Here is a 54,876-nt window from a genome sequence, read left to right on the forward strand (position 1 = left end):
TTCGTTCAGCGAAGTGCCGGCCATGTGACGCTGGTACAGCGCCTGGGTGGCGAGCTGACGGGCAGCACGGCGCTTTTCGCTTTTCGATGGCTTACCGGCGTCCGCCGGCCGCTCGTCGCGTGGGTTGAAACGATCGCTCTCGTCGGAAATCACTTGGCCTCCAACTGCGCCAGCAGGCTGACCATTTCCAGGGCGGACAGGGCAGCTTCAGCACCTTTGTTACCGGCTTTGGTGCCGGAACGTTCGATGGCTTGTTCGATCGAATCCACGGTCAGCACGCCGAAAGCAACCGGTACGCCGAACTCCATGGACACCTGGGCCAGGCCCTTGGTGCATTCGCCAGCCACGTATTCGAAGTGCGGCGTGCCGCCACGAATGACCGCGCCCAAGGCGATGATCGCCGCGTATTCACCGCGTTGCGCAACTTTTTGCGCAACCAGCGGAATTTCGAAGGCGCCAGGGGCGCGGATGATGGTGATGTCGCTCTCGCTCACACCGTGGCGAACCAGGGCGTCCACGGCACCGCTTACCAGGCTTTCAACCACGAAGCTGTTGAAGCGGCCAACCACCAGGGCATAGCGGCCTTTGGGGGCAATGAAGGTACCTTCGATGGTCTTCAGGGTCATTCGACAAATCTCTTAAAGAGCCGGGACGCTAAAAGTGCGTCCCTCAGTGATGATTTAACCGCGAACAAGGCGCAACAATCGCCAGCCTTTATTCGGAGGGCACGTATTCTACAACTTCCAGGTCGAAACCGGATATCGCATTAAATTTCATCGGTGCGCTCATCAGACGCATTTTGCGCACGCCGAGGTCGCGCAGGATCTGCGAACCGGCGCCGACGATGCTGTAGGTGGTCGGCGTTTTGACCGGAGTTTGCTCGGCGGACTCGCGAATATGCGCGAGCAAGACGTCGCCATCCACCGCGTTGCCCAGCAGCAGCACCACTCCGCTGCCGGCCTCGGAGACCGCAGCCATCGCGGCGCGCAGGCTCCAGCGTCCGGGTTGTTTGACCATCAACAGGTCGCGCAGCGGGTCCATGTTGTGGACACGCACCAGGGTCGGCTCGTCGGCGCAGATGGTGCCCAGGGTCAGCGCCATGTGGACGTCGCCTTCCACCGAATCACGGTAGGTCACCAGGTTGAATTGGCCCAGTTCGCTGTCCAGCGGCTGCTCGGCAATCCGCTGAACGGTACGTTCGTGGATCATCCGGTAGTGAATCAGGTCGGCAATCGTGCCGATCTTGAGGTTGTGTTGGGCGGCAAAGGTTTCGAGCTCGCTACGACGGGCCATGGTGCCGTCGTCGTTCATCACTTCGCAGATCACCCCGCTCGGCTCGAAACCGGCCATGCGCGCCAGGTCGCAGGCGGCTTCGGTATGACCGGCACGGGCCAGGGTGCCGCCTGACTGCGCCATCAGCGGGAAGATGTGACCCGGGCTGACGATGTCTTCGGCCTTGGCGTCTTTCGCAGCAGCCGCTTGCACGGTGCGCGCACGGTCAGCGGCGGAGATCCCGGTGGTCACGCCCGTGGTGGCCTCGATCGACACGGTGAACTTGGTGCCAAACCCGGAACCGTTGCGCGGTGACATCAGCGGCAGCTTGAGCAACTCGCAGCGCTCGCGGCTCATGGGCATGCAGATCAACCCACGGGCATGCTTGGCCATGAAGTTGATGTGCTCGGGCTTGCACGCCTCGGCGGCCATGATGATGTCGCCTTCGTTCTCACGGTCTTCGTCATCCATCAGGATGACCATCTTGCCTTGGCGGATGTCTTCAACCAGTTCTTCGATGCTATTGAGCGCCACAGGGCACCCCCTTGGTCAGGATTTCAGGTAGCCATTAGCGGCCAAAAAACTTTCGGTGATGTTCCCGGCAGGCTTTTGTCGAGAGTCAGACTCTGCGGCCTTATCGCCCAATAGAAGGCGCTCCAGGTAACGGGCAAGCAAGTCGACTTCCAGGTTCACCCGGCGACCTGGCTGGTACGACGCCATGATGGTTTCGCTCAGGGTGTGAGGAATGATGGTCAGTGCGAATTCGGCGCCGTCCACGGCGTTCACGGTCAGGCTGGTGCCATCGACGGTGATCGAGCCTTTGTGGGCGATGTACTTGGCCAGCGCCTTGGGCGCACGGATGCGGAACTCGACAGCGCGGGCATTTTCGCTGCGGGCCACCACTTCGCCGACGCCGTCGACGTGGCCGCTGACCAGGTGACCGCCCAGGCGCGTGGTCGGGGTCAGGGCTTTTTCCAGGTTGACCGGGCTGCCGGCCGCAAGATCGCTCATCGCCGTGCAGTCCAGGGTTTCCCGGCTGACATCGGCGGCAAAGCCGTTGCCCGGCAAGTCGACGACAGTCAGGCACACGCCGCTGACGGCGATGCTGTCGCCCAGCTTGACGTCGCCCAGGTCGAGCTTGCCGGTGTCAACCAGCAGGCGCACGTCGCCGCCCTTGGGGGTCATGGCACGGATGCTGCCGATGGATTCGATAATGCCGGTGAACATGGCCTTCTCCTGGAAAACGGGGCGAGCGCTTGAGCGCCCGGTCAGAATTATACGCTCGCTACTGGGATGGCAGTGATTCGCCAGTCATCGCCCACAGCGCGCATTTCAGTGATCTTGAGTTGGGGCGCGTCGGCCAGTTTCTCAAGCGGCCAGTCCAGCAAAGGCCGGGCCGCAGAACCGAGGAACTTGCCGGCGACGAAAATCACGTATTCGTCCACCAGGCCCTGCTGGGCGAACGCGCCCGCCAGGCTTGGGCCGGCTTCCACCAGGACGTCGTTGACACCACGGGCCGCCAACGCCACCAGCGCCGAGCGCAGGTCGACCTGGCCATCGACACCGGGCACCACCAGGCACTCGGGCCCACGGGGAAACTGGTTTTCCGCCGTGACGCAGGTGATGACCAGCGCCGGGCCGGCCTTGAAGAACGGCGCATTGAGCGGCACCCGCAAGCGACCGTCGATCAGCACACGCAGCGGCGGACGCGACATGGCCAGGGCGGTGGTTTGCGCGTCCAGGCCGAGTTCGGCGGCGCGCACGGTCAGGCGAGCGCCATCGGCCAGCACGGTGTCGGCGCCGGTCAGCACCACGCTGGCCTCGGCGCGCAGGCGCTGCACGGCGGCGCGAGCGGCGGGGCCGGTGATCCATTGGCTCTCGCCGCTGGCCATCGCGGTGCGGCCGTCCAGGCTCATCGCCAGCTTGACCCGCACAAATGGCAGGCCGTGTTCCATGCGTTTGAGGAAACCTTTATTGAGGGCCCGCGCGTCCACTTCGAGCACACCGCTGTGTACCTCGATGCCAGCCTGGGCCAGGCGCTGCATACCGCGCCCGGCGACGTCCGGGTTGGGGTCCTGCATGGCCGCGACCACCCGCGCCACCCCGGCACTCACCAGCGCATCGGCGCACGGCGGGGTGTGACCGTAATGGCTGCAGGGCTCGAGGGTGACGTAGGCCGTGGCGCCGCGGGCTTTGTCAGCGGCAGCGCGTAAGGCATGCACTTCCGCATGGGGCTCGCCGGTACGCACATGCCAGCCTTCGCCGACGACCTGCCCGTCACGCACGATCACGCAGCCCACACGCGGGTTGGGATGGGTGGTGTACAGGCCGTTGCGCGCCAATTCGAGGGCGCGGGCCATGTAATGGGCGTCGAGGACGGCCTGTTCAGCAGACGGTGGGTTCATTTTTTGACCGGCTCACGGGCCAGGCGGTCGATCTCTTCGCGGAACTCATTGAGGTCCTGGAAGCGTCGATACACCGAAGCGAAACGGATATAGGCGACTTCGTCGAGCTTTTGCAGCTCGCCCATCACCAGCTCTCCAACCACCAGGGACTTGACCTCGCGCTCGCCGGTCGCGCGCAGCTTGTGCTTGATATGCGCCAGCGCCGCCTCCAGCCGCTCGACACTCACCGGGCGTTTTTCCAGGGCGCGCTGCATACCGGCGCGTAATTTTTCTTCGTCGAAAGGCTGGCGGCTGCCGTCGGATTTGATCAGACGTGGCAATACCAGTTCGGCGGTTTCGAAGGTGGTGAAACGTTCACCGCAGCCAGAGGCCAGGCATTCGCGCCGGCGACGCACTTGATCGCCCTCGGCGACCAGACGCGAGTCAATGACCTTGGTTTCGTTGGCACCGCAGAAGGGACAGTGCATGGTGGCAGGCAACAAAAAAAGGGAGGGCCATGGTAGCGCATCCCCGTGGCAAGACAAGCCATAGCCTTTGCGGTATATAGGCTGACGATTATGTTTCATGTTTTTTAAGCCACGGATATTGTCCTTTCTGGAGCCTTACATGCAGTTACGACCACTCGTTTTACTCACCTTGTTCGGTTTTCTGGTCGCCTGCAGCAGCGAAGCCCCGAAACCGTCGACGCCGCAACCTCAGCCTGCACAAGAGAAAAAAGTCCCCGGCATTGAAGACCTCGGCCCGCTGCCGGCCTACCAGCGTGAAATCAACGGCAGCCTGGCCAACGTGCCCGCCGGCGCCGAAGTCGAGATGGCGCTGTTGGTAATCGACGACCGCAGCCGCCCGCAACAACTGCTCGCCAGCAGCGTGCTGAGCGGCAACGGCAAACCCCTGGCGTTCCGCCTGCGCTTCAGCCCCGACGCGTTCCCGGCCGGTGCACGGGTTGAACTGCGCGGGCGCGCCAGCCAGTCCGGCCAGTTGATCCTGCACCTGCCCGCCGTGCGCATCACCCAGGCGATCACCCAGACCACCGGCCCTCTGCAACTCGTCACAGCACCATGACGCCACCGCTGGACCTGCAACGCGCGCTGAGCGCCCTGATCGGTGACGCACAGTTGGTGCCCTGCCCGCTGCCGGGCACCGACCTGGCGTTATGGCTGCTCGACGCCGACAACATGGACCGCGCCTTCAGCCCCGAAGAAACCCGGCGCATCCTGCATGAGCCGCCCTACTGGAGTTTTTGCTGGGCCAGCGGCCTGGCACTGGCGCGCTACCTGGCGGCGAACCCGACGTGGGTTGCGGGCAAGCGCGTGCTGGATTTTGGCGCCGGCTCCGGCGTCGCCGGGATTGCCGCCGTCAAAGCCGGTGCGTTGGAAGTGGTGACCTGCGACCTTGATCCGCTGGCGTTGGCGTCCTGCCGGGCGAATGCCGAACTCAACGAGGTTGAACTGGGCTATTCGGCGGACTTTTTCGCCGAAGCCGACCGTTTCGACCTGATCCTGGTGGCCGACGTGCTCTATGACCGCGCCAACCTGCCGCTGCTGGACCAGTTCCTCACGCGCGGGCGTGAAGCGCTGGTGGCGGATTCGCGGATACGGGATTTTCAGCATCCGGATTATCAGCGCCTGGCGATACTAGAGGCGCTGACATTGCCGGACTTGGCGGAGCCTTGGGAGTTTCGCAAGGTGAGCCTGTACCATTCGCGGCGCCAGCCCTTATAGTTGCCCCATTCCCGCTTTATTCGAGACGCCCCATGAGTGAGCCCACGCCGTATATCTTCGACGCCACCACTGCCACGTTCGACCAGGCGGTGATCCAGAACTCCTTCGAAAAGCCCGTGCTCGTGGACTTCTGGGCCGAATGGTGCGCGCCGTGCAAAGCGCTGATGCCGATGCTGGCGAAAATAGCCGAGAGTTATCAGGGCGAGTTGCTGCTGGCCAAGGTCGATTGCGAGGCCGAGCAGGACATCGTTGCGCGCTTTGGTATTCAGAGCCTGCCGACGGTGGTGCTGTTCAAGGACGGCCAACCGGTGGACGGGTTTGCCGGGGCGCAGCCGGAGTCGGCGGTGCGGGCGATGCTCGAACCTCACGTGCAGATGCCGCCGCCAGCCGCAGCGGCCCCACTGGAGCAGGCCCAGGCGCTGTTTGCCGAGGGCCGCATCAGCGAAGCCGAAGCCGTGCTGGTCGCGCTGTTGGGCGAGGACAACAGCAACGCCGCCGCGCTGATTCTGTACGCGCGCTGCCTGGCCGAGCGCGGTGAACTGGGTGAAGCCCAAGCCGTTCTCGACGCCGTGAAGAGCGACGATCACAAAGCCGCCCTCGCCGGCGCCAAGGCGCAAATCACTTTCCTGCGCCAGGCTGCCGACCTGCCGGACGCCGCCGACCTGAAAAGCCGCCTGGCGCAAAACCCGCAGGACGATGAAGCCGCCTATCAGTTGGCCATTCAGCAACTGGCGCGCCAGCAGTACGACGCCGCGCTGGAAGGCTTACTCAAGCTGTTTATCCGCAACCGCAGCTACAGCGAGGGCCTGCCGCACAAGACCTTGCTGCAGGTGTTCGAACTGCTGGGCAATGATCACCCACTCGTGACCGCATACCGCCGCAAGCTGTTCGCCGCGCTGTACTAATCGCCAACCCAGCGGTACAGCGGCGTATCGCCGCCGCTGGTGACTTTCACCTGGGCGCTGTGGCGCAGGCGCACCAGCAGGCGCTTGCCCGCCGCCGCATCGCCGGCCAGTCCTTCGAGTTGATCGAGCAATTCCAGCCCGTTGAGTTGGCCGGCGGCGCGCAACAGGTCCTGGGCGTTCTGCCACAGGTCATCATTGTGCTTGACCGCAACGGCCGGCGCGGCGGTCGCGCTGGCCACGGGCGTTGCCTGCAACTGCGCGCTCAGTCGCGCCCAATCAGCGTCATCGAGCTCCAGGGTCAAGTCCACTGGCAGGTCACCGACGGTTCCACGAATTCGCAACATCGTCCTTACTCCTGCATTTTTCCGACGGGCATGCTCCCATGCGGCTTGCGCAACGCCAAGCGTGCGGTCAAACTCCCCGCACTATTGTTATAAGATCACATAACATAATTTTCATGTTCTGGAGCCTCCCCATGCGCCGTCTGCTGCTTGCTTTGCCGTTTGCCCTGCTGCCACTGGCTATCGCCCATGCCGCTGACGAGCATGATCATGAGCACGCCAGCCTCGGCGCCCATGAACACGGGGTCGGCCGCCTCAACGCGGTGCTCGATGGCCAGGCCCTGGAGCTTGAGCTGGACAGCCCGGCGATGAACCTGGTGGGTTTCGAACACCTGGCCACCAGCGCCGCCGACAAAGCCAAGGTCGCCGCCGTGCGCAAACAACTGGAAAATTCCGTGGCCCTGTTCAACCTGCCAAAGGCCGCCGGTTGCGTGATCAGCACCCAGGAACTCAACAGCCCGCTGTTCGGCGACAAGCCCGAAGTCGAGCATGACGACGACGATGACGACCACGCCACCGACAGCAAAGGCGCGGCTGCCCACGAGCATCATCACGACCACAGCGAAATCCACGCCCACTACCAATTCACCTGCGCCACGCCGACTGCCTTGAGCAACCTCGACCTGAGCCAAGTGTTCAAGACCTTCCCCGCCACGCAAAAAATTCAGGTACAACTGATCGGCCCGAGCGGCCAGCAAGGTGTGGAAGCGACGGTCACAGCAGCCACCCTGAAGTTCTGAGTAGCCATGACCCACGCATTGATCGAACTGTCCGACCTGGGCTTCAACTGGCCCGGGCACCCACAGTTGCTGGACATCCCCGCGTTCCGCCTGGAACCGGGGGAGACCCTGTTTCTCAAGGGCCCCAGCGGCAGCGGCAAGACCACCCTGCTCGGCCTGCTGGGCGGCGTGCAGACACCCAGCCGGGGCAGCATTCGCCTGCTCGGCCAGGAGCTGACCGACCTCTCGGCCGGCGCCCGCGACCGTTTTCGCGTCGACCACACCGGCTACATCTTCCAGCAGTTCAACCTGCTGCCGTTCCTGTCGGTGCGCGAAAACGTCGAGCTGCCGTGCCACTTTTCCAAACTGCGCGCGCAGCGGGCCAAGCAGCGCCACGGCAGTGTCGACCAGGCCGCCGCGAGCTTACTCGCGCACCTGGGGTTGAAGGACAGCGCCCTGCTGGAACGCCGCGCCGATTCGCTGTCGATCGGCCAGCAACAACGAGTGGCCGCCGCCCGCGCGTTGATCGGCCAGCCGGAACTGGTGATCGCCGACGAGCCGACCTCGGCCCTGGACTACGACGCCCGCGAAGCCTTCCTGCAACTGCTGTTCGCCGAATGCCGCGACGCCGGCGCCAGCCTGTTGTTTGTCAGCCATGACCAGAGCCTGGCCCCACTGTTCGACCGTCACCTGTCGCTGGCCGAACTCAATCGCGCCGCCACGCCCGCAGAGGTTTGAGATGTATCTGTTCCGTCTAGCCATGGCCAGCCTGGCTAACCGCCGCTTTACCGCGATCCTCACCGCCTTCGCCATCGCCCTCTCGGTGTGCCTGCTGCTGGCTGTGGAGCGGGTGCGCGTTGAAGCGCGCAACAGTTTCGCCAGCACCATCAGCGGCACCGACCTGATCGTCGGTGCGCGTTCCGGCTCGGTCAACCTGCTGCTGTATTCAGTGTTCCGCATCGGCAACGCCACCAACAATATCCGCTGGGACAGCTACGAACACTTCGCCGCCAGCCCCCAGGTGAAATGGGCCATTCCGATTTCCCTCGGCGACTCCCATCGCGGCTACCGGGTGATGGGCACCAACGCGTCCTACTTCGAGCACTACCAGTACGGCCGCAAGCAAAACCTCGAGCTGGCCAGCGGCCGCGCCTTCGCCACCGATCCGTTCGAAGTGGTGCTCGGCGCCGAAGTGGCCGAAGCGTTGCACTACAAGCTCGGCGACAAGCTGGTGCTGGCCCACGGCGTGGCGGTGGTCAGCCTGGTCAAGCACGATGACAAACCGTTCACCGTGGTCGGCATCCTCAAGCGCACCGGCACGCCGGTGGACCGCACGCTGCATATCAGCCTCGGCGGCATGGAGGCGATCCATATCGACTGGCACAACGGCGTACCCGCCCAGGGCAAAGGCCGCATCAGTGCCGATCAGGCGCGCAACATGGACCTGACGCCGCAAGCCATCACCGCCTTCATGCTCGGGTTGAACAACAAGATTTCCACCTTCGCCCTGCAACGCGAGATCAATGAATTTCGCGGCGAGCCGATGCTGGCGATTCTGCCGGGCGTGGCGCTGCAAGAGCTGTGGAGCATGATGGGCACTGCGGAAAAGGCGCTGTTCGTGATCTCGCTGTTCGTGGTGCTGACCGGGTTGATCGGCATGCTCACCGCGATCCTCACCAGCCTCAACGAGCGCCGTCGCGAAATGGCGATCCTGCGTTCGGTGGGCGCACGGCCCTGGCATATCGCAACATTGCTGATCTTCGAAGCCTTTGCCCTGGCGCTGTCCGGTGTGATCGCAGGCGTGGGTTTGCTGTACGTGTGCATCGCGGCTTCGCGCGGGTATTTGCAGGCCAACTACGGCCTGGACCTGCCGATGGCCTGGCCCAGCGAATATGAATGGACCTTGCTCGCCGGTATCCTGGCGGCGGCGCTGCTGATGGGCAGCGTGCCCGCGTGGCGTGCTTATCGACAATCCTTGGCCGATGGCCTGTCCATACGTTTATGAGGAAGGCTTCGATGCGTCGTGCCCTGTTTACCCTGTTGTTGCTGCTGGCCGCGCCCGCCTGGGCGGAGGATCAGCCCAAGGATTTGTCCTGGCAGGAGATGATTCCACCGGACGCGCCGCCGGAAATCCCCAATATGAAACCGCTGCACGACCTGTCGAAGATGGCCGATGCCTTGTCGGTCGAGGCCGCGCCAGCGGCCAAGCAGGACTTGCCCAACGCGCCGGTGGTGCAGAGCCTCAACGGCCAACATATCCGCCTGCCGGGCTATATCGTGCCGCTGGAAGTCAGTGAAGAAGGCCGCACCACCGAGTTCCTCCTGGTGCCGTATTTCGGCGCGTGCATTCACGTACCGCCGCCGCCGTCGAACCAGATCGTGCATGTGAAAAGCGAAGTCGGCGTGAAGCTCGATGAGCTGTATCAGCCGTATTGGATCGAGGGCGCGATGCAGGTCAAACCGTCGTCCAGTGAGTTGGCCGACGCGGGCTATCAGATGGACGCCGAGAAGATTTACATCTACGAATTGCCGGAATAGCGCTTATCACCCTTTCATTGAGCTGCGTCAAAAGACCAAGCGGAACGATCTTTACCATTGGATGTACAACCTTTAAACGTCCTCTGGAGCTCCCATGAACAAGTCCCTGCTCGGCGCGTCCCTCTTCGCCCTCGCCCTCGCCGCCCCTGTTGCCCACGCTTACGAGGCCGGCGACATTCTGGTTCGTGCCGGTGCAATCACCGTGAACCCGAATACCGACAGCGGCAACGTCAAAGTTGACCAGGGTCCATTGAGCGGCGCCAACCTGGGTGGCAAGGCGACCTTGAGCAGCAACACGCAACTGGGTCTGAACTTCGCTTACATGTTCACCAGCCACTGGGGTATCGAACTGCTGGCGGCCACGCCGTTCTCGCATGACGTGAAGCTCAAGGGCACCTCCGTGGGCGCAGCCAACGGTAAACTCGGCTCCCTGAAACAACTGCCGCCAACCCTGAGCGTCGTGTACTACCCGCTGGACAGCGCCTCGAAGTTCCAACCGTATGTAGGTGCAGGTATCAACTACACCTGGATCTATGACGAGAGCCTCAGCGGCACCGCGAAACAAAACGGGTTCAGCAACTTCAAGGCCGATAACTCCTGGGGCTGGGCCGCGCAGATCGGCGCCGACTACATGATCACCGACAAGTGGATGATCAACGGCCAGGTCCGTTATATCGACATCAGCACCACGGCCACCGTGGACAACAACGCCCTGGGCCAGGGCACCCGCGCCAAGGTCAATGTGGACGTTGACCCACTCGTTTACATGGTTGGTATCGGCTACAAGTTCTAAGCGATATTTCACAAACGCCACAAAACCAATGTGGGAGGGGGCTTGCCCCCGATAGCGGTGGTTCAGTCAATGATTCTGTTGACTGACACCGGGCTATCGGGGGCAAGCCCCCTCCCACATTTTGCTTTGGGGTGTTTCAGCTACGGCGGTAAAACCGATCCAGCAACGCCGGCAACCCCGCCCGCCACGCCCGTGGTTTGATGCCGAAGGTATGCAGGATTTTCTTGCAGGCCAGCACCGCGTGTTGTGGTTCTTCACCGGCATCCGGCCGAGCCGCATGGGCCTGGGCGGTGGGCGCTTCGATGGCCAGCGCACGGAAACTGCGCGCTTCGGTGAGGATCGCCTGGCCCAGCGCCAACGGCGTGGTCGCCTCGTGACCGGCGTAGTGATAAGTGCCCCACAGCGGCGCCGCGCAATCGAGTTGCTTGAGCACGGAGATGATCACCCGCGCCGCATCGTCCACCGGCGTCGGGTTGCCGCGACGGTCGTCTGCCATCAGCAATTCTTCAGGCTTCTCGGCCCGCGCCAGGAAACGCCCGAGGGTACCGTCGACACTGTCATCCAGCAGCCAGCCAAACCGCAGCAGCACATGTTGCGGGCACGTGGCGCGCACGCTTTGTTCGATACGCCACAACGCCTGGCCGCGCAGGCCCAGGGGCACCGGCTCGTCCTTTTCGCTGTAGGCGGTGGCGCGGGAGCCATCGAACACGCGGTAGCTGGACGGTTGCAGCAAGGTGATGTTGTGGTGCTGGCACAGTTCGGCCAGGCGTTCGATCGCAGACTCCTGGGCGGCCAGACGGCTTTCGCTGACCGCTTCGGCCTGGAACCAGTCGAAATAGTAGGCGAGGTTGATCAACGCATCGGGACGGGTGTCGTCGAGCAATTGGGTAAGACTCGCGGCATCCCAGCCGTCTTGGGGCGGTTTGGGGGCGAGGAAACCGATGTCTTCCTCTGCACCGAGGCGAATCAGCGCCTGCCCGAGGGCATTCCCGCCGCCCAATAACATAAGGCGCATTCGCATAGATTGAGCAGGCCCGGTCTGTTTGGAACGATGGTTAGTATCGACAGGCGTTTGAGCCTTGCCGTGGGTGTTTGCCAGAATCGTTGCATTTTGCGGGTTTGTAGCGCAACCGTCACGGATAAACTGCGGGCTTGCCAGGTATTGCTCGCCGCAGTAGCTGAACACGTGACCGCCGATAAAGCTCTTTATTCTGCACGATGACGCATTAACAGCGAGGCGTTCTGCATGATTCACACGCCAAACCGGCTGCGATACTCGCTGGGCGCCAGGCCGGTGATTTTCTTGAACGTGGCGCGAAACGCGCTGGGGTCCTGATACCCCACGGTCCAGGCGATATGGTCGATGGTGCCATTGGTAAATTCGAGCATTTGCCGGGCCTTGCCCACTCGCAGGTGCTGGCAATATTCAGTGGGTTTCAAACCCGTCGCGCCGCGAAAGCGCCGCAGGAACGTGCGCTCTTCGAGGCCCGCCTGCTGCGCCATCGCCGCCACCGAGACATCCACCGCGCCGCTCGCTTGCAACCAGTGCTGCACTTTCAGGATCGCGCCGTCGCCATGCCCAAGAATCGGCGCGAAGTTGCTCCCGCACTGGCTGGCGCTGTCGCTGTGTTCGATCACCAAAAAGCGCGCCGTGTCGGCCGCAATGCTCGGCCCCATGAGGCGGTCGACCAGGCGCAGGCCCAGTTCGGACCACGCCATCAGCCCGGCGGTGGTGATCAGGTCGCCGTCGTCAACGATCGGTTTATCCGCTTCCAGGCGCACCGCCGGGTAACGCGCAGCGAAGGTGCTGGCGGAAGACCAATGGGTGGTGGCGCTGCGCCCGTCCAACAGACCACTGCGCGCCAGCATGATCGAGCCGATGCACACGCCACCGAGCACGGTGCCCGCTGCGTGTTGCTGACGTAGCCAATCCAGCAGCGCGGGGGGCGTCTGTTCCTCGGTGAATTCGCCGATCGACGGTGGCACCAGCACGGCCATCAGTGGTTGGCCTGGACCGGGATGGCTGACGAATATGCGCGCGGGCGTGCCATCCGGCGCCACCTGCCAATGGCTGACCCGCAACAGCGGCAATTGCGCGGATTGGTGCGCGGCGGCGATCCGATTGGCCACCCCGAACAGATCGGTCAAGCCATGCACCGCCGCCAGTTGCGCGCCCTGGTAGATCAACACACCCAGCTCGATGATCGAGCGTTCCACGGCCATTGTCAGTTTTCCCCCTGTTATTGTCGGTGCAGCCAATCCCCGCTCTGCGCGCCAGCTAAGATACTGGCCCCATCAACCCATCACGAGGCAACACACATGGCCAAGCAAGCGCTCATCCTAATCGATATCCAGAACGACTACTTCCCCCAGGGCAAGTGGCCGCTCGACGGCGTGGAGGCTGCGGCAGACAAGGCCGCGCAGGTGCTGCAGGCATTTCGTCAGGCGGGCGATGCGGTGATTCATGTGCGTCATGAGTTCACCTCGGACGATGCACCGTTCTTCACCCCAGGCTCCGAAGGCGCGCACCTGCATCCCAAGGTGCTGAACGAAGGCAGTGAGCCGGTGGTGCTTAAACACTTTGTGAATGCGTTTCGCGAAACCCAACTGCGCACGGTGCTGGAACAATGCAGCATCACTGACGTGGTGGTGGTCGGCAGCATGAGCCATATGTGCATCGACGCGGTGGTACGGGCGGCGGCGGACCTGGGTTACAAGGTCACGCTGATCCATGACGCCTGCGCCACGCGGGATCAGGAATTCAACGGGCAAGTGATTCCGGCGGCGCAGGTGCACGGTGCGTATATGGCGGCGCTGGCGTTTGGGTATGCGAGCGTAGTGTCGACGCAAGAATACTTGCAGGCCCAGGCGGCGGCCTGACCGCCGCGTGCGGGCGTGGCGCTAGCGGGTCGCAATGATGAACAGGCGCGGGAAAGGCAGAAGTACGGTGCCATCATCCAGGGCCGGATAAGCCTGGCTGATCCGCGCCTTATAGTCCTGCAGGAAAGCGGCTTTTTCGTCGTCGCTCAACGGCGCGAGGAACGGCCGCAATGCCGAGGCCTTGAACCACTCCACCACGGCCGCGTGATCCGCCAGCGGGTGCAGGTAGGTGGTGCGCCACACATCGACGGTGCTGCAGTGTTGGCTCAACAGCTCGTAGTAATAGCTCGCTGTGTGCCGTTCATTGTGTTTAACCGTGCCGATCCTGGCGGACCATGGGCCATCGGCCGCGACCTCACGGGCCAGCCGATGGGCGGGCTCGTCAAGGTTGTCCGGGGTTTGCACCGCCAGGGTTCCGCCGCGTGTCAGTTGGCTGACCAAGTGCGGGTAGAGCGTGGCGTGGTCCGGCAGCCATTGCAGGGAAGCATTCGCCAGGATCACATCGAAGGGTTGTGCCGGGGTCCATGCGCCGATGTCCGCCAGTTCGAAGCTCAGCGCCGGCAAGCGTTTGCGGGCGTCGGCCAGCATGTCGTCGGAGCTGTCCATGCCGGTAACGTGAGCCTGTGGAAAACGCTCGGCCAACACTTGCGTGGAATTACCGGGGCCGCACCCCAGGTCAACGGCGGTTTGCACAGCGGTATTGGGGATGGCCGCAACCAGATCGCGGACGGGGCGTGTGCGCTGCTGCTCGAACAGGGTGTATTGCTTGGCTGACCAGGTCATCACGGCTTTCCTTTTGTTTAACGGTTGGCCACAGCCTAAATCGTGTGAGCCATGAGAACAAACGCCAGGGTTCACATCACCATCCGAAGATGCACAACCCCCCTGCGTAAGGTCCACGAACGATTTTCTGTTTGCGCCATTGCGCACCGAGGGCATGGCCGCCCAAGCGAGCCGTGGGATGGCAGGCTCATTATCCATGGGGGCGACGATCAGAGGGTGCTGGGTTTCGACCGCTGTCTGCACGTTGTAGCCGACGATTCCCGTGCCGCGCGTCATCATGGAGCGGCTGCCTGGGTCGGTCAGTGTGCACTTGAGTTTTATTGTCTTTAATGTCAGAAGCTCGGATATTTCCGTTTCTTACTGCCTGGACGATTTTCGATGAATCTACCTGAGATCAGTACGTTTATTACTCGCTGGCCCTTGCTGGGCCTGGCTCCCCCTGCCGCTTGGCTGGTTTCCCAGGACTGCGAAAACCAAGTTATGGCTTCGCTGGCACGGCTTGGAGAGGGTTATCGACGCCAGGGAAACTGTGCCGTCCACGAAACTGCGGTTGTTGAGCAAGGCGCTGTATTAAAGGGCGCGATTATCATCGGCGCAGGATCCTTCGTGGCGGCGGGTGCCTACCTACGTGGAGGGGTTTATCTCGGCAGCCATTGCATTGTTGGCCCAAGCTGCGAAGTGAAAAGCAGCTTCATGCTTGACGGAAGCAAGCTGGCACACTTCAACTTTGTCGGCGACTCATTGATTGGCGAGAACGTGAATATCGAAGCAGGTGCAATCATAGCCAATTACCGCAACGAGCTAGATGGTGCGGATATCAAAGTCCGCTATGCAGACAATGTCATCGAGATAGGAGTTAACAAATTCGGTGCCCTGGTCGGCGATGGCTGCAAAATTGGGGCGAACGCAGTCATCGCTCCCGGTGCGCTACTGCGGCCAAACACACATGTCCCACGTCTCGGGTTGATTGACCAGTTTGCCTACGACTAGGAAAGCCGGCCAGGCCCTGCTCGTGGCTGCTATTACTTGGCCAGTGAGCTTCGGCGGTAAACTCCTACGGAACTCATTCTTGCGCAAGTTTGGCTGGCCCCACTGATGCGATAGCAACTGCTGCGTCGGCAGTCGCTCCAGCACGTCTTATAGGTATAGGGGTCATGCCCATTCATACGCGCCGATTGGATCAAACTCATAATCGCCGTTGCCCGTTTGCCGCTGCGCAGCGAACCTGCAAAAAGCCAGTTTTTGCGGCCTAATGCCCATGGTCGGATCTGATTCTCGGCCCAATTACTGTCAATGGGTACGGCCCCGTCATCGAGATAGCGCGACTGCGCCGGCGAAAACCGACGATAGGCTCATCGCACAATTGCACGGCCTGGGTGGTCATGGCAGGTGTTAAACGATGGAAATCGCGCGGCCTATGGAAAGCAAACCAATTTAGCGCTGTTAGATAAGCAGAATCAGGAAAGCTCAACCAAAAATTGGCCGAGCATTTTCACCACTGAGTGACCGCACCGCATCGATTTAGAACAACGCTAATGTATAACTGACTATCAACCTATTCTGGTCTGCATCGCGGGAGGCTTCACTGTGTGACCTACCGTTTCGCCATCCGAACCCCACCCCCTTCAGCGCTCCCGACGGTACAATGTAGTCAATTGAGAGGTCTCGCTCCCACTCCGTCTGATCAGAACCCGCGGCCGTCTTTATGCCTCGTCCATCCAGGTACATCAACGCGGCCTTAAGCCCCGGAATACCCAGCGCAGCAAAGTCATAACCATATTGCACGTAGGTCGTATCCTCGCCTGCCCGGATGAAATTCTGGATTAACCTGTCGGTATACAGGTACACCCCCGCTCCACCGCTACCCTTGCCCACCAATCCGCCTTGATTCGGCTGAATGAAGTTACTGTCGTCAGAAACACTCTGATAGCCCATCAGAAACGAATGCGCCCCCAAGCTATAAGTAAACGTTGCACTCCATGTATTGTTGTCGATCTCGCCGTTGGTTCCGCTCGTGTAACCACTTGTCCCATAGCCCTCAGCACGACCTGTAGCTGAACTGTTCTTGCCATCGGAGCGGGTACTAAAATATCGCAGGTCCGAGGTCAACGAACCCACCTGCCCCATAGGCAGTCGGTGCAGTAAACCCAGAAAATGCTGAGTATAAAAATCCTCAAGATGCCCGAAGTAATACTGCGCCGTCAGGTCTTTCCCAACCCTATAGTCAACCCCCCCAAAGAGGAATTTATTCGTGTCCTGACTAGCCCCGGCCACGGATAATCCCGTGGAGTCGCTGGAGCCCCTTGCAGTCGCTGACGTCAGTTGCCCTCCGATAATGGTCGCATTGTCCAGATCGTTGGATGTGAACTGCAACCCTTCAAACGACTGCGGCAGCAGTCTTCCGTCAGTGATCGTCAACACCGGCAGCTTTGGGGTGAGCGCACCGTAGCGTAATTCGGTTTTCTGTAGCCGCACCTTCATTGTGGGCTCGAACCTCGTCCAGTAGTCGGCGGCCCGGTCACCATCATCTGGAAACATTGAGCTTGCATAGTGGCGACCTTTTCCGCTGTCCAAGGTTACGCCCAGCATAAGATTCGCATCCACCCCGAATCCCAGTGCACCCTCGGTAAATCCTGACGCATAGCGCAGGATGAACCCTTGACCCCATTCGCGATTTTGGGATGGCCGGGCGTTCCCACTGCGCCAATCATTATCAAAGTAGAGATTTCTAGCTGAGATATCAGCCTTGCCGTCTGTTAGAAAGTCAGCATGCGCTGAAATACAGTTACACGCCATCAAAGCGCATCCGGCCGCACTTCCAAGTTTAATTTTAGTAATCATGGACAAAGCGTTCCCCTACGCGAAACTGCGTATTAAAAAATTAAGGTACGGGGGCAGAGTTATTAACTGTGCAACTTATATTCTTATATTTACCAGCATCGAACTTTTCTCGGACCGACCAACATCGAGCGCTACAGGGCCGCAATCACTTGAATTTCAATCTTATAGTGAGGCTTCGCCAATACGGAGTGAACGCAGGCTCGAACGGGCGGTTGCGTGCCTTCAAGCCACCGTTCCCACACCTGATTCATCGCATCGAAATCACTCATGTCCGTTAACCAGATTTGCGCCCATATAAGTTTTGTTCTGGCCGAGCCAGCCTCAATTAAAAGTTGATCAATTTTCGCGAAAATATCAACCGCTTGCTCCTGAACGCCGCCCGTGCTCTGAGATGTCTGCCCCGAGAGGTAAACGGTTCCGTTATGTACGGCGACTTGGCTGAGCCGAGCGTTGCTGCCGGTTTTTTGGACAATGTGCATTGTTATCTCCCAACCTTTTTATATAAATGCCCAGGCGTATTGCCCATTGGCTTTTGTAATGTGACCCACAGAACACTTGGTAAAATGACTAGTGAATACCGTGGCACAATTAACGTCCGCGTATTCAAGCAGCCATCGTCTGGATACCCGCGCGGCGACTTGTTCGGCGCAGAAAACAGAGTTCCATTGCGGTAGTGCGACCTGCAACGGGCTGTGCATGACATCACCGCAGAAAACGACGAGGCCATCACCGGATTCAATACTGATGCTCATGTGCCCAGGGCTATGACCAGGCGTTGGGTGAAACTTGATGCCTGGCAAGTATTCCTCTCCACCGTTATTGATGGTCGCCAGTTGCCCCGCATCCCTTACAGGCTTGATGCTGTCTTCGAAAATCATCAGTCGCGGGGCCGCAGCAGGTGTCCCGTAAAAGTCCAGTTCCGCCTGGGAGCAGACATGCATGGCGTTGGCAAAGGTGGGCACCCACTTCTCACCGTCCCACACGGTATTCCAGCCAACATGATCCACGTGCAAATGCGTATGCAGGACGAAATCGATGTCTTCAGGACGCACACCTGCTCGCTCAAGGTTTCCCAGCCATGGGCTTTGCAGTTGATGAAATATGCTGCTGAAAGGCCGATCCTTGAAGTTTCCAGAAGCTGTATCTATCAACAGCCGATGCTGAGGCGTTTCTACCAGCCAGCTATGGATGCTCATTTCAACCGGTGTGTCTTGCCTCATCTGCTCGCGGCTTGAGGTTGCTTCAAGCAAGTGAGGCGTTGCATCCGGATAAAGCTGGGCAACGGACAGAGCGCTAAATACCTGCTCGGTAATTTTCGAAATACGTAAATCACCGATTTGATAAACGTCAGATAGGTTCATGAAAGCTCCTGTACCAAACACCGCGAATCATCAGCTTGCCTGGACGGCTGATAGTGAAAGCGATTGTGAGCGTTTAACGGCCAATGCTGCTGTCGTATAGAGGACGGCTGCCAAGGCTGCGGACACGGTTGCGACAATCGCCAGTGCAAAGCCCAGGGCATTCTCTCTGTCGCCCAATTGCTGGCTGATATAGCCAACGGCGTATGGCCCGATCCCACCTCCAAGCACGTTGGTCATGAATACCAATAGCGCGATAGAGCGACCACGCATTCTGTTGGGGATCGCAATTTGCAACGGGATGGGGGCCAATGCCATGACGATGCTCGCTGCAAACGCGCAAAGCCCGTAGAAGATGATCGCCATGTTGAATGAGGCCAAAGGTGCGATGAGCGCAAGAGGGGTTAACAACGTGCAGGCGTAGGCTGCCACCTTGAGAACAGTCCCGAGCGCTTGCTCATCCTTGGCGCGCCTTACCAGAAGGCCAGCGGTAAGAACACCGACTATCCCGCCGAGCATGTAAAGGGGCCCCGTTATTTTCCCGACATAGCTGGCTTCCAGGGCAAAGTGTCGAATCAACACCGTGGGAAACCAGGCGGTGAACGAGTAAAACAACATGATCAAACTGGCGTAGCCAAAAAAGTACGGCAAGCAGAAGCGATTACGAACAAACAATTCACGCAGCACTTCACTGAACGGTGGAGCCACCTCTCGCTCGGTATCCTTGCCTGCGCTCGCATGATCTCGTCTTGCCGGTTCGCTTACGGTTAAGAACACGATAGCCGCAAGCAAAAAACCCGGCAGGCCAACAATCAGAAACACCATCTGCCAGGCGTGCATCGAGGTGCTGGCGAGAAACTCATTGCCTGGTTGACTCAACCAGCCCAGCAATGCCCCGCCCCCCGTCAATGCGACACCACTACCGATGTAAGGCCCCAACATGAAAATACCGGTAGCGCGGCTAAGGCGTCGTGGTGCGTACATGTCGGCGAACAACGACAACACGGCAGGACTCAGCGCAGCCTCGGCAATGGCAGTACCTGCTCGCCAGACCAACAGTTCGGTAAAACTTCCGGCGGTGGCACAAAGCGCCGTGGAACACGCCCAGATCGCCACGCACACGGCAATGATGCGCACCCGGTTTGATCGGTCGACCATGCGCGCAACAATAATCCCTGCGGTTGCGTAGCACAGGGTGAACGAGAAGCCCTGCAACATGCCGATTTGACTATCAGTGATGCCCAGCGTGGCTTTCAATGGCTGAACGAGGATGCTGACGATCTGGCGATCCAAGTACGAAAAAGCAAAGCAGATGAGAAACAGGGCAGCACTGTAGGCTGAGCCATGGTTATCTTGGGCCACGGGTTCTACAGAACGGATTACGCTCATAAGACACACTCCAGACGCGATTCAGTCGTCATTGCCAGGTGGTAGGAGAAGCCAGCACGGCAATACAGTCGCCCGCCGCCACATGAGAAAAGGTCCGCTGAACCATGATTTCGCCATCCCTGCTGAAATACAGCTCCTCTGCTGGTTTCCAGGGTGCATAAATGTCAAACAAACGACCCGCGAGCTGGCCTTTTTCAACTTGATCACCCAGAGAGAAGCAGGGTTCGAAAACACCGCCTGCGGTGGCAAACACGTAGTGTCCTGAATCCTCGACTTTGACCAGGCGCGTCGGTTTGGCCGGCGCGACTGGAACGTCTTTGATAACACCAAGGCTATGCAATACCCGGTGCAATCCGTCTTCGACAATCTTGAGATTCTCAGGGCTGCACGACGCACCGCCGCCAAACTCACCACAAAGAAACAGTTTCCCCTGTCGCTCGGCAGCCGCTCCATAGGTGCGATCTTCGCCCAGCAGGTTCATGACCATGGTGGTTGGAGCCCCGAATGCATCGACAAGACGCAGGTAATCATCGTGCTGCGCCGCATTGGCTGGCAGGGAAGCCAGAAGTGCTGGCGCGTGCTGGAAAGAGGCACCACCGGCATGCATGTCCAGAATAACGTCCGAGATAGGGAACAGTTCTGTATTGACATAGTGCGCAATCATTTCAGTGATACTGCCGCTACGGTTACCTGGGAACAGGCGATTCAGATTGCCCTTGTCGATGGGCGATGTTCTCGTTCCATTCTGGAAAGCAGGGAAATTGAGACCCGGGACGACGATCAAGCGGCCGCTGATTTCCAGCGAGCTCATCCGCTGAATGAGCTTCATCAGCGCGATTGGCCCCTCCAGTTCGTCCCCATGATTGCCGCCGGTGAGAAGAACTGTCGGCCCGACCCCGCGTTTGAGCACTACGATGGGGATCGGGATACGGCCATAGGCTGAGCGGTCATGGGAATGCGGAAGCATGAGAGCTCCCTTCTGAAAGCCTTCCAGAGAGAAATCGACCGTGGACGCAATGAGTGATCCTTGGTTATTCATACAAACCCTCCTGAAACTGAAATATAAGCGTGGTAACGGACCACACCCACTATCTGTCAGGACATTGCATGAGAATATTGCCGTTTTATGAGATCAGCGATGCCTGAAAGGCATCACTGGCCAGAATGGCACTTCCGCGCTTCGGTCAACACTTGGAGAAATCGCTGAAGCAGCGGGCTTTCACTGTTTGCGCAGTATGCAAATACCAGCGGCATCGGTACTGACAGATCCAGCAGTTTCAAAAAACTGACAGACGCCGGTGGCCGGCCCAGGTTCGCAGAGTTGACGAGCGCAGCCCCCATACCGGAGCCCACCAACGCCAGAATGGCCGACTCGGTCTGCGCCTCTTGAACGACCTGAAGACTGACTCCCAGCGCTCCACAGGCAGCCATGAGCTGGTCGTAGTAAGTCGGGTACACCCATCGTGGAAAGGTTATGAAAGGCAGGTGGGCGATGTCCGCGAGCGAGACCTCATTACCCCCAAGGTCCCAATCAACTGGTATCGCTAGAACCAGATTGTGTTCTACCAGTTGTAGTACCTCGCATCTGTTTGAAAGGGGACGGTATAGGTACACAAAACCACCATCGAGCATCCCGTCCTCAATACGCTGGACTTGCTCAGGCGTGTTAAGGGGATTGAGTTCCAGACTCGCATTAGGGATTGCGATCTGAAACGCTCTCAGCGCCTTGGGGACAATACCGTCCCAGCTGCTGTTCTCCACAAACCCAAGGCGTAGCTGTCCCTCCCATCCCGTAGAAATACGCTTGGCTTTACGTGTTGCAGCTTCGAGGTCACTCATGATCTGCCGAGCATCAGACAAAAATGATTCACCCGCTGGCGTCAAGGTTAACCCTCGGGGATGTCTGCTAAACAGCTCAAACCCTAGCTGCTCCTCAAGATCGTGAAGCTGGCGAGAAACAGCTGGCTGCGTGACATGGATACGCTCCGACGCTAGTCGAATGCTTTTGTGCTCGGCCACAGCTATGAAATAACGCAGATGGCGCAATTCCATTTATTTTCCTCAGATGTAGAAAAGAGATACTCCCGGCAGCCTATCATCGAACACCTTCGGGAGGTTTAGAGCATTAGCATCCGCAAATGAAGACGCCGTCGATGGGTGAATCGGTTCGCGGGCTGCCCCCGCACCTACAAGTGGCAGCCCGATTTCGGCCAATTGCGACGAAGTGGACTACTCCTTCGCTCCGGGGAAATTGCCGAGACTTTTCCCCATTTTTTTGACGTAAAAAAAGGCCCCATACTCTTTACAGAGATGGAGCCTTCGTCTTTGGAAAAAACCCTCTGATTACTTGGACTTAACCGTAAATAGCAATCAGAAGATCTTTACATTTCTACCTTATGAGGGTTAAAACGGGATATCGTCATCAAAGCTGTCGAAATCCGGAGCCGGTTGCGGAGCGGCCTGTTGTGGCGCTGGGCGCGACTCACGCTGCGGCTGCTGACTTGGCTGCTGGCTTGGCTGCGGACGCGACTGCTGTGGACGCGGTGCCGAGTTGGACATGCCGCCCTGGCCCTGTTGGTCGCCCTGTGGACGGCCGCCGAGCAGTTGCATGGTGCCTTGCATGTCGACCACGATTTCAGTGGTGTAACGCTTGATGCCGTCTTTTTCCCACTCGCGGGTCTGCAGTTTGCCTTCGATGTAGACCTGCGAACCTTTGCGCAGGTATTCACCGGCGATCTCCGCCACTTTGCCGAACATCGACACACGGTGCCATTCGGTTTTCTCGACCTTCTGGCCGGTCTGCTTGTCGGTCCACTGTTCGCTGGTCGCCAGACTCAGGTTGGTCACGGCGTTACCGTTAGGCAAGTAGCGAACTTCGGGATCCTGGCCGCATGTACCGACCAATATGACTTTGTTAACCCCACGGGCCATAACGTTCTCCTAAGCTGGGCGCGCTGTCGGCACTGGGTTGACCAGTTGCTCGAGCGTCGCGCGATCCAATAATTCGGTGTCCAATTTGATGTAAATGGCCGCTTCTTCAGCAACCACGACTGCATCGGTTACCCCAACGACGGCCTTCAGGCGCTCGACCAGGCCAGCTTCACGAACGGCTTCGGGCGACAACGGCAGGCGCAGGCTTGTGACGTATGGGGGTTCGCGCATGGTAACAGCAAAGGCCAGCCAAAGTGCAGCAAGCCCGGCGCATCCCAGGAAGACAACCGACAAACCGCCGTGCTGGAACATCCAGCCACCCATGATGCCGCCGAGTGCCGAGCCCAGGAACTGGCTGGTGGAATACACCCCCATCGCCGTGCCCTTGCCGCCGGCCGGTGAAACTTTACTGATCAGCGAAGGCAACGAAGCCTCTAGCAGGTTGAACGCGGTAAAGAACACCACCGTACCGATTACCAGCGCCCGCAGGCTGTCGCCGAACTGCCAGAAGAATAGCTCAGTGAGCATCAGCGTCACGACGGCGCCGAGTAAAACTCGTTTCATTTTGCGTTTCTTCTCGCCATAGATGATGAATGGGATCATGGCGAAGAATGAAATCAGCAGTGCGGTCAGGTAGACCCACCAGTGCTGTTCCTTGGGCAGCCCGGCTTTTTCCACCAGGGCCAGGGGCAAGGCAACGAAGCTGCTCATCAGCATCGCGTGCAATACAAAGATACCTAAATCCAGGCGCAGCAGGTCCGGATGCTTGAGCGTCGGCAGTAGGGCCTGGCGCGCAACCCCGGATTCACGGTGCTGCAGGGTGCCGGTGGAGCGCGGCACCATAAAGGCGACGATCACGATACCGAACAACGCCATGCCGCCGGTGGCCAGGAACAGTCCGTGCAAACCAAAGGCGCGGGTCAGCAACGGGCCGATCACCATCGCGACGGCGAACGATAGGCCGATGGTCATGCCGATCATGGCCATGGCCTTGGTACGGTGTTGTTCCCGGGTCAGGTCCGACAGCAAGGCCATGACCGCCGCAGAAATTGCCCCGGCGCCCTGCAGGACACGTCCGGCGATCACGCCCCAGATAGAATCGGACTGAGCCGCGAGCACGCTGCCGAGGGCGAACACGATCAACCCGAGGTAGATCACCGGGCGGCGGCCGATGCGGTCGGAAATGATCCCGAACGGAATCTGGAAAATCGCCTGGGTCAGGCCATAGGCGCCAATGGCCAGGCCGATCAGGGCGGGGGTCGCGCCTGCGAGGTCCATCCCATAGGTCGCCAGTACCGGCAACACCATGAACATGCCAAGCATACGGAAGGCGAACACCAGGGCCAGACCGCTTGCCGCTCGGGTCTCGCCGCTACTCATGCGTTCGCTGTGGGGATCGTGCATGGAAAAACCTCGTGTGAACCGGCGGCGATTCTACCAGTCCCATCGATTGAGAGGGTATATGCGGCGCTTTGCCGCGCAGGTTTCATGTAAGGCTGCACCTAGCACCTTGACAGTGTATATTCATCCAGTCTTTATCCGTATACTCCTGCATTATTTACGCCCGCCGTGCGAGGCCATCTTGGACAAGATCCTGATTCGTGGGGCTAGAACCCACAACCTGAAGAATATCGACCTGACCCTGCCCCGGGACAAACTGATCGTCATCACCGGTTTGTCCGGGTCCGGCAAATCGTCGCTGGCGTTCGACACGCTGTACGCCGAAGGCCAGCGGCGCTATGTCGAGTCGCTGTCGGCCTATGCCCGCCAGTTCCTGTCGATGATGGAAAAACCCGACGTCGACACCATCGAAGGCCTGTCGCCGGCGATTTCCATCGAGCAGAAGTCGACGTCCCATAACCCGCGGTCCACCGTGGGCACCATCACCGAGATCTACGACTACCTACGCCTGCTCTATGCGCGCGTAGGTATCCCGCGCTGCCCGGACCACGACATTCCGCTGGAAGCCCAGACCGTCAGCCAGATGGTCGACCTGGTGCTGGCCCAGCCGGAAGGCGCCAAGCTGATGTTGCTGGCGCCGGTAATTCGCGAGCGCAAGGGTGAACACCTTTCGGTGTTTGAAGAACTGCGGGCCCAAGGTTTCGTGCGTGCGCGGATCAACGGCAAGCTGTATGAGCTGGACGAAGCGCCGAAGCTCGACAAGCAGAAGAAGCACTCGATTGATGTCGTGGTCGACCGTTTCAAAGTGCGCGCCGACTTGCAGCAACGCCTGGCCGAATCCTTCGAGACCGCCCTGAAGCTGGCGGACGGGATTGCCCTGGTCGCGCCGATGGACGACGAGCCTGGCGAAGAGATCATCTTCTCCGCACGCTTTGCCTGCCCGATCTGTGGCCACGCCATCAGCGAGCTGGAACCCAAGCTGTTTTCCTTCAACAACCCGGCCGGCGCATGCCCGACCTGTGATGGCCTGGGGGTGAAGCAGTTCTTCGACATCAAGCGCCTGGTCAATGGCGAACTGACGTTGGCGGAAGGCGCGATACGCGGCTGGGACAGGCGTAACGTCTATTACTTCCAGATGCTCGGGTCGTTGGCGTCGCACTATAAGTTCAGCCTGGAAGTACCGTTCAACCAACTGCCGGCAGATCAGCAGAAGGTCATTCTCAACGGCAGCGGCTCGCAGAGCGTCGACTTCAAATACCTCAACGACCGTGGCGACATCGTCAAACGCTCGCACCCGTTCGAAGGCATCGTGCCGAACCTCGAACGCCGCTACCGCGAGACCGAGTCGGCGAGCGTGCGTGAAGAGCTGGCGAAGTTTCTCAGCACCCAGCCCTGCCCGGATTGCCGTGGCACCCGCCTGCGCCGTGAGGCGCGGCACGTATGGGTTGGCGAGAAGACTCTGCCGGCAGTGACCAACCTGCCGATCGGTGATGCCTGTGAATACTTTGGTGTCCTCAAACTGACCGGACGCCGTGGGGAGATCGCCGACAAGATCCTCAAGGAGATTCGCGAGCGCCTGCAGTTCCTGGTCAACGTCGGCCTGGATTACCTGTCACTGGACCGCAGCGCCGATACCTTGTCTGGCGGTGAAGCCCAGCGTATTCGCCTGGCCAGCCAGATCGGTGCGGGCCTGGTGGGTGTGCTGTATATCCTCGATGAACCATCGATCGGCTTGCACCAGCGCGACAACGATCGCCTCCTGGGCACGCTGAAGCACCTGCGGGATATCGGCAACACGGTGATTGTGGTCGAGCACGATGAAGACGCGATTCGCCTGGCAGATTATGTGGTCGATATTGGCCCGGGTGCCGGCGTGCATGGTGGACATATCGTCGCCCAAGGTACGCCTGCCGAGGTGATGGCCCATCCGGACTCACTGACGGGCAAGTACCTGTCCGGTCGCGTGAAGATTGAGGTGCCGGCCAAGCGCACGCCACGCAACAAGAAGATGGCGTTGCACCTCAAGGGCGCGCGTGGCAACAACCTGCGCAATGTCGACCTGGAGATTCCCCTGGGCCTGCTGACCTGCGTGACGGGTGTTTCCGGCTCGGGCAAGTCGACGCTGATCAACAACACGCTGTTCCCACTGAGCGCCACCGCCTTGAACGGCGCGACCACTCTGGAAGCGGCTGCACATGACAGCATCAAGGGCCTTGAGCTCCTGGACAAAGTGGTCGATATCGACCAGAGCCCGATTGGCCGCACACCACGCTCCAACCCGGCGACCTATACCGGGCTGTTTACGCCCATTCGCGAGTTGTTCGCTGGCGTCCCGGAATCCCGCTCGCGGGGCTACGGGCCGGGCCGGTTCTCGTTCAACGTCAAGGGCGGGCGCTGCGAAGCGTGCCAGGGCGATGGCTTGATCAAAGTGGAAATGCACTTCCTGCCGGACATCTACGTGCCATGCGATGTGTGCAAGAGCAAGCGCTATAACCGCGAAACCCTTGAGATCAAATACAAGGGCAAGAACATCCACGAAACCCTGGAGATGACCATCGAAGAAGCGCGGGTGTTCTTCGACGCGGTTCCAGCGTTGGCGCGCAAGCTGCAGACACTGATGGATGTGGGCTTGTCGTACATCAAGCTGGGGCAATCGGCGACCACGCTGTCCGGTGGTGAGGCGCAGCGGGTCAAGCTGTCCCGCGAGCTGTCCAAGCGGGATACGGGTAAAACCCTGTATATCCTCGATGAACCGACCACGGGCCTGCACTTCGCGGATATTCAGCAATTACTGGATGTGTTGCACCGCCTGCGTGACCACGGCAACACCGTGGTGGTGATCGAACACAACCTGGATGTGATCAAGACCGCCGACTGGCTGGTCGACCTCGGACCGGAAGGCGGTTCCAAGGGCGGCCAGATCATCGCGGTGGGTACGCCGGAGCAGGTCTCCGAAATGCCGCAGTCGCACACGGGTTACTACTTGAAACCATTGCTCGCACGCGACAGGGCGTGATTTATCCGACCCAATAAAAAGGTTCTTCACGGAATCTCGGGAAACACAGAAACAAGAACGCCGATTTGGTTGATGATGTTCGTGCGAGCAAACACATCTAACAAACCGGCGTTCTTATGCGAGATATTAATACTTTCCTTCCCTTTTGGGAGGGCTTTTCTGTCGTCAACATCAAGCCTGACGGCGATGCCCTTCAGATCGACCTGATCCCCCATGCCACCCGGTTCCCATGTTGTGGCGGCTGTCAAAAGCTCTGCTCAACCACTCATGAGTATTGCGAGCGCATCATTCGTGACTTGCCTATTCTCGGCCATGCGGTGCGCTTGAGCGTTTTGCTCCGGCGCGTTGGTTGCCGCGATTGTGGCAAGCGCATGGAGGCGGTTAGTTGGCTGGATCGCTATGCCCGCATGACCCGGCGCCTGGCAGATGCCGTCATTCAAGCGTGCGAGCGCCTTCCAACGCTGCACGTGGCGCAGATGTTTGGCCTGCATTGGGAGACCGTTCGTTTACTGGAGCGTCGAGCCCTGCAAGCAGCATTAAGCGTTTTGCCAAAGGCGAAACCGCGACGCTTGGTCATGGACGAGTTCGCACTCTTCAAAGGTCATCGTTATGCCACCGTTGTCCTGGATGCGGATACGCGACGGGTGCTGTGGATCGGCGAAGGCCGTAGTCGGGCGGCGGTTAGACCCTTTTTTGAAGAGCTGGGGCCCGAGGGCTGCGCGCTAATCGAAGCGGTGGCGATGGACATGAACACCGCTTTTGATCTGGAGGTTCGTCACCACTGCCCCAAAGCGCGAGTGGTCTACGACCTCTTTCATGTGGTGGCCAAATATGGTCGAGAGGTAATTGACCGGGTTCGTGTCGACGAAGCCAATCGACTGCGCCATGACAGGCCTGCACGCAAAGTCATCAAGCAGGCGCGATGGTTACTGCTGCGCAATCCTGAGAACCTGAAAAACCCAGAGCAACAGGTTCATTTGCAGGATCTGCTGGCGGCCAACCAGTCGCTGATGACGGTCTATTTAATGAAGGCTGAACTCAAAACGCTCTGGACGCCGAGCACCGCCTGGGACTGGAGATCAGCTTGGAACCAATGGCTGCGTCACGCCCATGAAAGCGAGATACCTGCCCTGATGCAGTTTGCCAAAAGACTAAAGGGTTACTGGCGAGGCATCGTCAGTCGGGTTCGCTGGCCAATGCACACCGGTCAGTTGGAAGGAATAAACAATCGAATAAAGGTGATCAAGCGTATGGCGTATGGTTACCGGGATAGCGAATTCTTTTTCATGAAGATCAAGAGCGTCTTTCCCGGTAATCCGTGAAGAACCAATAAAAAGCCCCTGTCACTTCAACGGTGACAGGGGCTTTTTTACAGCCGGGAATCAGAACTGCGATTGCAGGTAATTCTCCAGGCCGACCAGCTTGATCAGGCCCAACTGCTTTTCCAGCCAGTAGGTGTGATCTTCTTCGGTGTCGGCCAACTGCACGCGCAGAATTTCACGCGTGACATAGTCGTTGTGCTGCTCGCATAGCTCGATGCCCTTGCACAGCGCGGCACGGACCTTGTACTCGAGGCGAAGGTCGGCTGCGAGCATCTCAGGCACCGTGGTGCCTACGTCCAGGTCGTCCGGACGCATGCGTGGCGTGCCTTCGAGCATCAGGATACGGCGCATCAGCGCATCGGCGTGCTGCGTCTCTTCTTCCATCTCGTGGTTGATACGTTCATAGAGCTCGGTAAAGCCCCAGTCTTCGTACATACGCGAATGGATGAAATATTGGTCACGAGCAGCGAGTTCGCCCGTCAGCAACGTGTTGAGGTAATCGATTACGTTGGGGTGACCTTGCATCGCCCTACATCTCCCTGCTTGAAAGTCTTCAGTTTGAACCATGCTGACCTATAGGTCACGGAAGCAACGGCAGAAAAGTGAAGATTTACAGAGAAAAGTAGCTAAATTAGCGCAAAAACCGCCCAAATGAGGGCGGTTCTGCTTATCGTTTAGAGTCAGTTAAGCGATACACCCAGTGCCTTTGCGATTGCTTCTCCATAAGCCTGATCGGCTTTGAAGAAGTGCTGCAACTGACGCTGGACCACATCACTGGAAACCCCCGACATGGCGCCGGCGATGTTGCCGGTGAGCAAGGCCTTCTGCTCATCGTTCATCAGGCGGAACAGCGCACCGGCATGGCTGTAATAGTCGGTGTCTTCGCGGTGATCGTAACGATCTGCGGCACCGCTCAGGGCCAATGCAGGCTCGGCGTACTGTGGTGCTTGTTTCGGCGCGTCGGCATAGCTGTTTGGTTCATAGTTGGGAGTCGCACCGCCATTGCTGCCGAAGGCCATCGAGCCATCACGCTGGTAGCTGTTGACCGGACTGCGTGGGGCATTCACCGGCAATTGTTGGTGGTTGGTGCCGATACGGTAGCGATGTGCATCTGCATAAGCGAAAACGCGGCCCTGCAGCATGCGGTCTGGCGACAGACCGACACCCGGGACCATGTTGCTCGGGCCGAACGCAGCTTGTTCCACTTCAGCGAAGTAGTTCTGTGGATTACGGTTGAGCTCCAGTTCGCCGACTTCGATCAGCGGGAACTCCTTTTGTGACCAGGTTTTGGTCACGTCAAAGGGGTTCTCGTAATGCGCGTTGGCTTGGGCCTCGGTCATGATCTGAATGCAGACGCGCCATTTCGGGAAGTCGCCGCGCTCGATCGCACCAAACAGATCGCGCTGTGCGTAATCAGGATCGGTGCCAGCCAAGCGTGCGGCCTCAGCCGGTGCAAGGTTCTTGATGCCTTGCTTGGTCTTGTAGTGCCACTTTACCCAGTGCCGCTCGCCCTTGGCGTTAATCAGGCTGTAGGTGTGGCTACCGAAGCCGTGCATGTGACGGTAACCATCAGGGATACCACGGTCCGAAAATAGGATGGTGACCTGGTGCAGCGCCTCCGGGGAGTGCGACCAGAAGTCCCACATCATCTGCGCACTTTTCAGATTGCTTTGCGGCAGGCGTTTCTGGGTGTGGATAAAATCAGGGAACTTCAGAGGGTCACGGATGAAGAACACCGGCGTGTTGTTACCGACGATGTCCCAGTTGCCTTCTTCGGTGTAGAACTTCAAGGCAAAGCCACGAGGATCGCGCTCGGTATCAGCCGAACCACGCTCCCCACCCACCGTGGAGAAGCGCAGAAAGGTCGGCGTTTGTTTGCCCACGGACTCGAACAGCTTGGCGCTGGTGTATTCAGCGATGTCCTGGGTAACGGTGAACGTGCCGTAAGCCCCCGAACCTTTGGCATGTACTCGACGCTCAGGGATGTTTTCGCGGTTGAAGTGCGCGAGCTTCTCAATCAGGTGAAAATCGTCGAGCAACAACGGGCCACGTGGGCCGGCGGAACGGGAGTTCTGGTTGTCCGCCACGGGAGCGCCGCTGGCGGTGGTAAGAATTTTGTTCTGGCTCATGCTCAATCTTCCTCAGGTCGGACTTGGAACTGCCGGCTAATCGGCTTGCAGTGAGTATTGATCATCAACATGACACCTACAAATTCATTAAATTGTGGGAATCAATAGAAAATTACTACCAATACACCTGGCCACCATCGTGCCAGTGTTGACCTGACGCAGCTTGTACAAATGGCGTTTTTCTTACGCGCACAAAAAACCGGGCACGAGGCCCGGTTCTTCGTTACAGACTGTCGTCTTACTCGGCGCTTACAGCTTCGCCGGCAGTAGCACGATCAACCAACTCGACATACGCCATAGGCGCGTTGTCGCCAGAGCGGAAACCGCACTTGAGGATGCGCAGGTAGCCACCCTCACGGGTAGCGTAACGCTTGCCCAGGTCGTTGAACAGCTTACCAACGATAGCTTTCGAACGAGTACGGTCGAATGCCAGACGGCGGTTAGCCAGGCTGTCTGTCTTAGCCAAAGTGATCAGCGGCTCAGCAACGCGACGCAGTTCTTTAGCTTTCGGCAGTGTAGTTTTGATCAGCTCGTGCTCGAACAGCGACACCGCCATGTTTTGAAACATGGCCTTACGGTGCGAGCTGGTACGGCTCAGGTGACGTCCACTTTTACGATGACGCATGGTTCATTCCTTACCAAACTCACGTTCGGTGATTACGACGATCAGGCAGTCGCCTTGTCGTCCTTCTTAAGACTTGCAGGCGGCCAGTTGTCGAGGCGCATGCCGAGGGACAGACCGCGGGAGGCCAGAACGTCCTTGATTTCAGTCAAGGATTTCTTGCCCAGGTTCGGAGTCTTCAACAGTTCTACTTCGGTACGCTGAATCAGGTCGCCGATGTAGTAAATGTTTTCCGCCTTAAGGCAGTTAGCCGAACGTACAGTCAGTTCCAGATCGTCAACCGGGCGAAGCAGGATCGGATCGATCTCGTCTTCCTGCTCGATTACCACTGGTTCGCTGTCACCTTTGAGGTCGACGAACGCAGCCAACTGCTGTTGCAGAATGGTTGCAGCGCGACGGATAGCCTCTTCAGGGTCCAGAGTACCGTTGGTTTCCAGATCAATAACCAGCTTGTCCAGGTTAGTACGCTGCTCGACACGGGCGTTTTCCACCACGTATGCGATGCGGCGAACCGGGCTGAACGAAGAATCAAGCTGCAAGCGACCAATGCTGCGGCTTTCGTCTTCATCGCTCTGACGCGAGTCGGCCGGTTCATAACCACGACCACGAGCTACAGTGAGCTTCATGTTCAGGGCGCCGTTAGACGCCAGGTTAGCGATTACGTGATCGGGGTTAACGATCTCGACATCATGATCCAGCTGAATATCGGCAGCGGTAACCACCCCCGAACCCTTCTTCGACAAGGTCAGCGTAACTTCGTCACGGCCGTGCAGCTTGATAGCCAGACCTTTAAGGTTCAACAGGATTTCAATTACGTCTTCCTGTACACCTTCGATGGCGCTGTACTCGTGGAGCACACCGTCAATCTCGGCCTCGACTACTGCACAGCCGGGCATTGAGGACAACAGGATGCGGCGCAGCGCGTTGCCCAGGGTGTGGCCAAAACCACGCTCGAGAGGCTCGAGAGTGATTTTGGCGCGGGTTGGACTGACAACCTGCACATCAATGTGGCGGGGTGTCAGGAACTCATTTACCGAAATCTGCATGGATGCACCTATTTTCTAGCCCTTACTTGGAGTAGAGCTCGACAATCAGGCTTTCGTTGATGTCGGCGGACAGATCACTGCGAGCAGGAACGTTCTTGAAAACGCCCGACTTCTTCTCAGTGTCTACTTCTACCCATTCTACGCGGCCACGTTGGGCACACAGATCGAGAGCTTGGACAATGCGAAGTTGGTTTTTTGCTTTCTCGCGGACAGCGACCACGTCACCAGCACGAACCTGGTAGGACGGAACGTTTACGGTCTGACCGTTAACGCTGATCGACTTGTGCGATACCAGCTGACGGGATTCGGCACGAGTAGAACCAAAGCCCATACGGTATACAACGTTGTCCAGACGGCATTCGAGCAGTTGCAGCAGGTTTTCACCGGTTGCACCTTTCTTGCCAGCAGCTTCTTTGTAGTAGCCGCTGAACTGACGCTCGAGAACGCCGTAAATACGACGGACCTTCTGCTTTTCACGCAGTTGGGTGCCGTAATCGGACTGGCGACCGCGGCGTTGGCCGTGGATACCAGGTGCTGCTTCAATGTTGCACTTCGATTCGATCGCGCGCACGCCGCTCTTCAGGAAGAGATCGGTGCCTTCGCGACGAGCGAGTTTGCATTTTGGACCAATGTAACGAGCCATTCTTTACAATCTCCTGGATTACACGCGGCGCTTCTTCGGCGGACGGCACCCGTTGTGCGGGATTGGCGTCACGTCGGTGATGCTGGCGATCTTATAGCCACAGCCGTTCAAAGCACGGACAGCAGACTCACGACCTGGACCTGGACCTTTGACGTTAACGTCAAGGTTTTTCAGGCCGTATTCCAGCGCAGCTTGACCAGCACGTTCAGCAGCTACTTGAGCAGCAAACGGGGTGGACTTGCGGGAACCGCGGAAACCCGAACCACCGGAGGTAGCCCAAGAAAGCGCGTTACCTTGACGGTCGGTGATGGTCACGATTGTGTTGTTAAAAGAAGCATGGATGTGGGCGATGCCATCAACCACTGTCTTTTTAACTTTTTTACGAGGACGAGCAGCAGGTTTTGCCATGATTAATTTCCTGTCGATTCGCGTGGGCGATTACTTGCGGATCGGCTTACGCGGACCTTTACGGGTACGCGCGTTAGTCTTGGTACGCTGACCGCGTACTGGAAGACCACGACGATGACGCAGACCACGGTAGCAACCGAGGTCCATCAAACGCTTGATTTTCATGTTGATTTCGCGACGCAGGTCACCTTCAGTGGTGAACTTCGCCACTTCGCCACGCAACAGCTCAATCTGCTCGTCGCTCAGATCTTTAATCTTTGCGGCTGGGTTTACCCCAGTATCTGCGCAAATTTTCTGCGCAGTAGTGCGACCAACACCATAGATGTAGGTCAGCGAGATAACAGTGTGCTTGTTATCTGGAATGTTAACGCCTGCAATACGGGCCATTCAGTGGGACTCCAATTGACAGCTACCTACGCCCCGGAAGCCAAGAAATAGGGCGCGAGATAATATCGCTGTAATAACAAATAATCAACCCGGCAGCGCACTAGCTGCCGGGCTTCAAGCGGATCACACTCAGCCTTGGCGCTGTTTGTGACGCGGTTCCGCGCTGCAAATTACTCGAACAACACCTTCGCGGCGAATAATTTTGCAGTTACGGCACAGCTTTTTCACCGATGCACGAACTTTCATCACCAACTCCTCGAACCTTATGGGTACTCAGCGCAACATGCCGCTGCCGTAACCCTTCAGGTTGGCTTTCTTCATCAGGGATTCGTACTGGTGCGAAACGAGGTGCGATTGTACTTGGGACATGAAGTCCATCACAACCACGACGACGATCAGCAACGAGGTCCCGCCAAGGTAGAACGGAACGTTTGCCGCAACCACCAGGAACTGGGGCAACAAGCACACGGCCGTCATATATAGAGCACCGAACAGGGTCAAACGAGTCAGAACGCCATCAATGTAGCGTGCAGACTGCTCACCTGGACGGATGCCCGGAATAAAGGCACCGGACTTCTTCAGGTTTTCCGCTACGTCTTTCGGATTGAACATCAACGCCGTATAGAAGAAGCAGAAGAAAATAATCCCTGCACTAAACAGCAGAATATTCAACGGCTGACCAGGAGCGATCGACTGAGAAAGGTCCTGCAGCCAGCCCATGTTTTCAGACTGACCAAACCAGGTACCCAACGAAGCCGGAAACAGCAAAATGCTGCTCGCGAAAATTGCCGGAATAACACCGGCCATATTCACTTTCAGCGGCAAGTGGCTGGTCTGCGCAGCAAAAACCTTGCGGCCCTGCTGACGCTTGGCGTAGTGAACAGCAATACGACGCTGGCCACGCTCAATGAACACCACAAAACCGATAATCGCTACTGCCAGCAAACCGATGGCAACCAGGGCAAAAATATTGATATCACCCTGACGTGCAGACTCGAAAGACTGCCCGATTGCTCTCGGAAGACCGGCGACGATACCTGCGAAAATCAACATCGAGATACCGTTACCAACACCACGCTCAGTAATCTGCTCACCCAGCCACATCATAAACATCGCACCAGCCACAAACGTGGATACCGCAACGAAATGGAAGCCAAAGTCACCAGTGAACGCAACACCCTGCCCCGCCAAGCCAACGGACATGCCGACAGCTTGAACCAGGGCAAGGATGACAGTGCCGTAGCGGGTGTACTGGCTAATCTTGCGACGGCCAGCTTCACCTTCCTTCTTCAACTGCTCCAACTGCGGGCTGACGGCGGTCATCAACTGCATGATGATCGATGCCGAAATGTACGGCATGATCCCCAGTGCAAAGATGCTCATCCGTTCCAGCGCGCCGCCGGAAAACATGTTGAACAAGCTAAGAATGGTCCCCTCATTCTGTCGAAACAGGTCTGCGAGTCGGTCCGGGTTGATACCTGGAACCGGGATGTGTGCGCCTATTCGGTAGACGATAATCGCCAGGAACAGAAAACGCAGACGAGCCCAAAGTTCAGACATACCGCCTTTGCCGAGCGCTGAGAGAGCACCTTGCTTAGCCATTTATTCCTCGAACTTGCCGCCAGCTGCTTCGATAGCCGAACGCGCACCTTTGGTGGCGCCGATTCCCTTGCCGATAGTGACAGCGCGGGTCACTTCACCGGACAGCATGATTTTCACACGCTGTACGTTGACGTTGATCACGTTGGCATCTTTCAGGGTCTGCACAGTAACGATGTCGCCTTCCACTTTAGCCAGCTCGGACAAACGCACTTCTGCGCGATCCATGGCTTTCAGGGATACGAAACCGAACTTAGGCAGGCGACGATGCAGCGGCTGTTGACCGCCTTCAAAGCCTGGAGCGATGGTGCCACCGGAGCGGGAGGTTTGACCTTTGTGGCCACGGCCACCAGTCTTACCCAAACCGCTACCGATACCACGGCCCGGACGATGCTTTTCGCGACGGGAACCCGGCGCTGGACTCAGATCATTGAGTTTCATCGATTAACCCTCGACACGCAGCATGTAGTAAGCCTTGTTGATCATCCCGCGATTCTCGGGAGTATCCTGGACTTCTACAGTGTGACCGATGCGACGCAGACCCAAACCCTTAACGCACAATTTGTGGTTAGGGATGCGACCGGTCATGCTTTTGATCAGCGTTACTTTAACGGTAGCCATGATCAGAAGATCTCCTTGACGCTTTTGCCACGCTTGGCGGCAATGGATTCAGGAGACTGCATTGCTTTCAAACCCTTGAAAGTGGCGTGAACCACGTTTACTGGGTTAGTCGAGCCGTAGCACTTGGCCAGAACGTTCTGAACGCCAGCAACTTCGAGGACAGCACGCATAGCGCCGCCAGCGATGATACCGGTACCTTCAGAAGCAGGCTGCATGTACACCTTCGAAGCGCCATGGGCGGACTTCATTGCGTACTGCAGAGTAGTGCCGTTCAGATCAACTTGGATCATGTTGCGACGAGCAGCTTCCATTGCCTTCTGGATCGCAGCAGGCACTTCACGTGACTTGCCACGGCCGAAGCCAACACGCCCTTTACCATCACCAACCACGGTCAACGCGGTGAAAGTGAAGATACGGCCGCCTTTAACGGTTTTGGCTACGCGGTTAACTTGAACCAGCTTCTCAATGTAGCCTTCGTCGCGCTTTTGGTCGTTATTTGACATAACTTAGAACTCCAGCCCAGCTTCACGAGCAGCATCAGCCAGCGCCTTGACGCGACCGTGATACTTGAAGCCAGAGCGGTCGAAAGCCACCTGCGAGACGCCAGCGGCTTTTGCACGCGTAGCGACCAGCTGGCCAACCTTAGTGGCCGCGTCGATGTTGCCAGTGGCACCATCACGCAGTTCTTTATCCAAAGTCGAGGCGCTTGCCAGGACTTTGTTGCCGTCGGCCGAGATGACCTGGGCGTAGATGTGCTGCGACGAGCGGAACACGCAGAGACGCACGACTTCGAGTTCGTGCATTTTCAGGCGTGCTTTGCGAGCGCGACGCAGTCGAGTAACTTTTTTGTCGGTCATTTGCTATGCCCTACTTCTTCTTGGCTTCTTTACGACGGACGACTTCGTCCGCGTAGCGCACACCTTTGCCTTTGTACGGCTCTGGTGGACGGAAGTCGCGGATCTCAGCGGCCACCTGACCTACCAGCTGCTTATCAATACCCTTGATCAGGATATCGGTTTGGCTAGGGGTCTCAGCGGTGATGCCTTCTGGCAGTTCGTAATCCACTGGGTGCGAGAAGCCAAGGGCCAGGTTCAAAACCGTGCCTTTTGCTTGCGCTTTGTAACCAACACCGACCAGCTGGAGCTTACGCTCGAAGCCTTGGCTTACGCCTTGGACCATGTTGTTTACCAACGCACGAGTGGTACCGGCCATTGCGCGAGTTTGTTGATCGCCATTGCGAGCAGCGAAACGCAGCTCACCAGCTTCTTCAACGATCTCAACGGACGAATGGATGTTCAGTTCGAGAGTACCCTTGGCACCCTTCACCGAAAGCTGTTGGCCTGCGAATTTTACTTCGACACCGGCTGGCAGCTTAACGGGGTTCTTAGCGACGCGTGACATGCTTATCCCCCCTTAGAACACAGTGCAAAGAACTTCGCCGCCGACACCGGCAGCGCGCGCAGCACGATCCGTCATCACACCTTTGTTGGTGGAGACGATAGACACACCGAGACCGCCACGAACTTTTGGCAGATCATCGACGGACTTGTACTGACGCAGGCCTGGACGGCTAACGCGCTTCACTTCCTCGATGACCGGACGGCCTTCGAAGTACTTCAGCTCGATGGACAGCAGAGGTTTGATTTCGCTGCTGATCTGATAACCCGCAATGTAGCCTTCGTCTTTCAGGACTTTGGCAACAGCAACCTTCAACGTGGAAGATGGCATGCTTACGACGGACTTTTCAGCCATCTGGGCATTACGGATACGAGTTAGCATGTCCGCTAACGGGTCCTGCATACTCATGGGCTAGACGCTCCTAATACAAAAAAATTAGCCTTGCGGCTACATATGTCGCCGAGAATCTCCGAGCATAAAACACACGGGCTCAGGCGAGCCGCGTATTTTAGACACACTACGGAAATGAAACAAGCCCCAAAAGGGGCTTGTTCCAGATTCAAGGCCACCGGCGGTCAGTATCTTGCGAAACCGACCACCTGGACGCTGAACGTACTTACCAGCTGGCTTTAACCAGACCCGGTACGTCACCACGCATTGCCGCTTCACGCAGCTTGTTACGGCCGAGGCCGAACTTGCGGTAAACGCCGTGTGGACGACCGGTCAGGCGGCAGCGGTTACGCATGCGCGAGGCGCTTGCGTCACGTGGCTGCTTCTGCAGTGCTACTGTCGCTTCCCAACGTGCTTCTGGACTTGCGTTCAGATCAACGATGATTGCTTTCAGTGCTGCACGCTTCTTGGCGTACTTGGCAACCGTGAGCTGACGCTTCAGCTCGCGGTTTTTCATGCTCATCTTGGCCATGGTCCTACTCCAATCAGTTGCGGAACGGGAATTTGAAAGCACGCAACAGGGCGCGACCTTCATCATCGTTCTTGGCAGTGGTGGTCAGGGTGATGTCCAGACCGCGGAGAGCATCGATCTTGTCGTAGTCGATTTCCGGGAAGATGATCTGCTCTTTCACGCCCATGCTGTAGTTACCACGACCATCGAAGGACTTGGCATTCAGGCCGCGGAAGTCGCGGACCCGAGGCAGGGAGATCGACAGCAGACGATCCAGGAATTCGTACATACGCTCACGGCGCAGAGTCACTTTGACGCCGATCGGCCAACCTTCACGGACTTTAAAGCCAGCGATGGATTTCCGAGCGTAAGTCACAACGACTTTTTGACCGGTGATCTTTTCCAGGTCAGCAACAGCGTGCTCGATGACTTTTTTGTCGCCGACCGCTTCGCCCAGACCCATGTTCAGGGTGATTTTGGTAACGCGTGGAACTTCCATCACGTTCGAAAGCTTAAGTTCTTCCTTAAGCTTCGGTGCGATTTCTTTCCAATAAATCTCTTTTAGTCGTGCCATGGTCTTCTACCTAGCAGTGTTCAAGCATCAACCGCTTTTTGGGTCGACTTGAAGACACGAATTTTCTTGCCATCTTCTACTTTGAAACCAACGCGGTCTGCCTTGTTGGTTTCGCCGTTGAAAATGGCGACGTTAGAAGCGTCCAGCGGAGCTTCTTTTTCGACGATACCGCCTTGTACGCCCGACATCGGGTTAGGCTTGGTATGACGCTTAACCAGGTTCAGACCACCAATAACCAGACGGTTATTAGCGAGAACCTTAAGCACCTTACCGCGCTTACCTTTGTCTTTGCCGGCGATCACGATGATCTCGTCGTCACGACGAATCTTTTGCATGTCGGATCTCCTTACAGCACTTCTGGGGCGAGCGAGACGATCTTCATGAACTTCTCAGTACGAAGTTCACGGGTCACTGGCCCAAAGATACGGGTGCCGATCGGCTCTTGCTTGTTGTTCAGAAGAACAGCAGCGTTGCCATCAAAGCGGATAATGGAGCCATCTGCACGGCGAACGCCGTGACGAGTGCGGACTACAACAGCAGTCATCACTTGGCCTTTTTTCACTTTACCGCGAGGAATTGCTTCCTTCACGGTAACTTTGATGATGTCACCGATACCAGCGTAACGACGATGGGAGCCACCCAGCACCTTGATGCACATAACACGGCGAGCGCCGCTGTTATCGGCCACATCGAGCATGGATTGAGTCTGAATCATATAATTTCTCCGACCCCTAGTCCTTAGACTTCCACAGCGCGTTCGAGAACATCAACCAGTGCCCAAGACTTGGTCTTGGCCAGCGGACGAGTTTCACGAATAGTGACTTTGTCGCCGATGTGGCACTGGTTGGTTTCGTCGTGCGCGTGCAGCTTAGTCGAACGCTTAACATATTTACCGTAGATCGGGTGCTTAACGCGACGCTCGATCAAAACGGTGATGGTTTTGTCCATCTTGTCGCTGACAACACGGCCAGTCAGCGTACGGACAGTCTTTTCGGCTTCAGCCATGATCACTTACCTGCCTGCTGGTTGAGCACAGTCTTCACGCGAGCAATGTCACGCTTAACTTGCGAGAGCAGATGAGACTGCCCCAACTGGCCAGTTGCTTTCTGCATGCGCAGATTGAACTGGTCGCGCAGCAGGCCGAGCAGTTGCTCGTTCAGCTGCTGTGCGGATTTTTCACGAAGTTCATTCGCTTTCATCACATCACCGTCCGTTTAACAAAGGCGGTGGCGAGCGGCAGCTTTGCAGCAGCCAGGGCAAAAGCCTCACGCGCCAGCTCTTCAGTTACACCCTCGATTTCATACAGGACTTTGCCTGGCTGAATCTGGGCAACCCAGTATTCCACGTTGCCCTTACCTTTACCCATCCGAACTTCGAGGGGCTTTTTGGAGATTGGCTTGTCCGGGAATACACGGATCCAGATCTTGCCGCCACGTTTTACGTGACGGGTCAGAGCACGACGCGCTGACTCGATCTGACGAGCGGTGAGACGACCACGAGCTACAGACTTCAGCGCGAACTCGCCGAAGCTGACTTTGCTACCGCGCTGAGCCAGACCACGGTTGTGGCCTGTCATCTGCTTGCGGAACTTCGTACGCTTTGGTTGCAACATTTGGCGTACCCCTTACTTAGCAGCTTTTTTACGAGGCGCTGGTGCTTGTGGTTTCAGTTCTTCTTGGCGACCACCAATTACTTCGCCTTTGAAGATCCAAACCTTTACACCGATCACACCATAAGTGGTGTGAGCTTCGTAGTTGGCATAGTCGATGTCGGCACGCAGGGTGTGCAATGGCACACGACCTTCGCGATACCATTCAGTACGTGCGATTTCAGCACCGCCGAGACGACCGCTCACTTGGATTTTGATGCCTTTGGCACCAATGCGCATGGCGTTCTGTACGGCGCGCTTCATAGCGCGACGGAACATGACGCGACGCTCCAGCTGCTGAGCTACGCTCTGCGCAACCAGCATACCGTCGAGCTCCGGCTTGCGGATCTCTTCGATATTGATGTGCACAGGCACACCCATTTGCTTGGTCAGGTCCTGACGCAGTTTCTCAACATCTTCACCTTTCTTCCCGATAACGATACCTGGACGAGCGGTGTGGATGGTGATACGTGCAGTTTGTGCCGGACGATGGATATCGATACGGCTTACGGACGCGCTTTTTAGTTTGTCTTGGAGATACTCACGCACCTTCAGATCAGCGAACAAATAGTCCGCATAAGTCCGACCGTCTGCGTACCAGACGGAGGTGTGCTCCTTGACGATTCCCAGGCGAATGCCAATGGGATGTACTTTCTGACCCATCTCTTCGACTCCGTTACTTGTCAGCAACCTTGACAGTGATATGGCAAGACCGCTTGACGATGCGATCAGCACGGCCTTTGGCACGCGGCATGATACGCTTCAGCGAACGCCCTTCGTTGACGAAAACGGTGCTGACCTTCAGGTCATCAACGTCTGCGCCTTCGTTATGCTCGGCGTTGGCTACGGCCGACTCCAGCACTTTCTTCATGATCTCGGCGGCTTTCTTACTGCTGAAAGCCAACAGGTTGAGCGCTTCGCCCACCTTCTTCCCGCGGATCTGGTCGGCGACCAAGCGGGCTTTCTGGGCGGAGATTCGAGCGCCCGACAACTTAGCGGCTACTTCCATTTCCTAACCCCTTAACGCTTGGCTTTCTTGTCTGCCACGTGCCCACGATATGTGCGGGTACCGGCAAACTCGCCTAGTTTGTGGCCGACCATGTCTTCGTTCACGAGAACTGGGACGTGAAGGCGACCGTTGTGTACTGCGATGGTCAAACCGACCATTTGTGGCAGGATCATCGAACGACGCGACCAGGTTTTCACCGGTTTGCGATCGTTCTTTTCCGCCGCCACTTCGATCTTCTTCAGTAGGTGAAGATCAATAAAAGGACCTTTTTTCAGAGAACGTGGCACTGTCGTATCCCTCTATTTACTTGCGACGACGGACGATCATTTTGTCGGTACGCTTATTACCACGAGTCTTCGCGCCCTTAGTCGGGAAGCCCCATGGCGATACCGGATGACGACCACCAGAGGTACGACCTTCACCACCACCGTGTGGGTGGTCAACCGGGTTCATGGCAACACCACGAACGGTTGGGCGAACGCCACGCCAGCGTTTGGCACCAGCTTTACCCAGCGAACGCAGGCTGTGCTCGGAGTTCGAGACTTCGCCCAAGGTCGCGCGGCATTCAGCCAGCACTTTACGCATCTCACCAGAACGCAGACGCAGGGTCACGTAGACACCTTCACGAGCGATCAGCTGAGCCGAAGCACCAGCGGAACGAGCGATTTGCGCGCCTTTACCTGGCTTCAATTCGATGCCGTGTACGGTGCTACCAACTGGAATGTTACGCAGTTGCAGAGCGTTGCCCGGCTTGATCGGTGCCAAGGCACCTGCGATCAGCTGGTCGCCAGCACTCACGCCTTTAGGGGCGATGATGTAGCGACGCTCGCCATCTGCGTACAGCAGCAGAGCGATGTGAGCAGTACGGTTTGGATCGTATTCGATACGCTCGACAGTGGCAGCGATGCCATCTTTGTCGTTGCGACGGAAGTCGACCAGACGATAATGCTGCTTATGGCCACCACCGATGTGACGAGTGGTAATGCGACCATTGTTGTTACGACCACCAGTCTTCGATTTCTTCTCGAGCAGCGGTGCGTGAGGAGCGCCTTTATGCAGCTCCTGGTTGACCACCTTGACCACGAAACGGCGGCCAGGGGAAGTCGGTTTGCATTTAACGATTGCCATGATGCACCCCTTCCTTACTCAGCACTGCTGCTGAAATCGAGATCTTGGCCTGGCTGAAGGGAGATAACCGCCTTCTTCCAGTCATTACGCTTGCCCAGACCGCGAGCAGTGCGCTTGCTCTTACCCAGAACATTCAGGGTAGTAACACGCTCTACTTTCACGCTGAACAGGCTTTCGACGGCCTTCTTGATTTCCAGCTTGGTTGCGTCAGTTGCAACCTTGAAAACGAACTGGCCTTTCTTGTCAGCCAGAACCGTAGCCTTTTCGGAAACGTGCGGGCCAAGCAGAACTTTAAATACGCGTTCCTGGTTCATCCCAGCAGCTCCTCGAATTTCTTCACGGCCGACACGGTGATCAACACCTTGTCGTATGCGATCAGACTAACTGGATCGGAACCTTGCACGTCACGTACATCAACGTGTGGCAGGTTGCGAGCAGCCAGGTACAGGTTCTGATCAACAGCTTCAGACACGATCAAGACGTCAGTCAGGCCCATGCCGTTCAGCTTGTTCAGCAGATCTTTGGTTTTCGGTGCTTCAACAGCGAAGTCCTGAACCACGACCAGACGATCAGTACGCACGAGTTCAGCAAGGATGGAGCGCAGTGCTGCGCGGTACATCTTCTTGTTGAGCTTCTGCGTGTGATCCTGAGGACGAGCTGCGAAAGTGGTACCGCCGCCGCGCCAGATTGGGCTACGGATAGTACCGGCACGAGCACGGCCAGTACCTTTCTGACGCCAAGGGCGCTTACCGCCACCACGAACGTCGGAACGGGTCTTTTGCTGCTTGCTACCTTGACGGCCGCCGGCCATGTAGGCCACGACTGCTTGGTGAACGAGCGTCTCGTTGAATTCGCCGCCAAATGTCAGTTCGGAAACTTCGATCGCTTGAGCGTCATTTACATTTAATTGCATGTCAGCTTCCCCTTAACCGCGAGCCTTGGCCGCTGGACGTACAACCAGGTTGCCGCCAGTAGCGCCAGGAACAGCACCCTTGACCAACAACAGATTGCGTTCAGCGTCGACGCGCACTACTTCGAGGGACTGCACGGTCACGCGCTCAGCGCCCATATGACCGGACATTTTTTTGCCCTTGAATACACGACCAGGAGTCTGGCACTGGCCAATAGAGCCCGGGACGCGGTGGGAAACGGAGTTACCGTGAGTGTTGTCTTGGCCACGGAAATTCCAACGCTTGATCGTACCCTGGAAGCCTTTACCTTTGGACTGACCGGTTACATCAACCAGTTGACCAGCGGCGAAGATTTCAGCGTTGATCAGATCGCCAGCCTGGTAGTCGCCTTCTTCAAGACGGAACTCCATAACAGTGCGACCAGCTGCAACGTTTGCTTTAGCGAAGTGACCTGCTTGAGCAGCAGTCACACGCGAAGCACGACGCTCGCCGACAGTGACTTGCACTGCACGATAGCCATCGGTTTCTTCAGTTTTAAACTGGGTGACGCGATTCGGCTCGATCTCAATGACCGTAACCGGAATGGAGACACCTTCTTCGGTGAAAATACGGGTCATACCGCATTTACGACCGACTACACCAATAGTCATGTTGTAAACCTCATGAGTGTACGGGGCTTTCACCCGCTATGGCCGCCCATTTCAGAGCGTTACACGACTAAGACCCAAGTCTTAGCCGAGGCTGATCTGTACTTCCACACCGGCCGCCAGATCAAGCTTCATAAGTGCATCAACGGTTTTATCCGTTGGCTGGACGATGTCCAGTACGCGCTTATGAGTACGGATCTCGTACTGGTCACGCGCGTCTTTGTTGACGTGCGGGGAGACCAGAACGGTGAACCGCTCTTTACGGGTAGGCAGTGGAATTGGACCACGCACTTGTGCACCAGTACGTTTCGCGGTTTCCACGATTTCCTGGGTGGATTGGTCGATCAGGCGATGGTCAAAAGCCTTCAACCTGATACGGATTTGCTGATTTTGCATTGGATTTCAGACTCCGGCTGCTATTCCCAGCGAGCGCAATACGCCCGTTAAAAGGAGGCGCAATTCTATAGACGCCCCAGATGGGTGTCAACCCAATAAAAAAAGCCCCCGCTAAGCGGGGGCTTTCTCAAAACCTCGAAGCTAACTCAAAAAAGAGCTTACTCGATGATTTTAGCTACAACGCCAGCACCAACGGTACGGCCGCCTTCACGGATAGCGAAGCGCAGACCGTCTTCCATTGCGATGGTTTTGATCAGGGTGACAACCATTTTGATGTTGTCGCCTGGCATTACCATTTCAACGCCTTCCGGCAGTTCGCAGTTACCAGTCACGTCAGTAGTACGGAAGTAGAACTGTGGACGGTAGCCTTTGAAGAACGGAGTGTGACGACCGCCTTCTTCTTTGCTCAGCACGTACACTTCAGCTTCGAACTTGGTGTGCGGCTTAACCGAACCCGGCTTAACCAGAACCTGGCCACGCTCAACGTCGTCACGCTTGGTACCACGCAGCAGAACGCCGCAGTTCTCGCCAGCACGACCTTCGTCGAGCAGCTTACGGAACATTTCAACACCGGTGCAGGTGGTGACGGTAGTGTCACGCAGACCAACGATTTCCAGTGGATCTTGAACCTTAACGATACCGCGCTCGATACGACCGGTAACAACAGTACCACGACCGGAGATCGAGAATACGTCTTCGATTGGCATCAGGAACGGCTTGTCGATAACACGAACTGGATCTGGGATGTAGCTGTCCAGAGTCTCAACCAGTTTACGAACGGACGTGGTGCCCATTTCGTTATCGTCTTTGCCTTCCAGAGCCATACGAGCAGAACCGATGATGATCGGAGTGTCGTCGCCTGGGAAGTCGTAAGTGCTCAGCAGATCGCGCACTTCCATCTCAACCAGTTCCAGCAGCTCAGCGTCGTCTACCAGGTCAGCCTTGTTCAGGTAAACCACGATGTACGGAACGCCAACCTGGCGGGACAGCAGGATGTGCTCACGGGTTTGTGGCATCGGACCATCAGCGGCCGAGCAAACCAGAATCGCGCCGTCCATTTGGGCAGCACCGGTGATCATGTTCTTCACATAGTCAGCGTGACCTGGGCAGTCAACGTGAGCGTAGTGACGGATCAGCGAGTTGTATTCAACGTGAGCGGTGTTGATGGTGATACCACGAGCTTTTTCTTCTGGCGCGCTGTCGATTTTATCGAAATCAACGATTGCAGAACCGAAAATTTCGGAGCAAACGCGAGTCAGAGCAGCAGTCAGAGTGGTTTTACCGTGGTCAACGTGACCGATAGTGCCAACGTTGACGTGCGGTAGGGAACGATCAAATTTTTCTTTAGCCACGACAATTAACTCCTTGCCTAAAGGACTGAATCAGCCTTGTTTTTTGGATACAGTTTCAGCGATGTGCGCCGGAGCTGTGTTGTATTTTTTGAATTCCATAGAGTAGCTTGCGCGACCCTGGGACATGGAGCGAACGTCGGTCGCATAACCGAACATCTCACCCAACGGAACCTCGGCGCGAATCACTTTGCCGGAAACCGTGTCTTCCATACCCAAGATCATGCCGCGACGACGGTTAAGGTCGCCCATGACATCACCCATATAGTCTTCAGGTGTAACAACTTCTACCGCCATGATTGGCTCAAGCAACTCACCACCGCCCTTCTGGGCCAGTTGCTTGGTTGCCATGGAAGCAGCCACCTTGAACGCCATCTCGTTGGAGTCGACGTCGTGGTAAGAACCGTCAAAAACGGTTGCTTTCAGGCCGATCAGCGGATAGCCGGCAACAACACCGTTCTTCATCTGCTCTTCGATACCCTTCTGGATAGCAGGGATGTATTCCTTAGGAACAACACCACCTACTACTTCGTTCACGAATTGCAAACCTTCCTGACCTTCATCAGCAGGAGCAAAACGGATCCAGCAGTGACCGAACTGACCACGACCGCCGGACTGACGAACGAACTTGCCTTCGATTTCACAGTTCTTCGTGATGCGCTCACGATAGGAAACCTGAGGCTTACCGATGTTGGCTTCGACGTTGAACTCACGGCGCATCCGGTCAACCAGGATGTCCAGGTGCAACTCGCCCATGCCGGAGATGATCGTTTGACCAGTCTCTTCATCAGTCTTGACGCGGAAAGATGGATCTTCCTGAGCAAGTTTGCCCAGAGCAATACCCATTTTTTCCTGGTCATCCTTGGTCTTAGGCTCTACGGCAACCGAAATAACCGGTTCCGGGAAGTCCATGCGAACCAGGATGATTGGCTTGTCAGCGTTGCACAAAGTTTCACCAGTGGTGACGTCCTTCATGCCGATCAAGGCCGCGATGTCACCAGCGCGCACTTCCTTGATCTCTTCACGGGCGTTTGCGTGCATTTGCACCATACGACCCACACGCTCTTTCTTGCCCTTGACCGAGTTGATCACGCCGTCGCCGGAGTTCAACACGCCCGAGTAAACGCGGACGAAGGTCAGGGTACCCACGAATGGGTCGGTAGCGATCTTGAACGCCAGAGCCGAGAACGGCTCGCTGTCGTCTGCATGACGCTCCAGCTCGATAGTCTCGTCATCCGGGTCAGTACCCTTGATGGCAGGAATATCAACCGGCGCAGGCAGGTAGTCGATCACGGCGTCGAGAACCAGGGGAACACCCTTGTTCTTGAAGGAAGAACCGCAAACAGCCAAGACGATCTCACCAGCGATAGTACGCTGACGAAGAGCGGCCTTGATTTCCGCGTTGGTGAGTTCTTCACCTTCGAGGTACTTGTTCATCAGTTCTTCGTTGGCTTCGGCCGCAGCTTCAACCATGTTATTGCGCCACTCGTCAGCCAATTCCTGCAGTTCTGCAGGGATAGCTTCGCGACGAGGAACCATACCTTTGTCAGCATCGTTCCAGTAAACAGCTTCCATGGCCAGCAGATCGATCTGCCCCTGGAAGTTGTCTTCGGAACCGATAGCCAACTGGATTGGCACTGGGGTGTGACCCAGACGCTGCTTGATCTGACCGATCACGCGCAGGAAGTTCGCACCAGCACGGTCCATCTTGTTTACGTAAACAAGACGTGGAACGCCGTATTTGTTGGCTTGACGCCATACGGTTTCCGACTGAGGCTCAACACCCGAGGTGCCGCAGAACACAACGACAGCGCCGTCGAGTACGCGCAGGGAACGCTCAACTTCAATGGTGAAGTCTACGTGGCCCGGGGTATCGATTACGTTGAAGCGGTGCTCATCTTTGTACTGCTTCTCGGAACCTTTCCAGAAGGCGGTAATAGCAGCAGAAGTAATGGTAATACCACGCTCCTGCTCCTGAACCATCCAGTCTGTGGTCGCGGCGCCGTCATGCACCTCGCCCATCTTGTGACTTTTGCCGGTGTAAAAAAGGACGCGCTCGGTGGTGGTGGTTTTACCAGCATCCACGTGAGCGACGATACCGATGTTACGGTAGCGACTAATCGGAGTAGTACGAGCCATAAAGCCCTCGCAAAATTAGTGAAGCTAGAATTAGAAGCGGTAGTGCGAGAAAGCTTTGTTAGCTTCAGCCATACGGTGCACGTCTTCACGCTTCTTAACAGCAGCACCTTTACCTTCAGCAGCGTCCAACAGTTCGCCAGCCAAACGCAGAGCCATAGACTTCTCGCCACGCTTACGGGCGAAGTCTACCAACCAGCGCATTGCCAGGGCGTTACGACGGGACGGACGAACTTCGACCGGAACCTGGTAAGTAGCACCGCCTACACGGCGCGACTTCACTTCGACCAGCGGAGCGATGGCGTCGAGAGCTTTCTCGAAGATTTCCAGGGGGTCGCTGTTCTTGCGTTCTTTAACCTTTTCCAGCGCGCCATAAACGATACGCTCGGCAACGGCTTTTTTGCCGCTTTCCATCACGTGGTTCATGAACTTGGCCAGAATTTGGCTTCCGTATTTTGGATCGTCAAGCACTTCGCGCTTGGCTGCTACGCGTCTTCTTGGCATGGATAAGCCCTCAAACGGTCTTCAGGTTCGCTCGGAATCGGTGCCCTTTCGGGACGCCTCCGACCTTACTCTTATCGACTCAGAAAATAAGATGATTCAGTTTTACAAAAAGCCGCTACTACTTAGGCTTCTTGGTACCGTACTTCGAACGACCCTGGTTACGACCTTTAACGCCGGAAGTATCCAAGGAGCCGCGTACGGTGTGGTAACGAACACCTGGCAAGTCTTTTACACGACCGCCGCGGATCAGCACCACGCTGTGCTCTTGCAGGTTGTGGCCTTCACCGCCGATGTACGAGGAAACCTCGAAACCGTTGGTCAGACGCACACGGCATACTTTACGCAGTGCCGAGTTAGGTTTTTTCGGCGTAGTGGTATACACGCGAGTGCATACGCCACGACGTTGCGGGCAGTTCTGCAGCGCAGGAACGTCGGATTTCTCGACGATACGCTTACGCGGCTGACGTACCAGCTGGTTGATAGTTGCCATCTACTAGCTCCACTGTTGTCTTGCGACGCTATTGTCTTGCAAGAAAAGCAAAATGGCAGGAACGAATTCCCGCCAAATTTAGGGGTACAAGAGTCTAAAGAGGATCTTGTCCCCAGTCAAGGCAAGGCCCCGACCTCCCCTCTCAACGAACCGGGGCAAAACTGCCTCGATCCGACGAATGGGGGCTGCCAGGGCCCAGACTTATTTATCGCAGAACTCAGTTACCGCTTGAGTTCAGCGCTTCGGTCAGTGCAGCTTCCACTTCACTGGCGCTTACGCGCAACGGCTTGTCAGCTTCACGGCGGCGCTTGCGCTCGCTGTGGTAAGCCAAACCGGTACCGGCTGGGATCAGACGACCCACAACCACGTTTTCTTTCAGGCCGCGCAGGTAATCGCGCTTGCCGGTTACCGCTGCTTCGGTCAGTACACGAGTGGTCTCCTGGAAGGAGGCCGCCGAGATGAACGATTCAGTGGACAACGACGCCTTGGTGATACCCAGCAGTACACGAGTGAATTTGGAAACAAATTTCTCGTCGGCTGCCAGACGCTCGTTCTCTACCAGTACGTGAGTCAGTTCCATCTGGTCGCCCTTGATGAAAGTAGAATCGCCGGATTCAGCGATTTCAACTTTACGCAGCATCTGACGCAGGATGGTCTCGATGTGCTTATCGTTGATCTTCACGCCTTGCAGGCGGTAAACGTCCTGGATCTCGTTAACGATGTACTTGGCCAGCGCACTCACACCCAGCAGACGCAGGATGTCGTGTGGATCGCTAGGACCGTCGGAGATAACTTCGCCGCGGTTTACCTGTTCGCCTTCGAACACGTTCAGGTGACGCCACTTCGGAATCAGCTCTTCATACAGATCGCTACCGTCGTTCGGGGTAATGACCAGGCGGCGCTTGCCCTTGGTCTCTTTACCGAACGCGATGGTGCCGCTGACTTCAGCCAGAATCGACGCTTCTTTCGGACGACGAGCTTCGAACAAGTCGGCAACACGCGGCAGACCACCGGTGATGTCACGGGTCTTCGAAGTCTCTTGCGGGATACGCGCGATAACGTCGCCGATCGCGATCTTCGCACCATCCGCTACACCGACCAGGGCGTTGGCTGGCAGGAAGTACTGAGCGATTACGTCAGTGCCTGGCAGCAACAGATCCTTGCCGTTGTCATCGACCATCTTCACGGCAGGACGGATGTCTTTACCGGCAGCTGGACGATCTTTCGCGTCGAGTACTTCAATGTTGGTCATACCGGTCAATTCGTCAGTCTGACGCTTGATCGTGATGCCTTCTTCCATGCCCACGTAGGTCACGGTACCTTTCATTTCGGTAACGATTGGGTGAGTGTGCGGGTCCCACTTAGCCACGATTGCGCCAGCGTCGACCTTGTCACCTTCTTTAACCGAAATCACAGCACCATACGGCAGCTTGTAACGCTCACGCTCACGACCGTAGTCATCAGCGATTGCCAGCTCACCGGAACGGGACACAGCAACCAGGCAACCGTCCACTCGCTCAACGTGTTTCAGGTTGTGCAGGCGGACGGTACCGCCGTTCTTCACCTGAACGCTGTCGGCTGCGGAGGTCCGGCTTGCCGCACCACCGATGTGGAATGTACGCATGGTCAGCTGGGTACCCGGCTCACCGATGGACTGGGCAGCGATAACGCCGACCGCTTCACCGATGTTCACCTGGTGACCACGAGCCAAGTCACGGCCATAGCACTTGGCGCAAATGCCGAAGCGGGTTTCGCAGCTGATCGGCGAGCGAACGATCACTTCGTCGATGCTGTTGAGTTCGATGAACTCGACCCACTTCTCGTCAACCAGGGTGCCGGCAGGAACGATAATTTCCTCGGTACCTGGCTTGAATACGTCACGGGCAATAACACGACCCAATACGCGCTCACCCAGCGGCTCTACAACGTCACCGCCTTCAATGTGCGGTGTCATCAGCAGACCGTGTTCGGTGCCGCAATCGATCTCGGTTACAACCAGATCTTGTGCCACGTCTACCAGACGACGAGTCAGGTAACCGGAGTTCGCGGTTTTCAACGCGGTATCCGCCAGACCTTTACGAGCACCGTGAGTGGAGATGAAGTACTGAAGTACGCTCAAACCTTCACGGAAGTTCGCAGTAATTGGCGTTTCGATGATGGAGCCGTCCGGCTTGGCCATTAGGCCACGCATACCGGCGAGCTGACGGATCTGCGCAGCAGAACCCCGTGCGCCCGAGTCAGCCATCATGTACATCGAGTTGAACGACTCTTGATCGACTTCCACGCCATGACGGTCGATAACCTTCTCTTTCGAGAGGTTAGACATCATCGCCTTCGACACTTCGTCGTTGGCCTTGGACCAAAGGTCGATCACTTTGTTGTACTTCTCGCCCTGGGTTACCAGGCCGGAGGCGTACTGGCTTTCGATCTCTTTCACTTCATCAGTAGCAGCACTGATGATGCGGGCTTTTTCATCCGGGATAACGAAGTCGTTAACACCGATGGAAACGCCGGAAATGGTCGAATAAGCAAAACCGGTGTACATCAACTGGTCAGCGAAAATCACGGTCTCTTTCAGACCAACCACGCGGTAGCACTGGTTGATCAGCTTGGAGATCGCCTTTTTCTTCATCGGCAGGTTGACGACGTCGTAAGACAGACCTTTTGGCACAACCTGATACAACAGCGCACGGCCGACAGTGGTGTCGACGATACGGACATTGCTCACGCTGCCGCCGTCACGGTCGTTCACGGTTTCGTGAATCCGCACTTTGACCTTGGCGTGCAGTGCGGCTTCGCCGGCACGGAACACACGGTCAACTTCCTGCAGGTCAGCGAATACACGACCTTCGCCCTTGGCGTTGATCGCTTCACGGGTCATGTAGTACAGACCCAATACAACGTCCTGCGAAGGAACGATGATTGGCTCACCGTTGGCTGGCGACAGGATGTTGTTGGTCGACATCATCAACGCACGCGCTTCCAACTGGGCTTCCAGTGTCAGCGGTACGTGCACGGCCATTTGGTCGCCGTCGAAGTCGGCGTTGTACGCAGCACAGACCAGCGGGTGCAGCTGGATAGCCTTACCTTCGATCAGTACCGGTTCAAACGCCTGGATACCCAGACGGTGAAGGGTCGGTGCACGGTTGAGGAGAACCGGGTGTTCGCGAATCACTTCAGCGAGAACGTCCCAAACCTCTGGCAGTTCGCGCTCGACCATTTTCTTGGCCGCTTTGATGGTGGTCGCGAGACCGCGCATTTCCAGCTTGCCGAAGATGAACGGCTTGAACAGCTCGAGAGCCATCTTCTTAGGCAGACCGCACTGGTGCAGACGCAGGGTCGGGCCTACGGTAATTACCGAACGACCGGAGTAGTCAACACGCTTACCGAGCAAGTTCTGACGGAAACGACCTTGCTTACCCTTGATCATGTCAGCCAAGGATTTCAGAGGACGCTTGTTCGAACCAGTGATAGCGCGGCCACGACGACCGTTGTCGAGCAGGGCATCGACGGCTTCTTGCAACATACGCTTTTCGTTGCGCACGATGATGTCCGGAGCGGACAGATCGAGCAGGCGCTTCAAGCGGTTGTTACGGTTGATCACGCGGCGGTACAGGTCGTTGAGGTCGGACGTCGCGAAACGACCACCGTCCAACGGTACCAGCGGACGCAGGTCTGGCGGCAGAACCGGCAGAACGGTCAGCACCATCCACTCTGGCAAGTTACCGGAACCCTGGAAGGCCTCCATCAACTTCAGACGTTTGGACAGCTTCTTGATCTTGGTTTCGGAGTTGGTTTGCGGAATTTCTTCACGCAGACGGCCAATCTCGTGCTCCAGGTCGATAGCGTGCAGCAGTTCGCGGACAGCTTCGGCACCCATGCGGGCATCGAAATCGTCGCCAAACTCTTCCAGCGCTTCGAAGTACTGCTCGTCGTTCAGCAGCTGACCTTTTTCAAGGGTGGTCATGCCTGGATCGATAACGACATAGCTCTCGAAGTAGAGAACGCGTTCGATATCACGCAGGGTCATGTCCATCAGCAAGCCGATACGGGACGGCAGCGATTTCAGGAACCAGATGTGGGCAACCGGCGAAGCCAGTTCGATGTGCGCCATGCGCTCACGACGAACCTTGGCCAGTGCGACTTCAACGCCGCACTTCTCGCAGATCACACCACGGTGCTTCAAGCGCTTGTACTTACCGCACAGGCACTCGTAATCCTTTACCGGGCCAAAGATCTTGGCGCAGAACAGGCCGTCACGCTCAGGTTTGAACGTACGGTAGTTGATGGTTTCCGGCTTTTTAACTTCACCGAACGACCACGAACGGATCATCTCAGGCGATGCCAGTCCAATACGGATGGCGTCGAACTCTTCGACTTGACCCTGGTTTTTCAGCAAATTCAGTAGGTCTTTCAAGGCCTTTCCTCCTGGCGGAGCAGAGAGCGGGCTAAATAGCCCCGCTCTCGATTCGCGTCACGTGTTATTCGGTTTCCAGATCGATATCGATGCCGAGGGAACGAATTTCTTTGATCAACACGTTGAAGGACTCGGGCATGCCCGGCTCCATACGGTGATCGCCGTCCACGATGTTTTTGTACATCTTGGTCCGACCGTTCACATCGTCCGACTTCACTGTGAGCATTTCTTGCAGAGTGTAAGCAGCACCGTATGCTTCCAGTGCCCAGACCTCCATCTCCCCGAAACGCTGACCACCGAACTGAGCCTTACCACCCAGCGGCTGCTGGGTAACCAGGCTGTACGAACCGGTAGAACGAGCGTGCATCTTGTCGTCTACCAAGTGGTTCAGCTTCAGCATGTACATGTAGCCAACAGTAACCGGGCGCTCGAACTTGTTGCCGGTACGGCCGTCGAACAGCTGCATCTGGCCGCTTTCTGGCAGGTCTGCCAGTTTTAGCATGGCCTTGATTTCGCTTTCCTTGGCACCGTCGAACACCGGGGTAGCCATTGGAACGCCGCCGCGCAGGTTCTTCGCCAGATCCAGGATTTCCTGGTCGGTGAAGGTATCCAGCTCTTCTTTGCGGCCGCCGATCTCGTTGTAGATCTCGTGCAGGAACTTGCGCAGGTCAGCAACCTTGCGCTGCTCTTCGATCATACGGTTGATCTTCTCGCCCAGACCTTTGGCCGCGAGGCCCAGGTGGGTTTCAAGGATCTGACCAACGTTCATACGCGAAGGTACGCCCAACGGGTTGAGGACGACGTCGACCGGGGTGCCATTGGCATCGTGCGGCATGTCTTCAACCGGCATGATCACGGAGACCACACCCTTGTTACCGTGACGACCGGCCATCTTGTCGCCCGGTTGGATGCGGCGACGGATTGCCAGGTAAACCTTGACGATTTTCAGCACGCCTGGAGCAAGGTCATCGCCCTGCTGCAGTTTGCGCTTCTTGTCTTCGAACTTGTCGTCCAGCAGACGGCGACGATCAACGATGTAGGCCTGGGCCTTCTCGAGCTGCTCGTTCAGAGCGTCTTCAGCCATGCGCAGTTTGAACCACTGGCCGTGCTCAAGACCGTCGAGTACTTCGTCGGTGATGTCCTGACCTTTCTTCAGGCCCGCGCCGCCTTCAGCCTTGCGGCCTACCAGGGCGGAACGCAGACGTTCGAAGGTCGCGCCTTCAACGATACGGAACTCTTCGTTCAGGTCCTTGCGGATCTCGTCGAGCTGGATCTTCTCGATGGACAGAGCACGAGCA

General features: G+C 57.4%; 66 protein-coding genes and 1 pseudogene (2 of these 67 running past the window's edge). 12 read left to right on the plus strand and 55 right to left on the minus strand.

Translation table 11 applies throughout. The features are described from left to right. The 6 genes from nusB to nrdR all read right to left on the minus strand — a co-directional run. Window positions 1–153 carry the beginning of a transcription antitermination factor NusB gene (nusB, locus tag ACS5Q8_RS25655; RefSeq protein WP_276195056.1) on the minus strand. It extends 348 nt beyond the left edge of the window, so 153 of the gene's 501 nt are visible here — the first part of the coding sequence; the start codon lies at window positions 151–153; its stop codon lies off the left edge, out of view. Then, a complete protein-coding gene (gene ribH / locus ACS5Q8_RS25660; protein ID WP_247408428.1) occupies window positions 150–626 on the minus strand; it encodes a 6,7-dimethyl-8-ribityllumazine synthase in 477 nt (158 codons plus the stop codon). Before ribH ends, nusB begins: the two co-directional genes overlap by 4 nt. An 88-nt stretch (window positions 627–714) precedes the next feature. Continuing rightward, entirely contained in the window at window positions 715–1,806 is a 1,092-nt protein-coding gene (gene ribBA / locus ACS5Q8_RS25665; RefSeq protein WP_276195057.1) for a bifunctional 3,4-dihydroxy-2-butanone-4-phosphate synthase/GTP cyclohydrolase II, read from the minus strand. 15 nt (window positions 1,807–1,821) lie between these two features. Further along, the gene (locus ACS5Q8_RS25670; RefSeq protein WP_253399543.1) at window positions 1,822–2,499 is read right to left on the minus strand and encodes a riboflavin synthase; all 678 of its coding nucleotides are present in this window, start codon (window positions 2,497–2,499) and stop codon (window positions 1,822–1,824) included. A 47-nt stretch (window positions 2,500–2,546) separates the two neighbouring features. Then, the gene (gene ribD, locus ACS5Q8_RS25675; protein ID WP_276195058.1) at window positions 2,547–3,677 is read right to left on the minus strand and encodes a bifunctional diaminohydroxyphosphoribosylaminopyrimidine deaminase/5-amino-6-(5-phosphoribosylamino)uracil reductase RibD; all 1,131 of its coding nucleotides are present in this window, start codon (window positions 3,675–3,677) and stop codon (window positions 2,547–2,549) included. Further along, entirely contained in the window at window positions 3,674–4,144 is a 471-nt protein-coding gene (nrdR, locus tag ACS5Q8_RS25680; RefSeq protein ID WP_276195059.1) for a transcriptional regulator NrdR, read from the minus strand. The genes ribD and nrdR overlap by 4 nt, the downstream gene beginning before the upstream one ends. Before the next feature lie 139 nt (window positions 4,145–4,283). Here nrdR and ACS5Q8_RS25685 point away from each other — a divergent pair, with 139 nt between their 5' ends. From ACS5Q8_RS25685 to trxA, 3 genes are read left to right on the plus strand one after another with little or no spacing between them, the layout of a single operon-like run. Then, a complete protein-coding gene (locus ACS5Q8_RS25685) occupies window positions 4,284–4,739 on the plus strand; it encodes a YbaY family lipoprotein (RefSeq protein WP_465159557.1) in 456 nt (151 codons plus the stop codon). Further along, window positions 4,736–5,398 (plus strand): class I SAM-dependent methyltransferase, encoded by a 663-nt coding sequence (locus ACS5Q8_RS25690; RefSeq protein ID WP_465159558.1) that lies wholly within the window; start codon window positions 4,736–4,738, stop codon window positions 5,396–5,398. Before ACS5Q8_RS25685 ends, ACS5Q8_RS25690 begins: the two co-directional genes overlap by 4 nt. A gap of 32 nt (window positions 5,399–5,430) precedes the next feature. Then, a complete protein-coding gene (gene trxA / locus ACS5Q8_RS25695; protein ID WP_443695388.1) occupies window positions 5,431–6,303 on the plus strand; it encodes a thioredoxin in 873 nt (290 codons plus the stop codon). Here the strand turns inward: trxA and ACS5Q8_RS25700 are convergent. Next, window positions 6,300–6,647, minus strand: a complete 348-nt coding sequence (locus ACS5Q8_RS25700) for a hypothetical protein (protein WP_276195062.1) — start codon at window positions 6,645–6,647, stop codon at window positions 6,300–6,302. The two genes, trxA and ACS5Q8_RS25700, sit on opposite strands and share 4 nt — an antisense overlap. Before the next feature lie 131 nt (window positions 6,648–6,778). On the opposite strand from ACS5Q8_RS25700, the gene ACS5Q8_RS25705 reads away from it, so the two are divergent. From ACS5Q8_RS25705 to ACS5Q8_RS25725, 5 genes are all read left to right on the plus strand, one after another. Then, window positions 6,779–7,384, plus strand: coding sequence for a DUF2796 domain-containing protein (locus ACS5Q8_RS25705; protein WP_465159559.1), 606 nt, complete (start codon window positions 6,779–6,781; stop codon window positions 7,382–7,384). A gap of 6 nt (window positions 7,385–7,390) precedes the next feature. Continuing rightward, window positions 7,391–8,101, plus strand: coding sequence for an ABC transporter ATP-binding protein (locus ACS5Q8_RS25710; RefSeq protein WP_276195064.1), 711 nt, complete (start codon window positions 7,391–7,393; stop codon window positions 8,099–8,101). Between the two features lies 1 nt (window position 8,102). Next, on the plus strand, window positions 8,103–9,368 hold the full coding sequence (locus tag ACS5Q8_RS25715) for an ABC transporter permease (protein ID WP_253399571.1): 1,266 nt from the start codon (window positions 8,103–8,105) through the stop codon (window positions 9,366–9,368). Window positions 9,369–9,379: 11 nt separating this feature from the next. After that, entirely contained in the window at window positions 9,380–9,901 is a 522-nt protein-coding gene (locus ACS5Q8_RS25720) for a DUF3299 domain-containing protein (RefSeq protein WP_443695385.1), read from the plus strand. Window positions 9,902–9,995: 94 nt separating this feature from the next. Then, window positions 9,996–10,694, plus strand: a complete 699-nt coding sequence (locus ACS5Q8_RS25725; protein ID WP_276195066.1) for an OmpW/AlkL family protein — start codon at window positions 9,996–9,998, stop codon at window positions 10,692–10,694. Between the two features lie 136 nt (window positions 10,695–10,830). Here the strand turns inward: ACS5Q8_RS25725 and ACS5Q8_RS25730 are convergent, their stop codons facing one another. Both ACS5Q8_RS25730 and ACS5Q8_RS25735 read right to left on the minus strand, forming a co-directional pair. Next, window positions 10,831–11,715 carry a sugar nucleotide-binding protein gene (locus ACS5Q8_RS25730; protein ID WP_276195067.1) on the minus strand — a complete coding sequence of 295 codons (885 nt, stop codon included), beginning with the start codon at window positions 11,713–11,715 and terminating at the stop codon, window positions 10,831–10,833. Between the two features lie 230 nt (window positions 11,716–11,945). Next, a complete protein-coding gene (locus ACS5Q8_RS25735; protein ID WP_465159560.1) occupies window positions 11,946–12,917 on the minus strand; it encodes a GlxA family transcriptional regulator in 972 nt (323 codons plus the stop codon). A gap of 96 nt (window positions 12,918–13,013) precedes the next feature. Between ACS5Q8_RS25735 and ACS5Q8_RS25740 the strand changes: the two genes are divergently transcribed. Further along, window positions 13,014–13,574 (plus strand): cysteine hydrolase family protein, encoded by a 561-nt coding sequence (locus tag ACS5Q8_RS25740; protein WP_276195069.1) that lies wholly within the window; start codon window positions 13,014–13,016, stop codon window positions 13,572–13,574. A gap of 21 nt (window positions 13,575–13,595) precedes the next feature. Here ACS5Q8_RS25740 and tam read toward each other — a convergent pair whose 3' ends face one another. Beyond that, complete coding sequence (gene tam / locus ACS5Q8_RS25745) at window positions 13,596–14,357, minus strand: trans-aconitate 2-methyltransferase (protein ID WP_276195070.1); 762 nt, start codon at window positions 14,355–14,357, stop codon at window positions 13,596–13,598. A 378-nt stretch (window positions 14,358–14,735) separates the two neighbouring features. On the opposite strand from tam, the gene ACS5Q8_RS25750 reads away from it, so the two are divergent. Next, window positions 14,736–15,347: an LbetaH domain-containing protein gene (locus ACS5Q8_RS25750; RefSeq protein ID WP_465159561.1), complete on the plus strand. Its 612-nt coding sequence runs from the start codon at window positions 14,736–14,738 to the stop codon at window positions 15,345–15,347. 99 nt (window positions 15,348–15,446) lie between these two features. On the opposite strand, the pseudogene ACS5Q8_RS25755 reads toward ACS5Q8_RS25750, so the two are convergent. From ACS5Q8_RS25755 to ACS5Q8_RS25795, 9 genes and pseudogenes are all read right to left on the minus strand, one after another. Beyond that, window positions 15,447–15,688 (minus strand): annotated as a pseudogene (locus ACS5Q8_RS25755) (IS66 family transposase); the annotation flags it as partial. Between the two features lie 190 nt (window positions 15,689–15,878). Continuing rightward, on the minus strand, window positions 15,879–17,153 hold the full coding sequence (locus ACS5Q8_RS25760) for an OprD family outer membrane porin (protein ID WP_465160374.1): 1,275 nt from the start codon (window positions 17,151–17,153) through the stop codon (window positions 15,879–15,881). A 176-nt stretch (window positions 17,154–17,329) separates the two neighbouring features. Continuing rightward, complete coding sequence (locus ACS5Q8_RS25765) at window positions 17,330–17,677, minus strand: RidA family protein (RefSeq protein WP_426100508.1); 348 nt, start codon at window positions 17,675–17,677, stop codon at window positions 17,330–17,332. Window positions 17,678–17,695: 18 nt separating this feature from the next. Then, the gene (locus ACS5Q8_RS25770) at window positions 17,696–18,559 is read right to left on the minus strand and encodes an MBL fold metallo-hydrolase (protein ID WP_426100506.1); all 864 of its coding nucleotides are present in this window, start codon (window positions 18,557–18,559) and stop codon (window positions 17,696–17,698) included. 30 nt (window positions 18,560–18,589) lie between these two features. After that, window positions 18,590–19,945, minus strand: a complete 1,356-nt coding sequence (locus ACS5Q8_RS25775; RefSeq protein WP_426100504.1) for a spinster family MFS transporter — start codon at window positions 19,943–19,945, stop codon at window positions 18,590–18,592. A gap of 28 nt (window positions 19,946–19,973) precedes the next feature. Further along, the gene (locus ACS5Q8_RS25780) at window positions 19,974–20,984 is read right to left on the minus strand and encodes a succinylglutamate desuccinylase/aspartoacylase family protein (RefSeq protein WP_426100502.1); all 1,011 of its coding nucleotides are present in this window, start codon (window positions 20,982–20,984) and stop codon (window positions 19,974–19,976) included. A 113-nt stretch (window positions 20,985–21,097) separates the two neighbouring features. Further along, window positions 21,098–21,997 carry a LysR family transcriptional regulator gene (locus ACS5Q8_RS25785; protein ID WP_426100500.1) on the minus strand — a complete coding sequence of 300 codons (900 nt, stop codon included), beginning with the start codon at window positions 21,995–21,997 and terminating at the stop codon, window positions 21,098–21,100. 351 nt (window positions 21,998–22,348) lie between these two features. Further along, on the minus strand, window positions 22,349–22,876 hold the full coding sequence (locus tag ACS5Q8_RS25790; protein WP_099235124.1) for a single-stranded DNA-binding protein: 528 nt from the start codon (window positions 22,874–22,876) through the stop codon (window positions 22,349–22,351). Window positions 22,877–22,885: 9 nt separating this feature from the next. Next, window positions 22,886–24,280, minus strand: coding sequence for an MFS transporter (locus ACS5Q8_RS25795; protein WP_247396028.1), 1,395 nt, complete (start codon window positions 24,278–24,280; stop codon window positions 22,886–22,888). A 178-nt stretch (window positions 24,281–24,458) separates the two neighbouring features. Here ACS5Q8_RS25795 and uvrA point away from each other — a divergent pair, with 178 nt between their 5' ends. Together uvrA and ACS5Q8_RS25805 are read left to right on the plus strand one after the other, a co-directional pair. After that, entirely contained in the window at window positions 24,459–27,293 is a 2,835-nt protein-coding gene (gene uvrA / locus ACS5Q8_RS25800; RefSeq protein ID WP_253399580.1) for an excinuclease ABC subunit UvrA, read from the plus strand. A 116-nt stretch (window positions 27,294–27,409) separates the two neighbouring features. Beyond that, entirely contained in the window at window positions 27,410–28,615 is a 1,206-nt protein-coding gene (locus tag ACS5Q8_RS25805) for an ISL3 family transposase (RefSeq protein WP_465159091.1), read from the plus strand. Between the two features lie 60 nt (window positions 28,616–28,675). Here the strand turns inward: ACS5Q8_RS25805 and bfr are convergent, their stop codons facing one another. From bfr to rpoB, 36 genes are all read right to left on the minus strand, one after another. After that, a complete protein-coding gene (gene bfr, locus ACS5Q8_RS25810) occupies window positions 28,676–29,140 on the minus strand; it encodes a bacterioferritin (RefSeq protein ID WP_247396024.1) in 465 nt (154 codons plus the stop codon). 155 nt (window positions 29,141–29,295) lie between these two features. Continuing rightward, window positions 29,296–30,744, minus strand: coding sequence for a catalase (locus tag ACS5Q8_RS25815; RefSeq protein ID WP_276195072.1), 1,449 nt, complete (start codon window positions 30,742–30,744; stop codon window positions 29,296–29,298). A gap of 238 nt (window positions 30,745–30,982) precedes the next feature. Further along, window positions 30,983–31,369, minus strand: a complete 387-nt coding sequence (gene rplQ / locus ACS5Q8_RS25820) for a 50S ribosomal protein L17 (RefSeq protein ID WP_247396022.1) — start codon at window positions 31,367–31,369, stop codon at window positions 30,983–30,985. A gap of 41 nt (window positions 31,370–31,410) precedes the next feature. After that, window positions 31,411–32,412: a DNA-directed RNA polymerase subunit alpha gene (locus ACS5Q8_RS25825; protein WP_003176403.1), complete on the minus strand. Its 1,002-nt coding sequence runs from the start codon at window positions 32,410–32,412 to the stop codon at window positions 31,411–31,413. A 22-nt stretch (window positions 32,413–32,434) separates the two neighbouring features. After that, complete coding sequence (gene rpsD / locus ACS5Q8_RS25830) at window positions 32,435–33,055, minus strand: 30S ribosomal protein S4 (RefSeq protein ID WP_003176404.1); 621 nt, start codon at window positions 33,053–33,055, stop codon at window positions 32,435–32,437. Between the two features lie 18 nt (window positions 33,056–33,073). Then, window positions 33,074–33,463 (minus strand): 30S ribosomal protein S11, encoded by a 390-nt coding sequence (gene rpsK, locus ACS5Q8_RS25835; RefSeq protein ID WP_002555466.1) that lies wholly within the window; start codon window positions 33,461–33,463, stop codon window positions 33,074–33,076. 30 nt (window positions 33,464–33,493) lie between these two features. After that, window positions 33,494–33,850, minus strand: coding sequence for a 30S ribosomal protein S13 (gene rpsM / locus ACS5Q8_RS25840; protein WP_003210063.1), 357 nt, complete (start codon window positions 33,848–33,850; stop codon window positions 33,494–33,496). Between the two features lie 129 nt (window positions 33,851–33,979). Then, complete coding sequence (gene rpmJ / locus ACS5Q8_RS25845) at window positions 33,980–34,096, minus strand: 50S ribosomal protein L36 (protein ID WP_002555468.1); 117 nt, start codon at window positions 34,094–34,096, stop codon at window positions 33,980–33,982. 27 nt (window positions 34,097–34,123) lie between these two features. Continuing rightward, complete coding sequence (gene secY / locus ACS5Q8_RS25850; RefSeq protein ID WP_276195103.1) at window positions 34,124–35,452, minus strand: preprotein translocase subunit SecY; 1,329 nt, start codon at window positions 35,450–35,452, stop codon at window positions 34,124–34,126. Beyond that, complete coding sequence (gene rplO, locus ACS5Q8_RS25855) at window positions 35,453–35,890, minus strand: 50S ribosomal protein L15 (protein ID WP_003176407.1); 438 nt, start codon at window positions 35,888–35,890, stop codon at window positions 35,453–35,455. Window positions 35,891–35,893: 3 nt separating this feature from the next. Next, window positions 35,894–36,070 (minus strand): 50S ribosomal protein L30, encoded by a 177-nt coding sequence (rpmD, locus tag ACS5Q8_RS25860; RefSeq protein WP_003176408.1) that lies wholly within the window; start codon window positions 36,068–36,070, stop codon window positions 35,894–35,896. Window positions 36,071–36,072: 2 nt separating this feature from the next. Continuing rightward, window positions 36,073–36,573 carry a 30S ribosomal protein S5 gene (rpsE, locus tag ACS5Q8_RS25865; protein WP_003186035.1) on the minus strand — a complete coding sequence of 167 codons (501 nt, stop codon included), beginning with the start codon at window positions 36,571–36,573 and terminating at the stop codon, window positions 36,073–36,075. Between the two features lie 3 nt (window positions 36,574–36,576). Next, a complete protein-coding gene (rplR, locus tag ACS5Q8_RS25870) occupies window positions 36,577–36,927 on the minus strand; it encodes a 50S ribosomal protein L18 (RefSeq protein WP_003186037.1) in 351 nt (116 codons plus the stop codon). 10 nt (window positions 36,928–36,937) lie between these two features. Continuing rightward, window positions 36,938–37,471, minus strand: coding sequence for a 50S ribosomal protein L6 (rplF, locus tag ACS5Q8_RS25875; protein ID WP_003176412.1), 534 nt, complete (start codon window positions 37,469–37,471; stop codon window positions 36,938–36,940). Window positions 37,472–37,483: 12 nt separating this feature from the next. Continuing rightward, complete coding sequence (gene rpsH / locus ACS5Q8_RS25880) at window positions 37,484–37,876, minus strand: 30S ribosomal protein S8 (RefSeq protein WP_003186040.1); 393 nt, start codon at window positions 37,874–37,876, stop codon at window positions 37,484–37,486. 208 nt (window positions 37,877–38,084) lie between these two features. Beyond that, a complete protein-coding gene (gene rpsN, locus ACS5Q8_RS25885) occupies window positions 38,085–38,390 on the minus strand; it encodes a 30S ribosomal protein S14 (RefSeq protein ID WP_003176414.1) in 306 nt (101 codons plus the stop codon). Window positions 38,391–38,403: 13 nt separating this feature from the next. Beyond that, window positions 38,404–38,943, minus strand: coding sequence for a 50S ribosomal protein L5 (rplE, locus tag ACS5Q8_RS25890; RefSeq protein WP_003176415.1), 540 nt, complete (start codon window positions 38,941–38,943; stop codon window positions 38,404–38,406). Between the two features lie 20 nt (window positions 38,944–38,963). Then, complete coding sequence (rplX, locus tag ACS5Q8_RS25895) at window positions 38,964–39,278, minus strand: 50S ribosomal protein L24 (RefSeq protein ID WP_003176416.1); 315 nt, start codon at window positions 39,276–39,278, stop codon at window positions 38,964–38,966. An 11-nt stretch (window positions 39,279–39,289) separates the two neighbouring features. Next, window positions 39,290–39,658 (minus strand): 50S ribosomal protein L14, encoded by a 369-nt coding sequence (rplN, locus tag ACS5Q8_RS25900; RefSeq protein ID WP_002555479.1) that lies wholly within the window; start codon window positions 39,656–39,658, stop codon window positions 39,290–39,292. A 23-nt stretch (window positions 39,659–39,681) separates the two neighbouring features. Continuing rightward, window positions 39,682–39,948, minus strand: a complete 267-nt coding sequence (gene rpsQ, locus ACS5Q8_RS25905; RefSeq protein WP_003176419.1) for a 30S ribosomal protein S17 — start codon at window positions 39,946–39,948, stop codon at window positions 39,682–39,684. Between the two features lie 2 nt (window positions 39,949–39,950). Beyond that, entirely contained in the window at window positions 39,951–40,142 is a 192-nt protein-coding gene (gene rpmC, locus ACS5Q8_RS25910) for a 50S ribosomal protein L29 (RefSeq protein ID WP_002555481.1), read from the minus strand. Next, window positions 40,142–40,555, minus strand: a complete 414-nt coding sequence (gene rplP / locus ACS5Q8_RS25915; protein ID WP_003232424.1) for a 50S ribosomal protein L16 — start codon at window positions 40,553–40,555, stop codon at window positions 40,142–40,144. Before rplP ends, rpmC begins: the two co-directional genes overlap by 1 nt. A gap of 12 nt (window positions 40,556–40,567) precedes the next feature. Beyond that, window positions 40,568–41,254 (minus strand): 30S ribosomal protein S3, encoded by a 687-nt coding sequence (gene rpsC, locus ACS5Q8_RS25920; RefSeq protein WP_003176422.1) that lies wholly within the window; start codon window positions 41,252–41,254, stop codon window positions 40,568–40,570. Window positions 41,255–41,267: 13 nt separating this feature from the next. Further along, window positions 41,268–41,600 (minus strand): 50S ribosomal protein L22, encoded by a 333-nt coding sequence (gene rplV / locus ACS5Q8_RS25925; RefSeq protein ID WP_003103908.1) that lies wholly within the window; start codon window positions 41,598–41,600, stop codon window positions 41,268–41,270. A gap of 11 nt (window positions 41,601–41,611) precedes the next feature. Then, window positions 41,612–41,887: a 30S ribosomal protein S19 gene (rpsS, locus tag ACS5Q8_RS25930; protein WP_003232420.1), complete on the minus strand. Its 276-nt coding sequence runs from the start codon at window positions 41,885–41,887 to the stop codon at window positions 41,612–41,614. A 16-nt stretch (window positions 41,888–41,903) separates the two neighbouring features. Next, window positions 41,904–42,728, minus strand: coding sequence for a 50S ribosomal protein L2 (rplB, locus tag ACS5Q8_RS25935; protein ID WP_003210080.1), 825 nt, complete (start codon window positions 42,726–42,728; stop codon window positions 41,904–41,906). Between the two features lie 14 nt (window positions 42,729–42,742). Continuing rightward, window positions 42,743–43,042, minus strand: a complete 300-nt coding sequence (rplW, locus tag ACS5Q8_RS25940; RefSeq protein ID WP_002555488.1) for a 50S ribosomal protein L23 — start codon at window positions 43,040–43,042, stop codon at window positions 42,743–42,745. Further along, window positions 43,039–43,641, minus strand: coding sequence for a 50S ribosomal protein L4 (gene rplD, locus ACS5Q8_RS25945; protein ID WP_003210082.1), 603 nt, complete (start codon window positions 43,639–43,641; stop codon window positions 43,039–43,041). The genes rplW and rplD overlap by 4 nt, the downstream gene beginning before the upstream one ends. Window positions 43,642–43,653: 12 nt before the next feature. Continuing rightward, window positions 43,654–44,289 carry a 50S ribosomal protein L3 gene (gene rplC, locus ACS5Q8_RS25950; protein WP_007253310.1) on the minus strand — a complete coding sequence of 212 codons (636 nt, stop codon included), beginning with the start codon at window positions 44,287–44,289 and terminating at the stop codon, window positions 43,654–43,656. Window positions 44,290–44,370: 81 nt separating this feature from the next. Beyond that, entirely contained in the window at window positions 44,371–44,682 is a 312-nt protein-coding gene (gene rpsJ, locus ACS5Q8_RS25955; RefSeq protein WP_003186070.1) for a 30S ribosomal protein S10, read from the minus strand. Window positions 44,683–44,840: 158 nt separating this feature from the next. Next, a complete protein-coding gene (gene tuf, locus ACS5Q8_RS25960; protein WP_247396021.1) occupies window positions 44,841–46,034 on the minus strand; it encodes an elongation factor Tu in 1,194 nt (397 codons plus the stop codon). Between the two features lie 30 nt (window positions 46,035–46,064). Further along, window positions 46,065–48,170 carry an elongation factor G gene (gene fusA, locus ACS5Q8_RS25965; RefSeq protein WP_465159562.1) on the minus strand — a complete coding sequence of 702 codons (2,106 nt, stop codon included), beginning with the start codon at window positions 48,168–48,170 and terminating at the stop codon, window positions 46,065–46,067. 30 nt (window positions 48,171–48,200) lie between these two features. Continuing rightward, on the minus strand, window positions 48,201–48,671 hold the full coding sequence (rpsG, locus tag ACS5Q8_RS25970; protein ID WP_002555493.1) for a 30S ribosomal protein S7: 471 nt from the start codon (window positions 48,669–48,671) through the stop codon (window positions 48,201–48,203). A 118-nt stretch (window positions 48,672–48,789) separates the two neighbouring features. After that, on the minus strand, window positions 48,790–49,161 hold the full coding sequence (gene rpsL / locus ACS5Q8_RS25975; protein WP_002555494.1) for a 30S ribosomal protein S12: 372 nt from the start codon (window positions 49,159–49,161) through the stop codon (window positions 48,790–48,792). Window positions 49,162–49,378: 217 nt separating this feature from the next. Further along, on the minus strand, window positions 49,379–53,578 hold the full coding sequence (gene rpoC, locus ACS5Q8_RS25980) for a DNA-directed RNA polymerase subunit beta' (protein ID WP_247396019.1): 4,200 nt from the start codon (window positions 53,576–53,578) through the stop codon (window positions 49,379–49,381). A gap of 64 nt (window positions 53,579–53,642) precedes the next feature. Beyond that, a protein-coding gene (rpoB, locus tag ACS5Q8_RS25985; protein WP_247396018.1) for a DNA-directed RNA polymerase subunit beta crosses the window boundary here: on the minus strand, window positions 53,643–54,876 show its end. Its footprint extends 2,840 nt past the window's final position; only the last 1,234 of its 4,074 coding nucleotides appear in the window; its start codon lies off the right edge, out of view; its stop codon occupies window positions 53,643–53,645.

Source organism: Pseudomonas sp. PAMC25584 (genome assembly GCF_058135675.1).

Coding starts and splice junctions, on each gene's coding strand:
- ACS5Q8_RS25805 (WP_465159091.1), top strand. CDS start 27,410: ATGCGAGATATTAATACTTTCCTTCCCTTTTGGGAGGGCTTTTCTGTC.
- secY (WP_276195103.1), bottom strand. CDS start 35,452: ATGGCTAAGCAAGGTGCTCTCTCAGCGCTCGGCAAAGGCGGTATGTCT.
- rpsD (WP_003176404.1), bottom strand. CDS start 33,055: ATGGCTCGTTACATTGGTCCAAAATGCAAACTCGCTCGTCGCGAAGGC.
- rplB (WP_003210080.1), bottom strand. CDS start 42,728: ATGGCAATCGTTAAATGCAAACCGACTTCCCCTGGCCGCCGTTTCGTG.
- rpmD (WP_003176408.1), bottom strand. CDS start 36,070: ATGGCTACCGTTAAAGTAACGCTGATCAAAAGCATGACCGGTCGCATC.
- ACS5Q8_RS25725 (WP_276195066.1), top strand. CDS start 9,996: ATGAACAAGTCCCTGCTCGGCGCGTCCCTCTTCGCCCTCGCCCTCGCC.
- rpsJ (WP_003186070.1), bottom strand. CDS start 44,682: ATGCAAAATCAGCAAATCCGTATCAGGTTGAAGGCTTTTGACCATCGC.
- rplQ (WP_247396022.1), bottom strand. CDS start 31,369: ATGCGTCATCGTAAAAGTGGACGTCACCTGAGCCGTACCAGCTCGCAC.
- ACS5Q8_RS25790 (WP_099235124.1), bottom strand. CDS start 22,876: ATGGCCCGTGGGGTTAACAAAGTCATATTGGTCGGTACATGCGGCCAG.
- ACS5Q8_RS25785 (WP_426100500.1), bottom strand. CDS start 21,997: ATGGAATTGCGCCATCTGCGTTATTTCATAGCTGTGGCCGAGCACAAA.
- rplF (WP_003176412.1), bottom strand. CDS start 37,471: ATGTCACGCGTCGCTAAGAACCCCGTTAAGCTGCCAGCCGGTGTCGAA.
- ACS5Q8_RS25750 (WP_465159561.1), top strand. CDS start 14,736: ATGAATCTACCTGAGATCAGTACGTTTATTACTCGCTGGCCCTTGCTG.
- ACS5Q8_RS25705 (WP_465159559.1), top strand. CDS start 6,779: ATGCGCCGTCTGCTGCTTGCTTTGCCGTTTGCCCTGCTGCCACTGGCT.
- rplW (WP_002555488.1), bottom strand. CDS start 43,042: ATGAACCAGGAACGCGTATTTAAAGTTCTGCTTGGCCCGCACGTTTCC.
- ribH (WP_247408428.1), bottom strand. CDS start 626: ATGACCCTGAAGACCATCGAAGGTACCTTCATTGCCCCCAAAGGCCGC.
- ACS5Q8_RS25720 (WP_443695385.1), top strand. CDS start 9,380: ATGCGTCGTGCCCTGTTTACCCTGTTGTTGCTGCTGGCCGCGCCCGCC.
- rpsC (WP_003176422.1), bottom strand. CDS start 41,254: ATGGGTCAGAAAGTACATCCCATTGGCATTCGCCTGGGAATCGTCAAG.
- tam (WP_276195070.1), bottom strand. CDS start 14,357: ATGACCTGGTCAGCCAAGCAATACACCCTGTTCGAGCAGCAGCGCACA.
- rplC (WP_007253310.1), bottom strand. CDS start 44,289: ATGACTATTGGTGTAGTCGGTCGTAAATGCGGTATGACCCGTATTTTC.
- rpsL (WP_002555494.1), bottom strand. CDS start 49,161: ATGGCAACTATCAACCAGCTGGTACGTCAGCCGCGTAAGCGTATCGTC.
- ACS5Q8_RS25775 (WP_426100504.1), bottom strand. CDS start 19,945: ATGAGCGTAATCCGTTCTGTAGAACCCGTGGCCCAAGATAACCATGGC.
- rplP (WP_003232424.1), bottom strand. CDS start 40,555: ATGTTGCAACCAAAGCGTACGAAGTTCCGCAAGCAGATGACAGGCCAC.
- rplR (WP_003186037.1), bottom strand. CDS start 36,927: ATGACCGACAAAAAAGTTACTCGACTGCGTCGCGCTCGCAAAGCACGC.
- rpsG (WP_002555493.1), bottom strand. CDS start 48,671: ATGCCAAGAAGACGCGTAGCAGCCAAGCGCGAAGTGCTTGACGATCCA.
- rpsK (WP_002555466.1), bottom strand. CDS start 33,463: ATGGCAAAACCTGCTGCTCGTCCTCGTAAAAAAGTTAAAAAGACAGTG.
- rplO (WP_003176407.1), bottom strand. CDS start 35,890: ATGAAACTCAATGATCTGAGTCCAGCGCCGGGTTCCCGTCGCGAAAAG.
- nrdR (WP_276195059.1), bottom strand. CDS start 4,144: ATGCACTGTCCCTTCTGCGGTGCCAACGAAACCAAGGTCATTGACTCG.
- ACS5Q8_RS25780 (WP_426100502.1), bottom strand. CDS start 20,984: ATGAATAACCAAGGATCACTCATTGCGTCCACGGTCGATTTCTCTCTG.
- rplD (WP_003210082.1), bottom strand. CDS start 43,641: ATGCAATTAAATGTAAATGACGCTCAAGCGATCGAAGTTTCCGAACTG.
- ACS5Q8_RS25690 (WP_465159558.1), top strand. CDS start 4,736: ATGACGCCACCGCTGGACCTGCAACGCGCGCTGAGCGCCCTGATCGGT.
- rpsE (WP_003186035.1), bottom strand. CDS start 36,573: ATGTCAAATAACGACCAAAAGCGCGACGAAGGCTACATTGAGAAGCTG.
- rplE (WP_003176415.1), bottom strand. CDS start 38,943: ATGGCACGACTAAAAGAGATTTATTGGAAAGAAATCGCACCGAAGCTT.
- rpsN (WP_003176414.1), bottom strand. CDS start 38,390: ATGGCCAAGATGAGCATGAAAAACCGCGAGCTGAAGCGTCAGCTCACG.
- ACS5Q8_RS25710 (WP_276195064.1), top strand. CDS start 7,391: ATGACCCACGCATTGATCGAACTGTCCGACCTGGGCTTCAACTGGCCC.
- ACS5Q8_RS25685 (WP_465159557.1), top strand. CDS start 4,284: ATGCAGTTACGACCACTCGTTTTACTCACCTTGTTCGGTTTTCTGGTC.
- bfr (WP_247396024.1), bottom strand. CDS start 29,140: ATGCAAGGTCACCCCAACGTAATCGATTACCTCAACACGTTGCTGACG.
- trxA (WP_443695388.1), top strand. CDS start 5,431: ATGAGTGAGCCCACGCCGTATATCTTCGACGCCACCACTGCCACGTTC.
- ACS5Q8_RS25715 (WP_253399571.1), top strand. CDS start 8,103: ATGTATCTGTTCCGTCTAGCCATGGCCAGCCTGGCTAACCGCCGCTTT.
- rplX (WP_003176416.1), bottom strand. CDS start 39,278: ATGCAAAAGATTCGTCGTGACGACGAGATCATCGTGATCGCCGGCAAA.
- ACS5Q8_RS25815 (WP_276195072.1), bottom strand. CDS start 30,744: ATGAGCCAGAACAAAATTCTTACCACCGCCAGCGGCGCTCCCGTGGCG.
- ACS5Q8_RS25735 (WP_465159560.1), bottom strand. CDS start 12,917: ATGGCCGTGGAACGCTCGATCATCGAGCTGGGTGTGTTGATCTACCAG.
- rpmC (WP_002555481.1), bottom strand. CDS start 40,142: ATGAAAGCGAATGAACTTCGTGAAAAATCCGCACAGCAGCTGAACGAG.
- rplN (WP_002555479.1), bottom strand. CDS start 39,658: ATGATTCAGACTCAATCCATGCTCGATGTGGCCGATAACAGCGGCGCT.
- ACS5Q8_RS25760 (WP_465160374.1), bottom strand. CDS start 17,153: ATGGCGTGTAACTGTATTTCAGCGCATGCTGACTTTCTAACAGACGGC.
- fusA (WP_465159562.1), bottom strand. CDS start 48,170: ATGGCTCGTACTACTCCGATTAGTCGCTACCGTAACATCGGTATCGTC.
- ACS5Q8_RS25700 (WP_276195062.1), bottom strand. CDS start 6,647: ATGTTGCGAATTCGTGGAACCGTCGGTGACCTGCCAGTGGACTTGACC.
- ACS5Q8_RS25795 (WP_247396028.1), bottom strand. CDS start 24,280: ATGCACGATCCCCACAGCGAACGCATGAGTAGCGGCGAGACCCGAGCG.
- rpsM (WP_003210063.1), bottom strand. CDS start 33,850: ATGGCCCGTATTGCAGGCGTTAACATTCCAGATAACAAGCACACTGTT.
- rplV (WP_003103908.1), bottom strand. CDS start 41,600: ATGGAAGTAGCCGCTAAGTTGTCGGGCGCTCGAATCTCCGCCCAGAAA.
- rpmJ (WP_002555468.1), bottom strand. CDS start 34,096: ATGAAAGTTCGTGCATCGGTGAAAAAGCTGTGCCGTAACTGCAAAATT.
- ACS5Q8_RS25730 (WP_276195067.1), bottom strand. CDS start 11,715: ATGCGAATGCGCCTTATGTTATTGGGCGGCGGGAATGCCCTCGGGCAG.
- rpsQ (WP_003176419.1), bottom strand. CDS start 39,948: ATGGCTGAAGCCGAAAAGACTGTCCGTACGCTGACTGGCCGTGTTGTC.
- ribD (WP_276195058.1), bottom strand. CDS start 3,677: ATGAACCCACCGTCTGCTGAACAGGCCGTCCTCGACGCCCATTACATG.
- ACS5Q8_RS25740 (WP_276195069.1), top strand. CDS start 13,014: ATGGCCAAGCAAGCGCTCATCCTAATCGATATCCAGAACGACTACTTC.
- rpsH (WP_003186040.1), bottom strand. CDS start 37,876: ATGAGTATGCAGGACCCGTTAGCGGACATGCTAACTCGTATCCGTAAT.
- ACS5Q8_RS25670 (WP_253399543.1), bottom strand. CDS start 2,499: ATGTTCACCGGCATTATCGAATCCATCGGCAGCATCCGTGCCATGACC.
- ACS5Q8_RS25770 (WP_426100506.1), bottom strand. CDS start 18,559: ATGAACCTATCTGACGTTTATCAAATCGGTGATTTACGTATTTCGAAA.
- ACS5Q8_RS25825 (WP_003176403.1), bottom strand. CDS start 32,412: ATGCAGATTTCGGTAAATGAGTTCCTGACACCCCGCCACATTGATGTG.
- ACS5Q8_RS25765 (WP_426100508.1), bottom strand. CDS start 17,677: ATGCACATTGTCCAAAAAACCGGCAGCAACGCTCGGCTCAGCCAAGTC.